The sequence below is a fragment of the Sphingobium chlorophenolicum genome (genome assembly GCF_000722875.1).
Classification (GTDB): domain Bacteria; phylum Pseudomonadota; class Alphaproteobacteria; order Sphingomonadales; family Sphingomonadaceae; genus Sphingobium; species Sphingobium chlorophenolicum.
The window spans coordinates 113,188-167,848 of record NZ_JFHR01000003.1; the positions used below are offsets into that span (position 1 = coordinate 113,188).

61 protein-coding genes (2 of these 61 running past the window's edge) are annotated in these 54,661 nt (G+C 65.7%); 6 read left to right on the forward strand and 55 right to left on the reverse strand.

Annotated elements, in window-relative coordinates; all coding sequences use genetic code 11:
- The 3 genes in view from mobF to BV95_RS03230 are tightly spaced (at most 3 nt apart) and all read right to left on the reverse strand, a layout consistent with a single transcriptional unit that may run on beyond the window.
- Positions 1–1,515 carry the 5' portion of a MobF family relaxase gene (gene mobF, locus BV95_RS03220; RefSeq protein WP_016509811.1) on the reverse strand. Its footprint begins 1,560 nt before the window's first position, so only the first 1,515 of its 3,075 coding nucleotides appear in the window; it begins with the start codon at positions 1,513–1,515; the stop codon falls past the left edge of the window.
- Between the two features lie 3 nt (positions 1,516–1,518).
- On the reverse strand, positions 1,519–4,008 hold the full coding sequence (locus tag BV95_RS03225; protein WP_037447302.1) for a type IV secretion system DNA-binding domain-containing protein: 2,490 nt from the start codon (positions 4,006–4,008) through the stop codon (positions 1,519–1,521).
- Positions 3,995–4,285 (reverse strand): hypothetical protein, encoded by a 291-nt coding sequence (locus BV95_RS03230; RefSeq protein ID WP_016509826.1) that lies wholly within the window; start codon positions 4,283–4,285, stop codon positions 3,995–3,997. The genes BV95_RS03225 and BV95_RS03230 overlap by 14 nt, the downstream gene beginning before the upstream one ends.
- Positions 4,286–4,809: 524 nt before the next feature.
- Between BV95_RS03230 and BV95_RS03235 the strand changes: the two genes are divergently transcribed.
- Entirely contained in the window at positions 4,810–5,028 is a 219-nt protein-coding gene (locus BV95_RS03235) for a hypothetical protein (RefSeq protein WP_037447303.1), read from the forward strand.
- A gap of 177 nt (positions 5,029–5,205) precedes the next feature.
- Here the strand turns inward: BV95_RS03235 and BV95_RS03240 are convergent, their stop codons facing one another.
- The 31 genes from BV95_RS03240 to BV95_RS03390 form a co-directional block, all read right to left on the reverse strand.
- The gene (locus BV95_RS03240) at positions 5,206–5,763 is read right to left on the reverse strand and encodes a hypothetical protein (protein ID WP_037447306.1); all 558 of its coding nucleotides are present in this window, start codon (positions 5,761–5,763) and stop codon (positions 5,206–5,208) included.
- A 622-nt stretch (positions 5,764–6,385) separates the two neighbouring features.
- Positions 6,386–6,553, reverse strand: a complete 168-nt coding sequence (locus BV95_RS03245) for a hypothetical protein (RefSeq protein WP_156028549.1) — start codon at positions 6,551–6,553, stop codon at positions 6,386–6,388.
- Positions 6,554–7,138: 585 nt separating this feature from the next.
- Positions 7,139–8,131 (reverse strand): SLOG family protein, encoded by a 993-nt coding sequence (locus tag BV95_RS03250; protein ID WP_037447491.1) that lies wholly within the window; start codon positions 8,129–8,131, stop codon positions 7,139–7,141.
- Between the two features lie 572 nt (positions 8,132–8,703).
- Complete coding sequence (locus BV95_RS03255) at positions 8,704–9,177, reverse strand: hypothetical protein (RefSeq protein ID WP_037447312.1); 474 nt, start codon at positions 9,175–9,177, stop codon at positions 8,704–8,706.
- 138 nt (positions 9,178–9,315) lie between these two features.
- Complete coding sequence (locus BV95_RS03260) at positions 9,316–9,654, reverse strand: single-stranded DNA-binding protein (protein ID WP_010409121.1); 339 nt, start codon at positions 9,652–9,654, stop codon at positions 9,316–9,318.
- Between the two features lie 688 nt (positions 9,655–10,342).
- Complete coding sequence (locus BV95_RS03265) at positions 10,343–10,750, reverse strand: hypothetical protein (RefSeq protein WP_035386729.1); 408 nt, start codon at positions 10,748–10,750, stop codon at positions 10,343–10,345.
- Entirely contained in the window at positions 10,725–11,036 is a 312-nt protein-coding gene (locus tag BV95_RS03270) for a prevent-host-death family protein (protein WP_016510718.1), read from the reverse strand. Before BV95_RS03270 ends, BV95_RS03265 begins: the two co-directional genes overlap by 26 nt.
- A 139-nt stretch (positions 11,037–11,175) precedes the next feature.
- On the reverse strand, positions 11,176–11,652 hold the full coding sequence (locus BV95_RS03275) for a DUF736 domain-containing protein (protein ID WP_037447318.1): 477 nt from the start codon (positions 11,650–11,652) through the stop codon (positions 11,176–11,178).
- Positions 11,653–11,832: 180 nt separating this feature from the next.
- Complete coding sequence (locus BV95_RS03280; RefSeq protein WP_156028551.1) at positions 11,833–12,357, reverse strand: hypothetical protein; 525 nt, start codon at positions 12,355–12,357, stop codon at positions 11,833–11,835.
- Between the two features lie 249 nt (positions 12,358–12,606).
- Complete coding sequence (locus BV95_RS03285) at positions 12,607–13,128, reverse strand: DUF736 domain-containing protein (RefSeq protein ID WP_037447324.1); 522 nt, start codon at positions 13,126–13,128, stop codon at positions 12,607–12,609.
- 165 nt (positions 13,129–13,293) lie between these two features.
- Complete coding sequence (locus tag BV95_RS03290) at positions 13,294–13,821, reverse strand: hypothetical protein (protein WP_197419142.1); 528 nt, start codon at positions 13,819–13,821, stop codon at positions 13,294–13,296.
- A 113-nt stretch (positions 13,822–13,934) separates the two neighbouring features.
- On the reverse strand, positions 13,935–14,453 hold the full coding sequence (locus BV95_RS03295; RefSeq protein ID WP_024310585.1) for a hypothetical protein: 519 nt from the start codon (positions 14,451–14,453) through the stop codon (positions 13,935–13,937).
- Between the two features lie 23 nt (positions 14,454–14,476).
- Complete coding sequence (locus BV95_RS03300; RefSeq protein ID WP_037447327.1) at positions 14,477–14,761, reverse strand: hypothetical protein; 285 nt, start codon at positions 14,759–14,761, stop codon at positions 14,477–14,479.
- Positions 14,762–14,833: 72 nt separating this feature from the next.
- Positions 14,834–15,028 carry a hypothetical protein gene (locus BV95_RS03305; protein ID WP_024310583.1) on the reverse strand — a complete coding sequence of 65 codons (195 nt, stop codon included), beginning with the start codon at positions 15,026–15,028 and terminating at the stop codon, positions 14,834–14,836.
- The gene (locus BV95_RS03310; RefSeq protein ID WP_037447332.1) at positions 15,025–15,573 is read right to left on the reverse strand and encodes a hypothetical protein; all 549 of its coding nucleotides are present in this window, start codon (positions 15,571–15,573) and stop codon (positions 15,025–15,027) included. The genes BV95_RS03305 and BV95_RS03310 overlap by 4 nt, the downstream gene beginning before the upstream one ends.
- A 24-nt stretch (positions 15,574–15,597) precedes the next feature.
- Positions 15,598–16,719 carry a phosphoadenosine phosphosulfate reductase domain-containing protein gene (locus BV95_RS03315; RefSeq protein WP_037447334.1) on the reverse strand — a complete coding sequence of 374 codons (1,122 nt, stop codon included), beginning with the start codon at positions 16,717–16,719 and terminating at the stop codon, positions 15,598–15,600.
- 6 nt (positions 16,720–16,725) lie between these two features.
- Positions 16,726–17,442 (reverse strand): hypothetical protein, encoded by a 717-nt coding sequence (locus BV95_RS03320; protein WP_037447337.1) that lies wholly within the window; start codon positions 17,440–17,442, stop codon positions 16,726–16,728.
- 44 nt (positions 17,443–17,486) lie between these two features.
- Positions 17,487–17,996: a hypothetical protein gene (locus BV95_RS03325; RefSeq protein WP_010409093.1), complete on the reverse strand. Its 510-nt coding sequence runs from the start codon at positions 17,994–17,996 to the stop codon at positions 17,487–17,489.
- A 64-nt stretch (positions 17,997–18,060) separates the two neighbouring features.
- On the reverse strand, positions 18,061–18,375 hold the full coding sequence (locus BV95_RS03330; protein ID WP_010409090.1) for a hypothetical protein: 315 nt from the start codon (positions 18,373–18,375) through the stop codon (positions 18,061–18,063).
- Positions 18,376–18,391: 16 nt separating this feature from the next.
- Entirely contained in the window at positions 18,392–18,685 is a 294-nt protein-coding gene (locus BV95_RS03335) for a hypothetical protein (RefSeq protein ID WP_024310661.1), read from the reverse strand.
- A 77-nt stretch (positions 18,686–18,762) separates the two neighbouring features.
- Positions 18,763–19,569, reverse strand: coding sequence for a Mom family adenine methylcarbamoylation protein (locus tag BV95_RS03340; RefSeq protein ID WP_037447341.1), 807 nt, complete (start codon positions 19,567–19,569; stop codon positions 18,763–18,765).
- An 11-nt stretch (positions 19,570–19,580) separates the two neighbouring features.
- Positions 19,581–20,585 carry a deazapurine DNA modification protein DpdA family protein gene (locus BV95_RS03345; RefSeq protein ID WP_024310660.1) on the reverse strand — a complete coding sequence of 335 codons (1,005 nt, stop codon included), beginning with the start codon at positions 20,583–20,585 and terminating at the stop codon, positions 19,581–19,583.
- Positions 20,586–20,635: 50 nt separating this feature from the next.
- Entirely contained in the window at positions 20,636–20,995 is a 360-nt protein-coding gene (locus BV95_RS03350) for a DUF3768 domain-containing protein (protein ID WP_024310659.1), read from the reverse strand.
- Between the two features lie 43 nt (positions 20,996–21,038).
- Positions 21,039–22,004, reverse strand: coding sequence for a hypothetical protein (locus BV95_RS03355; protein WP_051749606.1), 966 nt, complete (start codon positions 22,002–22,004; stop codon positions 21,039–21,041).
- On the reverse strand, positions 22,001–22,195 hold the full coding sequence (locus BV95_RS03360; RefSeq protein WP_024310657.1) for a hypothetical protein: 195 nt from the start codon (positions 22,193–22,195) through the stop codon (positions 22,001–22,003). The genes BV95_RS03355 and BV95_RS03360 overlap by 4 nt, the downstream gene beginning before the upstream one ends.
- Position 22,196: 1 nt before the next feature.
- Positions 22,197–23,894, reverse strand: coding sequence for an ATP-binding protein (locus BV95_RS03365; protein ID WP_037447345.1), 1,698 nt, complete (start codon positions 23,892–23,894; stop codon positions 22,197–22,199).
- Between the two features lie 93 nt (positions 23,895–23,987).
- Positions 23,988–24,173, reverse strand: coding sequence for a hypothetical protein (locus BV95_RS03370; protein ID WP_024310655.1), 186 nt, complete (start codon positions 24,171–24,173; stop codon positions 23,988–23,990).
- Positions 24,170–25,444 carry a hypothetical protein gene (locus BV95_RS03375; protein ID WP_051749607.1) on the reverse strand — a complete coding sequence of 425 codons (1,275 nt, stop codon included), beginning with the start codon at positions 25,442–25,444 and terminating at the stop codon, positions 24,170–24,172. Before BV95_RS03375 ends, BV95_RS03370 begins: the two co-directional genes overlap by 4 nt.
- Positions 25,441–26,646, reverse strand: a complete 1,206-nt coding sequence (locus BV95_RS03380; RefSeq protein WP_010408937.1) for a helicase HerA domain-containing protein — start codon at positions 26,644–26,646, stop codon at positions 25,441–25,443. The genes BV95_RS03375 and BV95_RS03380 overlap by 4 nt, the downstream gene beginning before the upstream one ends.
- 16 nt (positions 26,647–26,662) lie before the next feature.
- A complete protein-coding gene (locus BV95_RS03385; RefSeq protein ID WP_010408935.1) occupies positions 26,663–27,217 on the reverse strand; it encodes a hypothetical protein in 555 nt (184 codons plus the stop codon).
- Positions 27,218–27,228: 11 nt separating this feature from the next.
- The gene (locus BV95_RS03390) at positions 27,229–27,897 is read right to left on the reverse strand and encodes a DUF7007 domain-containing protein (RefSeq protein WP_010408933.1); all 669 of its coding nucleotides are present in this window, start codon (positions 27,895–27,897) and stop codon (positions 27,229–27,231) included.
- Positions 27,898–28,068: 171 nt separating this feature from the next.
- Here BV95_RS03390 and BV95_RS03395 point away from each other — a divergent pair, with 171 nt between their 5' ends.
- Positions 28,069–28,251 (forward strand): CsbD family protein, encoded by a 183-nt coding sequence (locus BV95_RS03395; RefSeq protein WP_010408931.1) that lies wholly within the window; start codon positions 28,069–28,071, stop codon positions 28,249–28,251.
- On the opposite strand, the gene BV95_RS23400 is transcribed toward BV95_RS03395, so the two are convergent.
- Together BV95_RS23400 and BV95_RS03400 are read right to left on the reverse strand one after the other, a co-directional pair.
- Positions 28,203–28,580, reverse strand: a complete 378-nt coding sequence (locus BV95_RS23400) for a hypothetical protein (RefSeq protein ID WP_125962571.1) — start codon at positions 28,578–28,580, stop codon at positions 28,203–28,205. The two genes, BV95_RS03395 and BV95_RS23400, sit on opposite strands and share 49 nt — an antisense overlap.
- A gap of 121 nt (positions 28,581–28,701) precedes the next feature.
- Positions 28,702–30,009, reverse strand: a complete 1,308-nt coding sequence (locus BV95_RS03400) for a hypothetical protein (protein ID WP_037447350.1) — start codon at positions 30,007–30,009, stop codon at positions 28,702–28,704.
- A 75-nt stretch (positions 30,010–30,084) separates the two neighbouring features.
- Between BV95_RS03400 and BV95_RS03405 the strand changes: the two genes are divergently transcribed.
- A complete protein-coding gene (locus BV95_RS03405; protein ID WP_016510268.1) occupies positions 30,085–30,609 on the forward strand; it encodes a hypothetical protein in 525 nt (174 codons plus the stop codon).
- 63 nt (positions 30,610–30,672) lie between these two features.
- On the opposite strand, the gene BV95_RS03410 is transcribed toward BV95_RS03405, so the two are convergent.
- From BV95_RS03410 to BV95_RS03465, 13 genes are all read right to left on the reverse strand, one after another.
- Entirely contained in the window at positions 30,673–31,191 is a 519-nt protein-coding gene (locus BV95_RS03410; RefSeq protein ID WP_037447358.1) for a thermonuclease family protein, read from the reverse strand.
- The gene (locus BV95_RS03415) at positions 31,188–31,433 is read right to left on the reverse strand and encodes a hypothetical protein (protein ID WP_081873262.1); all 246 of its coding nucleotides are present in this window, start codon (positions 31,431–31,433) and stop codon (positions 31,188–31,190) included. The genes BV95_RS03410 and BV95_RS03415 overlap by 4 nt, the downstream gene beginning before the upstream one ends.
- Positions 31,430–32,053: a DUF6927 domain-containing protein gene (locus BV95_RS03420; protein ID WP_037447360.1), complete on the reverse strand. Its 624-nt coding sequence runs from the start codon at positions 32,051–32,053 to the stop codon at positions 31,430–31,432. Before BV95_RS03420 ends, BV95_RS03415 begins: the two co-directional genes overlap by 4 nt.
- 37 nt (positions 32,054–32,090) lie before the next feature.
- A complete protein-coding gene (locus BV95_RS03425) occupies positions 32,091–32,735 on the reverse strand; it encodes a hypothetical protein (protein WP_037447363.1) in 645 nt (214 codons plus the stop codon).
- A 76-nt stretch (positions 32,736–32,811) separates the two neighbouring features.
- Positions 32,812–33,297 (reverse strand): hypothetical protein, encoded by a 486-nt coding sequence (locus tag BV95_RS03430; protein WP_037447366.1) that lies wholly within the window; start codon positions 33,295–33,297, stop codon positions 32,812–32,814.
- A gap of 34 nt (positions 33,298–33,331) precedes the next feature.
- Positions 33,332–33,529 (reverse strand): hypothetical protein, encoded by a 198-nt coding sequence (locus BV95_RS03435; protein ID WP_037447380.1) that lies wholly within the window; start codon positions 33,527–33,529, stop codon positions 33,332–33,334.
- The gene (locus BV95_RS03440; protein ID WP_037447383.1) at positions 33,526–34,014 is read right to left on the reverse strand and encodes a hypothetical protein; all 489 of its coding nucleotides are present in this window, start codon (positions 34,012–34,014) and stop codon (positions 33,526–33,528) included. The genes BV95_RS03435 and BV95_RS03440 overlap by 4 nt, the downstream gene beginning before the upstream one ends.
- Before the next feature lie 15 nt (positions 34,015–34,029).
- Complete coding sequence (locus tag BV95_RS03445; RefSeq protein ID WP_037447385.1) at positions 34,030–34,968, reverse strand: ArdC family protein; 939 nt, start codon at positions 34,966–34,968, stop codon at positions 34,030–34,032.
- A 125-nt stretch (positions 34,969–35,093) separates the two neighbouring features.
- Positions 35,094–37,142 (reverse strand): ParB/RepB/Spo0J family partition protein, encoded by a 2,049-nt coding sequence (locus tag BV95_RS03450; RefSeq protein WP_037447387.1) that lies wholly within the window; start codon positions 37,140–37,142, stop codon positions 35,094–35,096.
- A 164-nt stretch (positions 37,143–37,306) separates the two neighbouring features.
- A complete protein-coding gene (locus BV95_RS03455) occupies positions 37,307–41,521 on the reverse strand; it encodes a strawberry notch family protein (RefSeq protein ID WP_037447389.1) in 4,215 nt (1,404 codons plus the stop codon).
- 58 nt (positions 41,522–41,579) lie between these two features.
- Entirely contained in the window at positions 41,580–42,419 is an 840-nt protein-coding gene (locus tag BV95_RS03460; RefSeq protein ID WP_037447391.1) for a DUF7146 domain-containing protein, read from the reverse strand.
- Between the two features lie 147 nt (positions 42,420–42,566).
- Entirely contained in the window at positions 42,567–42,875 is a 309-nt protein-coding gene (locus BV95_RS22945) for a hypothetical protein (RefSeq protein ID WP_231472243.1), read from the reverse strand.
- Entirely contained in the window at positions 42,876–43,505 is a 630-nt protein-coding gene (locus tag BV95_RS03465) for a ParA family protein (protein WP_029623217.1), read from the reverse strand. It lies immediately after the preceding gene.
- Positions 43,506–44,066: 561 nt separating this feature from the next.
- Here BV95_RS03465 and BV95_RS24230 point away from each other — a divergent pair.
- Positions 44,067–44,654 (forward strand): lytic transglycosylase domain-containing protein, encoded by a 588-nt coding sequence (locus tag BV95_RS24230; RefSeq protein ID WP_081873266.1) that lies wholly within the window; start codon positions 44,067–44,069, stop codon positions 44,652–44,654.
- Here the strand turns inward: BV95_RS24230 and BV95_RS03470 are convergent.
- The 3 genes from BV95_RS03470 to BV95_RS03480 form a co-directional block, all read right to left on the reverse strand.
- Entirely contained in the window at positions 44,612–44,887 is a 276-nt protein-coding gene (locus BV95_RS03470) for a hypothetical protein (protein WP_037447406.1), read from the reverse strand. The genes BV95_RS24230 and BV95_RS03470 overlap by 43 nt on opposite strands.
- Positions 44,888–44,921: 34 nt before the next feature.
- Positions 44,922–46,715 (reverse strand): thiamine pyrophosphate-requiring protein, encoded by a 1,794-nt coding sequence (locus BV95_RS03475; protein ID WP_037447408.1) that lies wholly within the window; start codon positions 46,713–46,715, stop codon positions 44,922–44,924.
- A gap of 252 nt (positions 46,716–46,967) precedes the next feature.
- A complete protein-coding gene (locus BV95_RS03480) occupies positions 46,968–48,107 on the reverse strand; it encodes a tyrosine-type recombinase/integrase (RefSeq protein ID WP_010408866.1) in 1,140 nt (379 codons plus the stop codon).
- 116 nt (positions 48,108–48,223) lie between these two features.
- Here BV95_RS03480 and BV95_RS03485 point away from each other — a divergent pair, with 116 nt between their 5' ends.
- Both BV95_RS03485 and tnpA read left to right on the forward strand, forming a co-directional pair.
- Complete coding sequence (locus tag BV95_RS03485; RefSeq protein ID WP_205499236.1) at positions 48,224–49,246, forward strand: hypothetical protein; 1,023 nt, start codon at positions 48,224–48,226, stop codon at positions 49,244–49,246.
- 1,575 nt (positions 49,247–50,821) lie between these two features.
- Positions 50,822–51,241 (forward strand): IS200/IS605 family transposase, encoded by a 420-nt coding sequence (gene tnpA / locus BV95_RS03490; RefSeq protein ID WP_010408862.1) that lies wholly within the window; start codon positions 50,822–50,824, stop codon positions 51,239–51,241.
- Between the two features lie 363 nt (positions 51,242–51,604).
- Here tnpA and BV95_RS03495 read toward each other — a convergent pair whose 3' ends face one another.
- The 3 genes from BV95_RS03495 to BV95_RS03505 all read right to left on the reverse strand — a co-directional run.
- On the reverse strand, positions 51,605–52,720 hold the full coding sequence (locus BV95_RS03495) for a replication initiator protein A (protein WP_029623214.1): 1,116 nt from the start codon (positions 52,718–52,720) through the stop codon (positions 51,605–51,607).
- Positions 52,721–52,799: 79 nt separating this feature from the next.
- The gene (locus BV95_RS03500; protein ID WP_037447413.1) at positions 52,800–53,879 is read right to left on the reverse strand and encodes a ParB/RepB/Spo0J family partition protein; all 1,080 of its coding nucleotides are present in this window, start codon (positions 53,877–53,879) and stop codon (positions 52,800–52,802) included.
- Positions 53,876–54,661, reverse strand: partial view of an AAA family ATPase gene (locus BV95_RS03505; RefSeq protein ID WP_037447415.1) — the 3' portion only. 411 nt of this gene lie beyond the right edge of the window; the window shows 786 of its 1,197 coding nt (coding positions 412–1,197); its start codon lies beyond the right edge, outside the window; the stop codon is at positions 53,876–53,878. The genes BV95_RS03500 and BV95_RS03505 overlap by 4 nt, the downstream gene beginning before the upstream one ends.

Genomic DNA, 54,661 nt, shown 5'->3' on the forward strand with positions numbered 1-54,661 from the left:
CTCCTGCTCGACGTTGCGCGCGACGCTCGCCAGCATGGTCGACTTGCCGGCGCCCGAGACGCCTTGGACCGCGACGATACGATCGGCGGAGGTCAGCGCCATCGTCGCGGCCGCCATCTGGCCTGCGTTGAGTTCCTTGTCGCCCGATGCGGCGTTGATCCGCTCGATGACGGTGTCGGCGGAGACGATCACCCGCCCCTCCCCCTTGCCGCGCTCGATCTCGGCAAGGATACCGCGCTCGGTCGCGAGCGCCTCGGGCGTCGTGACATGGGTGACGACGCCGTCGATCCGGTCCTCCTTGCCCGGGATCAGCTTCTCGTTGCGGATGAGCTCGGAGACGCGCGCGTCGACATGCGCGGCGGTGACACCCTTCAGCCCGAGGTCGAGCGCGGTCCGGGTGATGTCGGGCACGGCGAACGCGGCTTCGCGCTGGGCATGGATGCGGATCGCGGAGGCGACGGCGTGCTGGGCGCGCAGATCCACCGGCGCGATGCGCAGTCGGTCGAGACCGCTGGCGACGAGCGGATCGGCGGATCGGAACCACTCGCCCAGGCTTTCGCGGATATTGGCCAGGACGTCACCGAGGCGCTCCATCGGTCGTGGCTGGGCATCGAGGCCGCTAGTGCCGGCACGCTCGCGCGCGGCATCGACCAGTGCCTTGCCGTCGAATCCGAGCGCGGCCGCCCGGTCACGCCATTCCTGGCGCAGGGCATCGCGATCCTCGACGTTCAGCTTGGCGTCGCGGGTATTGTTGGTCACCTTGCGCAACGCCTCGGCGGAGGTGACACCGAGCTCGCCGGCTTTCGCCAGGATATCGGCGCGCCGCTGGCTGAAGGTGTCGATCACCTCCTTAGGCACGCCGGCGATCTCGAACTGGCCGTGCTTGCCGGTGACGCTTGTTTCGTAGCCGATCTTTGCCAGCTCGGCGCGAAACTGGGCGTGATAGGCCGCGCCGATCGTGGTGTTGTTCTTCCAGAGTTGCTGGTTGTGGAGCGCCTGCCATGCCCCGTTCGCCATCTTGGTCATGTTGGCGATAAGGACGTGGATGTGGCCCTGCGGATCGAGAGCGCGGCTCGTGTCGTGCTGGAACAGCGCATAGACGAGGTTGCCGGTACGCACCGCATCCCCTGACCTGGACTGATCGTAGGTGCGGCCTTCGGCGAAGGTCTTCTCGACCCAGCCCATCGTCGCCTTTACCGCGTTCATATGCGCGGTGAGCACACGGGCGTCGCCGGCGACATAGGCCATGACGCTCGCCGATTTCGGCATCGAGAATGTCAGGTCGACGCCTAACCGCCGACCCTCGACCTGCCCGACCTTCTCGCCATCGGGCATCTCGCCGTTGAGGATCTTCTCGAAGTCCTCCTTGGTCACCTCGCCCTTGAGGCCAAGATCGGCCGCGCCCACCCCGCCCCAGGCGGTCGCCTCGGACGAATGCTCGGCGGTGTAGTAATCGTCCTTGGCGAAATACTGCGCCGCGCCGGAGGCGGATTTGACGGAGGCGACCGACAGCATCGGCTACATCCCCATGTCCATGTCGTCATCGATCTCCGGCGAATGATCCGGGCCATGATGACGATGGTGGTGATCGGGATCGCGCTGCGTCGCAAACCCATCGCGCAACTCACGGGTCGCTTGGTCCTCATGGCGGTTGCCATCTTGCCGACCGAGATCAGAGCCACTCATTGGTCGTTCGGCGTCCGATCGTTGCGCGTTCGGGCCTGCCGTGAGCGTTGGCGACGCCCCCGGATCGGGAAGCCTCAGACCGATCCGCGCGTCGCGCACCTTTTCGGACGCGACGGGAACCGCTGGCTCCGCTGCGCGGACGGCATCGGCGCCGGTTGGGCTGGTCGTGACGCCCTTCCCGGTTACCTGATCGATCACCACCGGCAGCGCCCCGGTGACCTCCATCGCCGCAGCCGCCTTCTCCGCCTCGCTACGGGGCTTCTCGGGCTGAGCGGCGGTCAGGTCCGGCTGTTCTCGTTCCCTTGCCTCTACGCCTCCCACGGGCCGCGTGGGGGTATGTTCCCGGCCGCCCTCACCCCCCTCATCCGCGACCTTGTTCCGGGCGGTCTGACGACGCCGGTCTTCCGGCGAGACGTATTCGGTCGGCTTGAAGTTCTTGCGGGGAACCGCCCCCGGCGCGACCTCGGCATAGGACCGGTACTTGAGTTCGATCCGCGCAGCGGGGAAACCGTCGGGAAACTTCACGAAGCCGTGGAGCGACGGCAGGTTGTTGATGTCGTCGGGGATGACCAGCGGTTCGATCGCGGTACGCGGTGTGAGCGTCGAGGCGTCGCGGGTATTGTTGTAGCCGTAGCTGTATGCCTCATCCATCTGACGGACTTCCCGGCTGCCGATGAACTCGGAGCATTTCTCGGCCGTCGTGCGATCGGCGGTGGCGAGGATCAGCTTGGTGCGCGCGAGGCCGGTGAGCGCGGTCGCGTTCTGCAGGCCATAGGTCGCGACCAGCTTGTCGAACGAGTGGATGCCGAGGACGAACGCGCCTCCGAAGTTGCGCGCCGACTGGAGGCCATGCTCGATGCCGGGCAGCGCGTGGAGCGCGTGTACCTCGTCGAACAGATACCAGGTGCGCAGATCGCGCGTCTTGGGCAGGCGCATGAGGTTGTTGACCGCGAGGTCGATCCACAGCGTGAACAGGCCGCGGGTCATCTCCAGGTCATTGTACGAGCCGGTAATGAACATGATCGAGCCGTCACGATTGTCGGTCGCGATCCAGTCGCGGATCGAGAAGGCGGGCGGGCCGCCCGGGACGGGGTCCGGCATGAAGCGCAGCGCCTGTCCGTTGACGTTCAGGACTGATCGGATCGACTCCGCCATGCGGGCCGCTTTCTCCGTCGTCAGCGGGGCCGCGATCGTGTCGTCCAGCTTGGCGTTGATCGACTTCAGGTCAGCCTGCATCAGGTGATGCGCGATGGCGGCATTGTTGGCCTCGCCCATCTCCTGAAGCTTCAGGCACATCTCGATGAACAGCATGCGTGCGGCGTTCTGCCAGAACGGCTCCTTGTCGTCGGGATGCGAGGGGATGAGGGCCGAGGCGGCCGACACGAAGTCGGCATAGTTGCGGCACTCGTCGAACAGCGTCCACGGCGCGCAACGCTCGTCCATCGGGTTGAGGATAACGTCGGTTTCGGGGTTGTAGAATGTCTCCACGAACACCCCGGTAAGGTCGAAGATGACGGCGCGATGCCCGCGCGCACGAAGCTGCGAGACGTGGCTGCGCAGCTGCGTCGTCTTGCCGGTGCCGGTGGTGCCGATGAGCATGGTATGGCTCTGTTCGAGCCGCCACGGATAGGGGATGCCGGCGATCGTATAGGGAACGTGGATGCCCCGGTCGATGCGATCGAGGATTGGAGCCTTGGCGACCAGCTCCGGGACGTATGGGGGCTCGTGCTCGGCGCACTCGGTTCGGAACCTGCGCCGGTTGTGGCCGCTGACGGTTTTGACGAGGACATCTCGCTCGACCAGCAGGGCGCCGCGGTTATGGCGTTCCTGGAGCATGTCGCTGCCGCGCTTGTTGGCCCACATGATGAACCACATGATGAGCGGAGCGGCGATGAAAGCCGACATGACGAGCGTCGTCAGGAAGATTTTGATGGTTTTAGCCCAGGCGTGAACGACATGGGGCTCGTAGGGAACGTAACCGATCGGAACTTTCGTCACGACGCCGTTGGGCAGGGTCAGGTTGATAAGGTGGAATCTGTCCGCGCCGACCCATGTCCAGATCGCCGAGTAGAGTTTCATCAGGTCGAGCTGGAACTCATGCTCGGCGAGGCCCAGCCAGACGAAGATATTGAACAGGACGATGAACGTCCCGAGCCAGATCCAGATCGGCACCTGGAGGCCCGCCCAGGTCATCTTGTACTGGCTGGCAAGCAGCTGCGAACCGCGGGTGAAATTGCCGGAGTTGCGGGTGATCCGCCCCCGCGCTGAATGGTGCTTTACCGTCGCCGCCTGACCGTTGAACCGGATATCATCGCTGCGCATGGTGAACCTCCACGCGCTCCTGGGCGATGTCGATGATCTTCTCCGCGTAGTCGGGATGCTCGCGGGTAACGATGAGGTCCATCGAAGCCGACAGTTGCTCTAGGATGAGCAGGACGCGACTGACGTTGAAGGAATGGCTCGCGACCGCCAGTGGAAGTCCGAAATGAAAGACTAAACGGGACGCCTCCGAGCGAGAGCATCCACGCTCTTTCGCGAAGCTGTCCAGGGTCGCAACAGCCTGACTCGAAAGCCTGAAGCCGACGTGGTGTGTAGTCATGATCCATCCACTCAACTGGTGGATGGTGGGGATTTCGGAGCCGGAGGTTTAACACGCGATTTCAGACATCGCCATAGAAAACGTATTACATGCCGAGAACGTCGAACTAGACGCTATTTCAACGGGTTAGCGAACTCCGGCTAGGCTTTTCCACCATGAGAACACGACACACCCTGTGAACAGACCGTATTTCAGGCACTTAACCTGCGGCGTGCCGCGTACGGTGTGCAAATCCTTAGGGACTGTCGCGGTGGTGGTGGCATCATGGCTGGATGTCCGATCATTGGACCGGACTCCGGGAGGGAAAGCGCCGCAGGCAGGCGATCATCGGGCAGGACCGAAGGGGGTTGGGCGGAGCAATCCCGCCCCACGACGGACCTGGCCGCAGGTCAGTGTCCGTCGCCCCATGCTGGTCCGGTAAAACCGGACCAGCGAGCGAGTATGGTTGTCGCTATTGTGCAGCTGGGTAGGTGCTGGCATCGTACAACATGGAGGCTGGTTCACGATCAGAAAAGGCATGTCGAATGGCACGGAGTATCGAGCAGGAACGGGCGCAGCTTGAGGCCGATGAACAGCGGCTCAACGAGCGTCGCAAGCAACTCGCCGATCGCGAGCGATCGGGGTTGTTGAAGGAGGTTGAGAAGTCGGGGCTGATGAAGGCCGATCCAGCCCAGTTCAGCGCCATCATCGGGGCGATCAAGAAGCTCGGGATCGACGAGACCGTGAAGCGCCTGACCGCGTAGCGGGTCAGCGCAGGAGCGGGCTCAAGCCCATCAAGCAAAAAAGGGGAGCAGCCGTAAGGCGCTCCCCTTTTCAATGCCTGGCCGAAGCTGGCGATGCTTCGGTCCATTGAGGCAAAAGAATGGGGAGCATCGAGGCGAAGCCCGATGCCCCCCGACGCGATGGTGACTGGAGGGAGGCTATCCCCAGACCATGCGTATCTCGTCACTGGTAGCGGCCTGAGCCGCGAGCGAGTCGAACCGCTCGAGGTAACGGCCATCATTGAGGTGGCCTAGATCGCGGCGGACGTAAGGCTGACCCAGAGTATCGCGCAATTCGGTAATGGGTATGCTGCCGCGATTGTCGTCGGCAAGCCGGAGCGCGTCGAGGACGCGATAGGCGTTGCCGTTGGCGAGGTTGATCTCCGATGCGCCGTCGGGCGTGGTGGCGACGTGCATGGTGATCGTGCGGGTTGCATCGTCGCGCCAGAAGCGGACGTTGAGTCCACGAAACTGGGCTTCCTCGACAACGGAGATGACACCAACGTCGTGATCGAAGATCGCGCAGATTGATGCGAGCGACCAGGGGCACACGCGGGCTTCGAACGAGCACGACACCAGGGGGTCATCGTCCTCGTCTTCGAGAAGCTGGCCACGCTCCCGGGCGAAGGCGCGGAACGCGGCGAGCTGGCGGGCGGTGATGACGGCGGGCGCGGCATCGGCTTTCCGATCGACGCTGAGGAAGAAGGTGATCGACATGGTCTGTCTCCCATTGGAACCATCATCCCCGGTTTCCCTCCCCTTCCGATCCGTCAGGATCGGCATGGCCGATCACGGGGTCATGGGTCGGTCCGCAGGACCGGTTGCCCGAGCGATGCGTAGCTGGTGCTCGCAATGCGCAGGCATTGCGGCACCGCGAGCGAGCCGGGCATTGGTCGGACTGCGCCGGTCGATGCGTAGCGAGCGCGACACGCGCAGGCGTGGCCGCGATGCGAGCGAGACGGGCGCGGTCGATAAGCGGGTGCGATCGGCACGAGCGAGGCGTAGCGAACCGGCGATCCGAAGGGATCGTCGTGAAGCGAGCGAGCCGTGCCGGTCAGCCCATACTCGATCGCATCGGCACGGCGCGATGCGCAGCGGCAGCGCAGGCGATGCGACGGCATCGCCGCGCCCGCCAGCGAGCCGTGCCGATGCCGCAGTCGAGACGCCGGCTGAGCCGCGACGGTCGATGCGTAGCGAGCGTGACACGCGCAGGCGTGGCCGCGATGCGAGCGAGGCGATGCGACGGAGTGACAGATCGATCCCGGCACCGGCGAGGCGTAGCAGGCAGTGGCAATGCGACGGCATTGCCCTGCCGCGAGCGAGCCGTACCGATCCTCCGTCAGGGATCGACCGCGTCAATTTCGATCAGGCGTGCGGTGTCGGTCCACGAGATGATCTCATAGTCGTCCGACATGTGGGTGTAGTGGCCACTGCGAACCTCGCCGATCGTCGCGCATGTTCCGTCCGCCCAGAGTGCGTAGTCGTCGTTCGAGATGGGGTCGGTCATGTCATTCTCCTTTTGCTGACGCGAACCGTCCGGCATGCGGTGTTCAGGGCGGTTGATGCCGTTGACCGGGAAGCCGTGGCGAGCGCAGCGAAGGCAGGGATCCCGGTCAACGCTCGAGAGCGGGGGAACCGATTTTGTGCTGGCGGTCCGCTGAGCGGAGCGATTGCGGACGGGCAGCGCAAAATTTGGGGGATCGCGAAGTCTCGACGGCCCGTGATACCCGCATGCCATTCTGTAGTGAGGCGAGCAAAGGATAGCCCTTTCGGGGTCGCACCGGGGTTTTCCAAGGGTCGCATCGGCCGAGGCGTAGCGCGCTGGTCATCGCACTCAGCGATGACCGCTAAGCGAGCGAGGCGATGCGACGGAGCGACAGATCGATCCCGGCACCGGCGAGGCGTGGCAGGCAGCGGCAATGCGACGGCATTGCCCTGCCGCGAGCGAGCCGTGTCGATCCGGCAACGCGGTGCGATCGACCGCAAGGTCAGTCCCACGCGGCGCGATGGGGCTCGATGCCCCGGAGCGCCGCCCAGGGCGACGTAAAAAAGGGGAAGGACTCCGGTTTCCCGGAGCCCTTCCGTGAGTGCGTCAGGCGCGACGGCCGCGCTGGCTGGGCTGCACCGGCGCCTGTCCGTCCTTGCGGAAGACGTGGAGCGGTACGCCGGCGGTTCGCAGCTTGCGCGCGAAGTCGATCTGGACGCCCGATCCTTCGCAGACGATCGCTTCGACGGGACGCAGCGAGGCGATGCGGTCGTTGCGCAGGAACCCGCCCCGGTTGCCGTGGCGCTTGTCGAGGAACATGCGCACCAGCTTGACCTCGCGCGAGGCCGCCCACGACGCTGCGATGGCGTCGGCACCCTTGTTCATGGCGGTGGTCATCAGGACCATCGACGGGATGCGACGCTTGATCTGGTCGAGGCGTTCGAAGAGCTGCTCGTGGTCGTGCCATTCCATGCCGCCCGAGAAGGCGACAATCGGGCCGCTCGGGTTGTGCTCGTCCCGACGCTTTGCCGCGCGTGCCGCCAGATAGTCGGCACCGTCGATCATCGAGGCGGTCAGCTTGGACGACACCCTGCTGCCGCGGACGGTCGAGAAGGGCCGTCCGGTCTCGACGCGATACACGTTCCCGGCGTGGTCCCGCATGCAGCGCATCGCCTCGGCGCAATTCTCGAGGGTCTGGCAGAGCAGCTGGGTTTCTTCGAGTTCCACCGCGTAGATCTCCGAGGGGTCGTAGCTGCGCACCAGGTCGCCCAGCTTCTTGGCGGCGTCATCCTCCCGCCCCTCGATGCGCTTGGCCACCATGTGGAAGCTGTTGACGAAACCCCATGCGAGATCGGCGGCGAATTCTTCCATGCGGGTGTCGCGGAACACGTCGAACATCGTCGCCAGCATCTGCTCGACGGCGTGCGCGGCCTGCTCCGGGTCGGGCATGTCCAGCTTCTCGGCTTCGCTGACGATGGAAAGCTTGGCCATCTCGCTCGCCTCGATGAACGCCCCCTGATAGGTCTCGGTGGTGTCCTCGTCGGCGCGGCGCTCGTTGATCGCGCGGCCCATGTCGTTGAAGTTGCTGTACTTGGTCATGATAGCCTCCATGAGTTGAAAATCTCACCTTCTCTCGGTGAGGAATCTCATCCGGCATGCGGCGGTCAGGGCGGTCAGGGACGTTAACCGGGAAGCCGCGGCCCGCAGGGTCGCGGACCCCGGTTAACGCTCGCGCGCGGGGGAGCCGATTTTCTCGTGCCCTGGAGGCGGAGCGAAGCGGAGGCGGAAGGGTGCGTGAAAATTGGGGGGACCGCGCGTCCTTGACGGCCCGCCAACCCCGCATGCCAGACTTCCTCATCACAGAGAGAGAAAATATTATGTTGTGGTGGGCACGCCGGGTCGGACCGAGCACGGGCGGCGGTGATGCGCCGCCAGGCGCAGCGCCGCAAAGGCAGCGCCAGTGAGCCCGGGAGGGCGAGCCAGCTGCCGCCGCCCGCGCGCAGGACGCCCGGCGCCGGCATAGGGATCGTCACCCGCAGGGCGGAGACCCCGCCAGGGGGCTCCGTGAGGCCCGCCAGGGCCGAATAGAGCCCGGTCCCGCCCACAAGGCGGGACGCCCCGCCCTGCCCCTCTACGGCCGTCCCACAGCCAGCACAGCAGGATCAGCAGGATCAGTCCCATTCATACTCGCCACCGTCATCCCCGGCATCGTAATCCGGCATCTCCTGGATTCCCGGGTCGTCTGGATCGCGGTTGGCATCGGGGTCCTCGCCGTGCGGGTCGGTCTGGATATCCGGTTCGGTTGCGAACCGGATATCTTCACCGATCCGGTCAGCAATGTCCGGCTCGACCGCGCTGTCATCGTCTAGCCAGCAGGAACGCGGACACTGGAGCAGCTGGTGACCACGATGGACGAAGGGCTGGCCGTTCATCAGGATGGGTCGCTCGGCGAGACGCCGGCAGGGTTCATTGCGACGGTTGCGGAAGCCGTACGGCACCGCCAGCGGGGCGAGCGCGACGGCATTGCCGTCGTGGTCGCCGCCGGCGGGTGCCGGCTCGTCGACCCGAGCGACCGGGTCCGGTGCCGCAGGTATCGGCTCGGGCGCGAACGGGTCGCCGTCGAACATGTCGCGCTGGACGGTCATGGTGCCGGACCTTTCAGGTGAGCGCGCGCTGGCGCAAGGCCGCGGTGCGAAGCACCGTGGGCGAGGCGTCCTGCGCGGGCGATGATGAAGCATGCGCGAAGGGCGACGCCCGCAGACGCCGCCCGGTTCGCTGGCCGGTCAGTAGAACTCGGCGCGATCGGCGATGATCTCGCAGCCGTAGCGGTCGTTGCCGTCGCTGTCCTGCCAGCGGGTGTAGTGCAGGCGTCCCTCGATGGCGATGAGGTCGCCCTTCTTGCGGTTGCCGGCGATCGCCTTGGCGAGGCCGTTGAAGCAGGTGACCTTGTGGTATTCGGTCTCCTTGACGGTGAAGCCGTCGTCGCCTTTGTAGGTGTGGCCGTCCTTGTTGAGCTTCGGGCGATCGGTCGCCACGAAGATGGTCGCGACGCTGGTGGCGCGATTGACTTCGCGCAGTTCGGGGGTGCGGGTCAGGCGGCCGACGAGGTTCACGTTGTTCATGGCATTGCCTCCTTGGGTTGGTCGGCGGTCCGTCCGCCGGTGTCACCTGAAGGGCGTCGCGGTTCGGGGCGTCGCACCGGAGGGCGAGCTGGGCCGGCGCGCAGGCGGCGGGCCTGGTCGACCGGAGGGGAACCCCTTTTGCAGGGGTGGTGCGGGCAGCCGCGCGAAGCGCGGCAACACGGCCCTGCCAAAGGGGTTGCGAGGCCCCGGGGCGCGGCGCAGGTGACACGAAACGGCGGATGGGCCGTCGATCAGCCCAAGGTTCCCGCAGGCATTGCCATGGACAAACCTCGTGAACCGCTCATGTCGGTCGCCTGACCCGTACCCCCGAACGACCCGGCGCGAAGGCAGGCGTGCCGCCAGCGTCGCTCGCTGACCGACGTGGTGCCGCTCCGAAGCTCGACAAGGACGGCCGCGCCCGGGCGACGACGCACCGGCAAGGAGACCGGATGCCGCAAGGTCGCCCGACGGCCGACCCTCGCCAGGGCGATCGCCGGCAACCGCATCGGACCTGGGCGTCCTCATCGCCATCGGGGTTAAACGCCTGCCGATACCCGCTGGCAGGACAGCGACGGCTTTACGCGCCGCCCGGCTGCGAGATCATCGCCGATTGTGATGATCTATCCGTCCGGTCAGCGAATCGGGCGGCGTCTGCGGGCGTCGTCCTTCGGGTTGGCGTAACCAACGGTCAGCGTCGATCGGTTACCCGGACGGCGCTTGCCTGGACGGCACGAACGATCTTCTGAAAATACGTCGGGGGGCACCGCCCATAAATGAAGCTGCCGGTCCTCAGGTCGATGACATCATGGCCGCGCCAGTCGAAATCGTTGACGTCGTTGACGACGACGTGGCTTTCGCCGGCGCGCGGCAGGCCCATAGCCTTGGCGACCGGATCGGGTATCCGGTCGCTGCGAGAGGATCGCGCCTCCCCCTTCGTCGTGATGGGTACGACCGCGACGCCTCTGGCATCTGACGCGATTACCAGAACCGGGCGTTCCTTGACGCCCTCGTCACGACCGGCAGCCGCTTCATGGGCAAACAGATAGATGTAGTTGATGACATCGCCGGGTTCAGGCGGCGGTGTCGACGCGCTCACGCTCCCACCGATCGTCGGCGAGTTCGGCTTCTGTCGGGAGCGAGGCTTCAAGACGGGCCGCGAAGTCATCCGGGAATGTCCCTTCGGTATAGACCCGGCGATTGCCGTGGATCGCGCGGAGCGCAGCTTCGGCGCGGTCGAGGTAATCGGCGCTGACGACGGCGGCGAAGCGCCGGTTGCGCTTGGTCAGGATGACCGGCGCGAGCTGGCTCTTGTCGACGTAGACGCCCGGGGTCTTGTGGAAATCGGTGAGATTGACGGTCTCGTCACTGGCGGTAGCAGCCATCAGTGCCTCCTGTGGATCACGCGCATTATACGCAGTATGCGCGGAATAGCCAGAAACGACAACAGGGACCGCTTCGGTGATGAAGCGATCCCCGTCGGGGTGGCGACACGGGCGACGCATCAGCGCCGCCCGATGCCGGTCAGACCGTTTCGTCGACCGGCGCGGTGCTGGCGCCCAGACCGTCGCCGGTGTCATCGCCGGCGCCCGAGGTCGCCACGTCACGGCCATCGGCGGTGAAGGGCAGCGCGGGTTCGCCGTCATCCGCCTTGACGCCCAGCGCGGCACCGACGTCGCGGCGCTTCTGGGCGCGCTGCCACACGACGTTGTACGAGCCGTCGTCTTGGCGGAAGGCCGAGACCTGCAGCGGCGCGGCGAGCGACGGATCGTCGATGCGGCCGTTGAGGAACGCCTCGCCGGTGTTGTTCGAGGTGAGTTCGAAGAACGCCCCGACCTGCACCCACGTCCGGCCCGGGGTAAGCGCGTGGATCTCGTAGCGCGGGGCGCGCGGGTTGGACGACTGGACCGGCTTGAGCGCAATCGTCATCGCGACCGCGAGGGTGGAAATGCGGCCCATGAAAATGCCCGCGTCGTTCTGCTTGATCTGACCGATGTTCATGACGTGTCTCCTGTGATGTCGTGCTGGACCCCATGTCCTCGACACCGATCTTCAATCCTCCTCCCCTCCCCGGCCCTTCGGCCGGGCAGGGCGCGATGAGCGCCCCTCACCGACCGCGTCTTCACGCGGACGGTGGATCGTGCGGGACGCGGACCGGGCCTGATTGGGAGGTTGTCAACTTCAGGAGTTGGTTGGGACGATCGTCAGTACGGGCGGTTCGAACGATCCGAGGGCGAAATGCTTCAAGATCGCCTCATAGGAGCCGAGTTCGCGGGCTTCTTCCTCGCTGATGAGCGTTTTGCCGTCATCGGTCGCGTTGAAGGAGTGTCGTGGCCCTTCGCCGACCCAGATAATGGTTTCAGGGTTGAATGACCCGGCTGATCCGTCGGTCCAGCACACGAAAGGGAGATCGTTGGTGCAGCAGAATTCCTCGATCTCGTCGACATCTCCGATTGTCACATCGTGCGCTCGCATTCGGAGATGCTCGCCGGATTTGATGTCGTCGTCGGAGAGTGCTTCGCCCTCCCACTCAAGAGTGAGGCCCGAGGCATTCGCCAGTTCGATGAGTTTGGGAACTTGGTCGGCGGGCAGATTTCCCCCGATCGTAATTGAGACGGAGACGCGGTCGGCCATGTCGGGACCTCGTGATGAAGTGGACGTGCCGGTCCCGCGAGCGGTGTCATCACCATTCGCCCGGCTATCCATTCATCACCCCCTTCCCTTGAGCGTGGCCCAGGTTAGAACTGCGATATCCTGTGCTTATACGGCGATAAAGCGAAGGAATAGCTAAATTATCGATCCGATACGGTGTTGAATCGGGACTGGAGCCCATGAAGCAAAAAAAGGGCGACGCCGTGTGCCGGCGTCGCCCCGAGTTTCGGCGTGCGGGAGCGAAAGGGGGCGCGCCCGTGCGCCATGCGGTGCCGTGAGGGAGTGCACGGCACCGGGGGTGGATCAGGCGTCCTCGGCGACGCGCTGGCGGCGACCGCGGCCCTTGCCGACCGGCTCCTCGACCGGGGCGGTGGTTTCGCCCAGTCCGGTGTCGGTGGCGGCCGCATCGGGGCCGGGACCGTTGTCGACCGGGCCGCCATCGGCGCCGAACGGCGGCGACAGATCGTCATCCGCCTTGACGCCGAGCGCGGCACCGACGTCGCGGCGCTTCTGGGCGCGCTGCCAGACGACGTTGTACGAGCCGTCGTCCTGGCGGAAGGCCGAGACCTGCAGCGGCGCGGCGAGCGACGGATCGTCGATGCGACCGTTGAGGAACGCCTCGCCGGTGTTGTTCGAGGTGAGTTCGAAGAACGCCCCGACCTGCACCCACGTCCGGCCCGGGGTGAGCGCGTGGATCTCGTAGCGCGGCGCGCGCGGGTTGGACGACTGGACGGGCTTCAGTGCGATCGTCATCGCGACGGCGAGTGTGGAAATGCGGCCCATGAAAATGCCCGCGTCGTTCTGCTTGATCTGACCGATGTTCATCGTAACGTCTCCTGATGTCGTGCTGGACCCGATGTCCTCGACACCGATCTTCAATCCTCCTCCCCTCCCCGGCCCTTCGGCCGGGCAGGGCGCGATGAGCGCCCCTCACCGACCGCGTCTTCACGCGGACGGTGGATCGTGCGGGACGCGGACCGGGCCTGCCGATCATCGGCCGATCTTGTCGGTCAGGGCGGTGCCGATATCGGCGTGTGCCGCGGCGAGCGCGCCGATCGCGCGGCTGACGACGTCGGTCGCCTCGTCGCTCGGATCGATGCACCAGCATTTGCCGGCGTGGCGGATGTCGATCAGCCGGTCGGATTTGTTGTCGATCCCGAAGGTGTAGCCGTGACGCTGGTCTAAGCCGGCGACGGTGACGTCGGTCGTTTTGGCCTTGATCGTGACGACGGGCGCGACCGCGGGGGTCAGCAGCACGGTATCGCGCGGCGTTTGCGCCTGTGGGACCAGCGCGGGTGCGGGCGGCTTGCCGAGCGACGGCATCTTCGGGATCGGCACGAGGCCGTTCACCGCGTCCTGCGCCATGTCGGCCGCCATTGCGGTCGCCATGAAGATGGCGGTGCGCGCGAGATCCTGGGCGATGGCTTCGCGGTGCGGCTCGGTCAGCGTCGGCAGGAGGTGGCAGAGTTTGGTGTCGAGCGCGAAGGCGACGGGCTCGGCGTTGGGATCGATGCACATGATCGTGACCTTTCGGCAAAATGCCCGGACCCCATGTCCAGGATGCCGATCCGGTCCCTCTCTCCTTCCGGCGCAGCCGGTGCCGGCATCGTCGCGGGGCGATGCCGTGTCGTTCAGCGAGGCGGTCGCGGATGTCGCATGAGGCGCTTCCTGGCGCTCGACAGGTGATCGATCGAGCGTTGCAGGAAGAAGGCGTGCGCGCTGTCGGATTCGAGTGAGCCCAACCGGTTTTCGAGCGTCTTGATGCGGTGGTCGATCGCGTCGATCGTCAGCATGATGTCGTCGAACGAGAGCGCGACGACGGTCTGCGGATAGGGATAGGGCAGCGCCGGCGCGACGAAGGCGAGGAAATGGGGCTGCACGGGCAAATGGTGCAGGAGGGCGGTCGCGACCGCGCGGCGGATCTGGGAGGCGCCGTGGACGAGTTCTGCTAGCAGCACGTCCATCGCCATCGGGCGGACGATGCGCAGTGCGCCGGGGTCTAGGGTGACGGCGATCGGATCGGTCGAGGCGAGACCGATGACGCCCTCCGACAGGATGGCGAGAACGTCGCCTTCCTCGATGCAGGGACCGTCATCGAGACAGGCGTCATGCGCGGCTTCGCTGGTGTCGAAATAATGGACGCGGTACATGCGCTGGTCCTTTCTCGCTGGGATCAGGAATATTGCGGGCGACGCGCGGGAAACCGCGCGGGCGGGAGGCCGGAGAAGCTGAAGGCGCGGAAGCGTCCGCCGGTGTAGGCGGCCGAATCCACCGGCGGGCGATGCCGCTGCAGGCGGTCGAGCAGGCGATTGGCGCGGCGCATCGCCGCGACCGCGGCCTTGTCATGGTAATGGAGGGCGATCACGCGGACGAAGGTGCCGGTATCGTACCACCAGCCCCCCTCCTCGGGGCCACCCCACTCACGGTCGATTTCGTAGAAGGCGAGGATGCTGCGCATTGGGTTAACTCCGGTTGTCACCGGGTCGGATGATCCTCCCGGTTCACAACAGCCGGTCCGCCTTCCCCTTCCTCAGACGTCCGGTGCGTCGTCGGGACGCTGGTGGCGCAGCGCACGCGCGAGCGCCCGCTTGCGGGCGGTCGCCGCGGCGCGCGACGGATAGGCGCCCGAGAGGCGCGAGGGGTGCGAAAGGCTGTTGTCGAACACGACCCACCCCGTTGCGGTATGGGCGACGTGCATGCCGTCGCTGCGCGAGGGCGCGGTCATGACGGCCGCGCCCGCCTGACCGCGGCCTCGGCCGTGAGTTGGCCGGCAAGGGCGTTGCGATCCGAGGCGATCCGGCTGTCGGGCGCAGCCACGACTTCGGCCGCGCGGGTCAGCAGAGCCGCGAGGTCGGTGTCCGACATCGGCGCCGGTTTGGTCGCGGATCGCGCGGGTTCTTCCCCAGCCTTGTCGAGCATGAGCACGAGGATCGAGGGCTTGATGTCCTCGTCGAGCGGGCGACTGTCGGCGACGAACCTGCCGCCACGCGTGATCGCGAACGCGTTGAAGGTGGGTGATACCCCGTTATCGGCGTTGGGGATCGTGGTGCCGCGATCGTGGAACTGGATGTCGATGAAACGCGGCGGGCCACCATAAGTCTTTTCGAGAAAGCAGAAGGTCACGCGGCGACCCTCGCTGGTCTTCGCCGTGATCGTGAACGCGCCGTCAGGCACGTCGATGGGCTTGTGCGGCACGTCGTTGTAACCGGCGAAGCCCGCGGCGATCGCGTCGTCGCGCGTCATGACGGGGAGATCGGTGATATCGGCCATGTCGGGACTCCTTGATGATGGGGATCAGGCGGCGCGTTTGACCGTGATGAGGTCGGCGAAGCGGTCACGGACCGCGCAGGCATCGGGATAGAGGTTGGCGAGACCGTGCCGAGCGAGGATCGGCGCGCGCGAAGCGGCGACGACACCGGCCTCCTCGATGGTGGGGACGCGCGGTGGCCAGCCTCTGACGTAGCGAAGGTCGGGCGGCATCGCGCTTTCGAGCCGTCGCCGTTCGGCCGCATCGGCCTTGGCAACGGTAATCCGGTTCCTCAAATTACCTGGTATGTGGCGCGGTGCGACGTCGGCGAGCCAGCGCGCGGGCTGGAACGAGAAGGTCGAGGTCGCCTCGAGGTCGACCAGGTGAAGCAGCGCGGGACGATTTGCCGGTGCCGAAGCCGATGCCTGGGCGTCGCCGAGCGACTGGAGGACGCAGAAGCGGCACGACAGTCGCGACGACTGGTAACAGGTGTAGGCGACGTGCAGCGGGATGCCGAGCGTATCGTGCGCGGCGAAGACCTGTGGTGTCGTCCAGTGCGCGATCGGGTTCCACAGCATCATCGCGGTGCCGTGGGGATTGCCGGCAGCGGCGTAGCGCGCGTCTGCTTTCCATTCGGGTGTGCGTGACCGAGCGATGCTCTCGTCGCGGCGCAGTCCCAGCACGTTGATGATAGTCTGGCCGCGCAGCAGTCTGGCGAGGTGCGGCCCGATGACATGGGCCTTCATCTCTGAGGTGCAGAAGCGCAGCGCCGAGGATGACCAGGGACCGATCAGATTATAGGTTTCGAGTGCCTCGTAGCGCGCCTTGCCGTTGGCAAAGCGCGTGGCCCAGCGGTCGAACAGGTCGCCGGCGTTGCGCCGGACGATCGTCAGCGGGACGCCGGCGTGGGCCGCGAGATCCTCGACCGTCGCGGGCGTTTCGTCCCATTCGGCACGGCCGAGGTCGGCGTGAATGGCGATACGCCGCTCGCGCGGATGGCCGAGCGCATCGAGGATCAGGTTGACCGCGAACATCGCGGCCGAGCTGTCCTTGCCGCCCGAGAGGTTGAAGACGATCCATGCGCCGCGTTCGACCGCGTCGAGGATGGCGGGCGGCAGGGCGAGGGCCGGAAGGCCGGCGACCAGGCCGCGTCCGATGTCGATGAACATGGCCGTTCAGGCCGCGAGCGGCGCTGGCAGCGCCAGCCACTCGGGTTCGTCGTTGGCGATGACCGGATCGTGTGCGCGGGCCTCGGCTTTCGAGAACACGGTCGCGCTGGCGAGTGCCCCGAAGCCGTCGTCGTTGTTCCAGAAGACGGCGTGGCCGTTCTGGTCGCGCGAGGCGAGCACGAAACCGAAGCGACCCTCGTGACCATGGGTGTCGGGATCGGCTGCGGCGCTGCGCGCGGCGCGATCGAGGATGTCCTGGGTGCTGTGGAACGTCAGCCCCGCGTCGGTAATGATGACGCAGCCGCCTCCGAACTCGCCGGGGCGCAGCCGGTCGCAGTCGGAGATCCATGCGAACCCGCAGGGGAGCGCGGACTTGCAAGCGCGGAAGATGAGCTGGGCGACCTGTTCGACGCCGAATTGATCGCCGCTGAAGAATACGCGCGCGTTCCCGTCTTCGCCTTTCCAGTCGATGTCGATCGCGCAGTCGAGATAAGGGAAATGCCAATCGTCGAATATCTCGAGGAAGCTTTCGAACTTCATCGGCCCCTTCGCCGGGAACACGGCGTGGAACGCGGGATCGAGCGCGTCATATTCGTGGGCGAGGTCGGCATCGTCGCCGTTGGTGTCGAGGATATCGACTGCCTGTTCGGCAATGGTCAGCAACGCCGCGTCGGCGTGGCTCATGGTCAGCGTGAACGCGGCCTTGGTGTAGGTGTTCGCCATGGGAATGCTCCGAAATGATGGGAAATCGCTCTGTGCGGTCGCGCTCAGGCGTCCGCGGCCTCGGCGAGACGCGCGTTGGCGGCCGCGGCCTCGGCGGGGTAAGCCTGCGTGAGATTGCCGTGCAGGACCGCGAAATCCGGGATCGGGAAAAGACCGTTCGGCCCGGGCCGGGTAATCAGCAGCGCGCTGATGACGGCATCGGCCGGATCGGCATGGACGATGGTGGGCGTCTCGCCGTTATACTCGACCGGCGCGGTGAAGCCCGCCTCGCGCCAGGTGGCGAGTCCCTCCTCGACGCGTGTCGCATAGTCGGCGACGGCCTCGTCGAGCTCGTTCTCGATATGGAGGACGAGTTCGACATAGCGACCGAAATCGTGTCGGTTGGACAGGCCGGCGAGGCGGCATCCCGGGGGCGGCGGGCCGTAGCGTGCGATCAGCGCGGACTTGTAGACCGCGATTTCGAGGCGGTTGAGGCTGTCGAAGTTGGGCGACTGGCCGAGTTGCGCGCAATCCTCCTCGGCGGGACCGGCACCGAGATCGATGAAATAAGGCATGGGGCTCTCCGTCGATCGTCATTGATCGACGCGCCCCATCCCCCTCCCCTTTCTTGTCGGGTACTCAGTCGCCGAAGAAGCGGCGCTTGATGGCGATCTGCGCCTCGCCATCGGACTGGCCGAGGGTCATCAGCCGGTCGGTCTCGAGCGTGATCGCGAGATCGGCGGGAAGATCGGCCCAGCGTGAGGCGATGGTGACCGCGGCGGCCGCTGTGGTCAGCTCGCCGGGGTGCGCGCCATGCCATGCGACGGTTTCGTCCTCACCCGTGAGATGCGGGTGCGGGCGCAGCACCTGGACGAAGAAGGTGCCAAGCGGGCGGTCCCACCCGATGCTGACGCTGGTGCCGGGTTCGATACCGGGAAACTGGTGGCGGCTCATGGCGATCCTTTCAGGGTCAGTGCAGCGAGATCCACTCGGCGTGCCAGGGGCGCGGGTGCGGGTAGAAGCGAAGAACGCCTGGAACATCGGTTTCGCCGCTGGCGAGGCGTTCTTCCAGCCAGAGGATGTAGAGCGCGGCGTCGGCGAGATCGCCGGCGAGCAGATCGTCGAGCATCGCGGCCTCGCGCGCGGTCTGTTCGTCGAGCGCGGACCAGTCCAGCGCATCGAGGAAACGGTCGCGTCGATCGGTGTAGCGCGCGATGCGGGCAGCGTCGGCCTGGACGCTGGCGATGGCGAGATGGATATCCACGGGCGGTGCTCCTTCCGGCATGTCGGTGACATGCCGCCCGCTCCCGCTCCCCTTCCCTCGCGCCGCTGGCGCGGGGATCATGCCGCGAGGATTTCGCGGATCGCGTCGCTCCGGCGCGGATAGGCAAGCCGGGGCAGATCGCGCGCGGTGCGCCGGGCGTCGCGCGTCAGCTCGAAGCAATAGGTGAACAGCGGGCTTTGCCGGTGCGGGCGGAGCAGATTGTCGGCACGGAGCCGCGCGAGCCAGTCGGCGGGGTGTTCGTGCGCCTCCGGCCTCGGCGCACCGAGCCGCACCAGCTGGTCGATCGCCCCGGCATGGCCGGATTCGAGGTTGCGGATCTTCGACAGCGTTCTCTCCGAGATCATCTCGCCGGCGATGCGCAGCACCGTCCGCGGCCTCGTGCGGCCGCGATAGGCGCCCGACAGCGCGGCATAGACGACGCCGCAATGGCCGAAGGCGGGATCGGAGAAGCTGACGACAGCGTCGATCCGGGGCTTGGCGAGGCGCAGGAGGCGGAAGGCGCGCGACGTGAAGAAGCTTTCGCCGTTCGCGGCGACCGAGGGCAGGCAGATGAGCCGTTGCAGTACGCAGCCCCGAGCGGGATCGGCATAGCCGGTGTGCCGGGTGATGACCGCGCCGGTCGCCGGCACGCCGAACACGATGAGACCGACCAACGCGGATCTGCCCGGGTCGCCCGGACCGAACAGCCCGCAGGCGAGCTGGGCGGCGGGATAGCGCGGGAGGTAATGATGGTCGGCGAGGAATGCGCGGGCAGTATCATGGGCGACGACATCGACGGCGTAGCGGCGCGGGTCGATCACGCTGTCGCCGGCAACGAACAAGCTGCGCCGGTCGCGCCAGCGCTGGGAGCGGTCGGTGAGCATGGTTACCTCCGTCAGGCCGCGTCGGCGTAGATCTCGGCCGCCCAGGTCTCGATCCATCCGGTGGTGATCTCATCGTGATCGAGGTCGCCGCTCTCGATCAGGGCGCGGATCTCGGCGCGAGCCTGCGCGATCGCGCGTTCCCAGGGGTCGGCGGTTGGTGGCGGTGGAGTAGACGCCGCGGCCTCGGGCAGGTGTCGCGGTGTTTCGAGCGTTCGCGCGCATTGCGTGCGATACCAGCGTTCCATGAAGTCGGCGCCGAGCGCGTCGGTCTTGGCGATGCGATGCCTGAGCGCGTGCTGTCGCACGCCTACGCCCCATCCCTGGCTGTCTATCGAGGCGATCCAGCGTGCGAACGGCGTGAGGTACGGCAGGGCATCGCCTTTCACCCCGAAGAGGTGCGCCTTGACGCCGATCGGCAGGATGCGGGTCAGCCGCTCGACGACGGCGATCAGCCCTTCGGGACCGTGGATCGGTCGCCGGCACATGCTGCCGATGCCGACGACGGTGCCGGGCAGGATCAGACCGCCGATCGCGTCGAGTGAACGGACGTAGTCGTCGGGCACGCGGCCCTGCAGCACGGGCATCAGCCGGTCGCGGATGGCCAAGTCGTCGGCGCGGGCAAAGCATTCTCGGTTGGTGGCGGTGGTGCGCGCGATGCGGTCGAGCACTTCCTCGCGGTCGTGGGCAACGCCCTCTTCGCAGCAGTAATCGACCGACGAGATGCGTCGGAACGGCCATGACGCGGCGAGCGCCATGTAATCGGCGATGCTCCAGGGAAGCCCGCCATAGCGGACCATCATGGTGTAACCGGCGGAATCGAGGTCGACGCTGGCGAGCGGTCGCGCGTTGGCGAGCGTTCCGGTGCGCCATCCCGACCACTCGCGCCAGCCATCGGCCTTGCGCCAGCGCGACAGACAATTGGCCGAGATCAGCACCGGTGCTTGCAGCGCGACCGCGCGCTGAAGGATAGGCCCGTTTGCGAGATGCGGCAGGCCGAGGATGATCTCGATCGTCATCGTCTAGCGGCCAGCTAGCTGATAGCTGTCGGCCATTCCGACAATACGCATCACAGATCCTCGCGCAGCATGAGCGTGAGAACACGGCGCGTGATGCTGGCGTCGGCGGGGTCTTCCGATCCCCATTCCAGCGCCACGTCATAATAATCGATACGGAAGTGTATCGTCTCGCCTGACAGCTCGAACTGGCCGCGATCGCGCTCGGGACAGTCGGCGGGGAAAGTGTAGCGGCGCAGCGCCTGCAGGACATGCGCCTGGGCGACGGCTTCCGAGGCGAGCGAGCCGTTCGACAGCGCGCCGAGGCACGCGCGGGTCATAACGATCTTCGCGGTGCGGTCGAACCCCTGGCGGCAACGGTCGTTGAGCCTGGCCACGGCTTCGAGGCGCGTTTCGGTGGCGGTCAAAATCATGTGACGATCCTCCGTTGGGTCGATAGCGATGGTGGCGGGGACTTCAGGCGGCGAGCGCGTCGCTTTGTCCCCGGCCTCGTTCGGGAAAGGCCGCATGGAAGCGGTCGAGCCAGTCGCCCATCGTCGGGCGCTCGCCGAGCGGGATGACCGCCGCGACGTCCTGGAACCGTATGAGGTCGAGTGGCGCATCGCGGATGATGCGGTCGATCTCGTCGGCCGGCAGGAGGTGTTCGTCGCGGATGAAGGCGGTCATCGATCCGGGGCGCGCGCGGGTCGATCTGCGCCACAGGCCCTCGACCGTGTGCAGCCGCGGGGCTGCGCGTGCCTCGACCAGCACGATGAGCCGCAGGCACCATTGCGGGAGGCCGCGGATTTCGTCCGGATGATTGGCGATGCACAGCCAGCACGCCGATTTGGGGGGCACCGGCAGACCCTCGGCCTGGATGCGGGCGACGCAGTCGGGCCGGTCCCATCGCCATTCGCGCAAGGGATATTGGCAGTCGTACAGCGGATCGTCGATCGACAGCGCATGGTTGGCGCGCGCGGTGTCGCGCGGACCGGCGTCATAGCCGATCAGGCGGACGACGCGCTGCCCGCGCGCCCATGCGTCGACCGCTGGTTGCCAGGTCGACAGGAATTTGTCCTGCGGCGCCTTCTTGTATTTGAGGCTGCAACTCGACCCGCCGAGCGACTTGCTCGGCAGCGTGGCGTTGGTCAGGCACATCTCGAGGATGCCGTAATAGGGCGGCCAGTGCTTGAATCGCCTCGGGACATAGCTGACCAGCTCGAACCGGATGCCGCGATCGCGCATCCAGGGCCGGATCACGTCGAGATATTCGTAAGTGGCCGGTTTCTCGACCGAGGTATCGGCGGTGAGCACCAGGTCGGGCGCTTCGCCGCGCGCGTGCTTTTCGATCAGCAGCGCGGTGCTGTCGACGCCGATGCCGTAGGCCAGCACCACTGGTGGTGGCGGCGGCAGGGGCGCGACCGGAACTGCCGCGCCGGTCATGGTGCATCCTCCGGTTCGAGATAGGTGTCGTAGGGCGCACCGGCAGACTCGACCCAGCTACCTTCCTCGTCGAGGTTCTCGATCCGTGCGAGCAGCGCCTCCTTCAGCTGGCGCGCGTCGACGTCGTGGCCCTTGTCGTCGTTCGAGACGAGGCTGAAGGCGATCGTATAGGCGTGGTTGTAGCGTGCCATGTCACGCGCCCTCCGCTGCGGCCTCGGGCGCGGCAGGCACCGCGCGGGCCGTTATCGTCACGTCGAGCCTGTCGCGATCGATGACGACGGTGACCGTCCGGTCCTCGGGGACGAGGAAATAATGCCCCGCCAGCTTGTCGCGAATGCGGTTCTCAAGCGCGGCATCGTCGCCTTCGAGCAGGCCGATGATTCGTTCGGCGGCATCGGCCTGGAAGCGCTCGAGCTGCGTATCGTAGCTGTCGGCATCGCTGTCGTCGCTGGCATAGAAGATCGCGCTTTCGAGGATGTCGGCGACGCCGAGCGCGGTGATTTCGCTGCCCCGGCGGACGAAGACGGACGTCTCGTCGACCGAGTTGCACGACCATTGGTCGGGTGCGAAGGCGACATCCGCGTCGGTCGATACCTCGATGAATGCGCCGGCGTGGCTCATCGTCGCCTCGAGCGTGATAGCCTCGACCCAACCGTTTTCCGCCTCGGCGGGCGCTTCGCGGCTGTCGGAGACGATGAAGGTGCGGTCGCCCTGGGTGACGCGGAACCGCATATCCTCGACACGGGCGAGGATATCGTACCAGCCATAGCCCTTGAACGCGTCCTGGGCCTCGACCAGCGGACCACCGAACGGATTATGCTTCGCGATCGCCGCCTGCGCGGGTTGGCCGATCAGCGCATCGAAGTCGGGCATCAGCACCATGCCGGTGTCGGTCACGCGTGCGCCGCTCTCGTAGTTGCGCGAGCTGTCGGCCGCATAGGCGGTCCATGCGAACAGATAGGGCTCGGCTTCGGGTAGTGCGATACCGAGCGAGCGCGCCTCGCGCCAGTCATGCGCCGACAGCCGGTGCGTCCCCGCGGCCTCGATCGCGCGGTAGATCGCGAGCCGGACCGCATCGCGCAGGGCGGCGATGCCGGTGTTCTCGACCACTTCCTTGCGCGCCGGGAGGACGAGCTGGATTTGCGGCGCGTCGAAGATGTCGACCCGCGCGATCCAGTGGCCGCCCCGGTCGACTTCCTGAACATACGGCAGGTCGCACGGGATGGTCAGCCCGTGGAAGTTGAGGCGTCCGTCGCGCGAGGAATAATGCGAGGGGTGTTTCTGGAACACGCCGATGCGCACGCCGTACCATTCCTCGACATGGACCGCGTCCTTCAGCCAGTCCTCCTGCGGAAGGACCGCGCCGTTCCAGGTCACGGGAACCGGATAATGTTTGGCGGCGCGGGCCACGTCGCGCTCGAGCGTCTTCAGCCACTCGTCGGGCACGCGCACGGTGATCGCGGTGCCGCGCATGATCGGATCGGGTTCGATCGCGATCGGGCGGCTCGTCTCCCACGCCGAGGCCGGGATATGCGCCATCCAGCCCTGGCGGTCGGGTTTCGAGAAGGAGCGGATGATGACGTCGCGGCCTGCGAGGCTGAACACGCCCATGCCGGCGGGATCTTCGGCGCGGCGCGTCTCGTCGGACCAGCCCGAGCGGCCGAGCGTGACGATGCTCACCGGATCGGCGATGCCGTGGCCGTCATCGGTGATGTGCAGGAAGTGCTCGGCGCCGGCGCCGTTCAGCGCGAGCGCGACGCCGGTCGCACCGGCGCGGCGCGCGTTCTGGAGGAGTTCGCAGATGACGTCGAACGCGGTATTGTTGAACAGGCGCGTGACCTTGGCGATCGTCTCGGGGGCGACCGCGGTCGCGATGGTGGCGGGAATCATGGGAGTGCGCTCCTGGAAAAGGGCTCAGGCGTCCGTCACGCCTTCCCTCCCCGCTCCCTCTCTCCTTCATCGGCGCATCGGGCCGAGCCCTGGTCAGCCTGCCTTGCCGTCGCGGAACGCGCCGACCACGGTGCCCGCGTCCCAGTGACCGCTGAGGATACCGCGACGCGGGACCGAGTTGATCGCATAGCGCCGCGCCGCGAGGAGGCGGGCACGCCGGGTGTCGCGGTCGATCGGCGCGCCGGTTGCGATATCGCGGGCGAGGCGAAGCGGCGTCATGGCTTTTCCTCATCGATTGTGCCGGGGATGGCAACATGGTCGGTGACGCCCGTTCCCGAAGGATCGAGCGCGATAATTTCGGCGAGCGTCCAGGGGGTTGCGCGGCGCGGGCGACGCGAGAAGCGAAGCCCGTGCTTTTCGGCATATTTGTGGACCGCTGGATATTTGCGGTCGATCGCTGCCGCAAAATCAGGCAGCGCGACGCCGAAGTCATGCGCGATGCGTAGCGCCCGGATTTCCTCGTCGGTCCATTTCCGGTGATAGCCGTGGATCAGGCCCAGGATGTTCGCGCGCGTGAACAGCGAGGCCTTGGTGCGGCCCATTTTCGTCGCCAGGGCGTCCATCGGCATCGTGCCGTAAAGGTCGCGCAGCATGGCCAGATCGTTGTCGCTCCACACCGGGCCGCCCCGGAACCCGTCACGGTTAGCATGGGTGCCGCGCAGCCCGAGATAGTCAGCGCGCCAGCGGATCGAGCACGTCGTGCGACCTAGCCGGGTCGTGAGCGGGGTCAGGCTTGCCCCGTTGGCATAGGCGCGGGTGAGCAACGTGTCCTCGTCGGGCGTCCAGTTGCGTCCCCAGCCCCGGCCATAGCCGAGCTTGCGCAGGTGCGGCCCGAAGCCAGCCTTGGTTCGACGGGGAAAGCCCTCTGTGGCGAGTATGTCGATGATCGCGAGATAGCGAAGCCCCTCGCTGGCGAGCGTCAGCGCCCGCGTCGCCTCGGCCTCGGTCCAGTCAGCCGGCTTGTTCGGGTGGCGCAGGCCGAGTGTGTTGGCGCGGGTCGCCGTGCCCGACAGCGGGCGACCGATCAGCGTGGCGATCTGTGCGATCGGGATCGCTCGCGAGTAGCCGGCGCGCAGCTGGGCATCCTCCCATTCGGTCCATCTTGGAGGATTTCCTTCGGTCAGCCCGAGCACGCCCGCGCGGGCATAGACGCTGGTGCAGGCGCGGCCGAGATCTCCAGCGAGATCGGCCGTGGGGCGAAGGCCATATTCGCGCGTGAGCCATGCGTCTTCGTCGGGCGACCATGGACGCGACGAATTGCGGCGCAGGCCCAGTTTGGCGATCTTGTCGCGCACGCCGGCACGGCCGCGGCCGATCGCGGCGACGATGTCGTCGATCGCGGCGTCATCGCGGAACATGCGTTCGACTGTGGCGATCTCGTCGGGAGTCCAGGCATCGTGCCGGAACGGCATCTCGCGCAGGCGCCCGCACGGCTCGGGCAGCTTCGGACACGCGACCAGCTCGACGATATCGGGCGCGAGGTCGGTCACAGCGACACCACGGCGACGTCGCTCAGCCGCGCGCGCAGCCGTGCATGCAGGCGGGCGATGCGGTCGTCGCCCTTGGGCATGGTGTCGACCGCGGCGATCGCCGACAGGAGGTTGAGCGCGCGGTCGGTGCGCTCGGCGTCGAGCGACAGGTGCCGTGCGAGGTCGCGCGCGGTGCTGGCGTTGGGGGAGATGCGCTTCAGCGCGTCCATGATCGCGGCCGCGTCGGTCGCAGCGGGATCGAGCAGGAACGCGTCGAGCGCGCGCGTGCCCTTGAGGGCGATGGCGGGGCCGTGGTCCGCGACCTCGGCCAGGCCCGCGAGATCGAGCAGCTTCGCCGCCTCGTCGGCATCGACGGACGCGGCGGCACGCAGTTCCGGGGTCTTGCCGAGATGTTCGGTGATGGTGGGATCGATATGCGCCAGCACCGGGGTTGCCGACAGCGCCGGACCCATCGCGAAGAAATCGCCGGGGGCGAGGTTGCGCAGCAGGTCGGCGTCACGCGCGGGAAAGCCGAGCAGGTCGGCCGCGCGCGCGATGTCGCGGTCGAAGACGTTGAGCCCGACCAGCACGTTCTGCAGCTCGGACACGACCGAGGTGGAGAGCTTCGCGAGGCGCTGGGTGGCGATGACGGGGGCGAGACCGCGCTTGCGGCCGCGCGCGCACAGGTCGGTCAGGGTGGCGACGCCGAGCCGGCGGGCATCGGCATCGAGCGCGGAACCGGCGACATGCGGTGCGAGCAGATGGCCCTCGTCGATGCACACCAGCATGGTATGCGCCCAGTCCTCGCGCGGTGCGCCGACCAGGCCGGCAAAGAACGCGGCTGCCTTGATGATCCGCTGGTCGGGATCGAGGTCGGTGAGGTCGATGTGCATCGACAGCCGATGTCGCCGGCTGCGCGTCGCCGCGGCCGTCAGCCCGTCGGCGGTGAGTTCGACCGCGCGGATCGTGGTCGCGCCGATATGGCGGGCGAGGTTCTCGAATTCCCCCTCGGGGTCGACGATCGCAAGCGTCGTATAGTCGAACGCCTCCTCGATGATCCGGCGCAAGGTCCTGCTCTTGCCCGCCCCGGAGCTGCCCTGGATGAGCAGGCGTCCGGCAAGCAGGCGATCGAGGTCGAGGCTGAGCGTGCCGGTCGAATGATGGCCGAGCGGTACGCGATTGTCCGCGGCCTCGGGCGCGCGAATCGGGGTGACACAGGTCATGGCGTGGTCCTCCGGGTCAGGCGGCGTCGGCATCAGGGGGCGCCGGATCGTTGGCTGGGATGGCGGGAGCGTCGGGATCGGGAGCGGGCGCACCATCGAGCGTCCGCCATTCGAGCATGTCGTCGCTTTCGCGCTCGCAGTCCTGGCAGGTGGTGGAATCGTAGGTGCTGAGCAGCACCCAGGCCTGTTCGGGCTCATCCCAGGCCGCGACGGCGTCCTTGGTGACGTTGTCGCTGCCGCAGTCGTCGCACACCGGCTTGACCCGGGAGGCGGCAGGCGAGCACAAGCGATCCCCGGTGCAGATCGACCAGTCACCGTAGAATTTGCCGTCGTAGGGCAAGCAGTCGCCGGCGAGCTGAATGGCGTGTTCGCCGTAGCCGTCGTGGAAATGAATTTCCGTATCCGGGAAGAACTTTTCCAGGATCGCCTCCGCGCCGCGGATCTTCACCTCGCTGCCGTAGGTGGTATGGACATAGTCGAGCGGGCCGATCGCGGGGCCTTCGCAGCCCCAGCTTTCGACGTCCTCGTCGGGCGTGGCGCGGCCGTGGAACAGATAGAGATAGACACTCATGGCGTGTCCTTTCAGCTGGTTGGGAGGAGATGCGCGAGCGCGCTCGCGTCGACCTGCTTGGAGATCGGAGCGGTGCTCTCGACGCGGACCGCGCCGAGACTCTGGAACGTCTCCGGCATCTGGCGGCGTTCGTAGCGATCCTTGTCGACGAGACCGTGGATCGGCTCGCCTTCGTGGCGCGCGAAGCCGAGCGCATCGACGCTGACGACACGGCGGAAGACGCAGCCGACCTTGCCCTCGGGCACCCAGTCCGCCCAGGAACCTGAGGCCGAGACGCTTTCATACTGGCCGATGACCGCCTGATAGGCGGCGCGGCGGCGAACGACATGGCTGTCGTGGATCGACACCTCCTCGCCGGTCAGCGCGGTCCAGCGATCGGGATGCCAGCAGCGGACCGAGCGGCGCGCATTCTCGACCTGCAGGGCGATGCCGGGAATGGGCAGGCGGCGAAACTCGCTGCCAAAGCCGTACAGCACCAGCGCATAATCGACGTCTTCCTCATAGAAGGGATCGTCGCGGCGCAGCGCGTCGGGCATCGCGGCCTGGCGTTCGTCCGACAGGACATAGCCGCCATGACTGGGCGTCCACACGCGCCAGATACCGGGGAGCACCTGGTCGGCGCGATCGGGCGCGTCCCAGGGGGTCGTGTCGGGCTGGGGGCTGGGCTGGAACGGGGTCATCTGTCGTCTCCCTCAATGGAATCGACAGATCCCCTCCCTCTCTCCTTCATCCGGTCGCCCGGATTGCCGGCGGCGGGCAGGACCGATCATGGTGCAGCCGTGGGGGGCAGCGCGGAACGCGGCACGCGCAAATTGTTATCTATCCCGACAATTCACGACAGGAGATCAATCATGGGCGAAGCGACTGACAAGCTGAAGGCGGCGGGTAACAAGCTGGCCGGCAACGTCAAGGAAGGCATCGGCAAGGCGACCGACAATGCGAGCCTCGAAGCCGAGGGCAAGGCCCAGAAGCTGAAGGGGTCCGCTCAGGACGTGAAGGGTTCGGTCAAGGGCACGCTCGGCGACGACATCTGACGCTCGACCTTCGATGACCCGATCGGGCCGCTTCGGGAAACCGGGGCGGCCTTTTCCTTGCGCGGCGGGAATGCGGGATTTCGAGCGCCACCTTTGAAGATCGGCTTGAGACTGCGGGGGCGATCGGCGAGCCGCGCCGCGACCACGGTCATCCAGATCGCATCGCACCCCGTCGACGGCCTCGCGCCCCGTGCCTGATTGCAGCGCAGATGCTTCAGCAGGCCGTTCGACAGTAATCGTCGTCCACCCGCGCTGCGCAGCGTGACATGGTCGAATGTCGGGTAATCGGGATGATAGCGGACGAGGTGCCGGGGACTCGGCAGGGGCATTCCGCATCCGGCGCATAGCGACGACTGCGCCCAGCGCAGGATCCGCCGCTGGTTTCTGGCCTGGGTGGTCGATGCCATGACGCGAGGATGATGGCCCTCGATTAAATTCCTGTGAACGACGTCATCCGATGTGCAGCTGGTCGAGCACGGCGGCCTCGAGCCTGTCACCTTCGAGATCCTCGGCATGGATCGTCACGACGGGGGCGATCTCGCGCAGCTTTTCGACCTGACGCAGTTTCAACCCGAGCGTGTCGGCGTCATCGCCGGTGACGACTTCGAGTGCCGCCTCGATCACCTCGCCGGTGGTGAAGTCGCGCAGGTCGAGAAGAAGGTCTGGACGCATCTCCCCGATCAACGTCGCGATATCGAACAGGAGCCGTTTGAAGCCGACGCCGATGCCGCGCCGGCGAAGCCGGTACTGGAGATCGAGCAGGCCGACGATCGTCTTGCGCTCGGCGAGATTGTGGATCGCGACAAAGTTGGCGGGGCGCGCGATCGGCTGCGCATAGGCGCGCAGGCAGGCATAGCCCTCACGCGGGTTGTGCTCGCCGACGACGGCCAGGACCAGATAGGGTGGCCCGATGTGGCGCTGGTGGACGCCGATGTGGCGGATGCGGTTCTTGACGATCAACTCGCGCCCTTCGGCAAGCGTGATGGTCGAGCCGGAGACGTCGATCGCATAGAGCAGGAGGAAGGCCTGCGGGGCGTGCTCGGTCGGCCATTTCTTCGCCGCTTCGCGCAGTTTCGCGAATACGATGCCGCGTTCGTAGGGGTCGATATGGGTGTAGAGATGGCGCGCGAGCGGGATGCCCGGTGCGATCTGGACCCGCTCGGCCGCGGCGCGCATCGCCGCGAACTCGCTCGCCATCGATGTCGTGCGCGGCTCGCCGACCTCGAGTGGTTCGACGACGTTGACCTGCGCCATTTCCATCAACTGCCACAGCAGGCGCGCGAGGCGCGGGATCGCGACGCCGCGGGTGCGATCGTCGGGTTCGCTGTCATCAGGGAGCTGCGCCAGCTTCTCGGGGGCGAGCCGGTGCGCCGAGAACAGCCCGTCGGGCTCGTGGATCGTGCGCGGGGTGGTGGTCGCCTTCTCGCGGATGCGGGGCGGCGCCTGCTCCCGGAAGAACGGGCAGTCGACGTCATGTTCGGGGCGACGCTGGCGGATGCTGGTGAGCCGGCGCAGGTAATAGGTTTCGGCTTCGGAGAGATAGGCCGGCGAGAGTAGCGGCGGGTCCGTCCCCTCCCCCAGGCAGTCGCAGGCTATCCACTGGTGATGATCGCGTGCCTTGACCACCATGATGACCGAGGCGCGGTGATCGCTGTCCTCGCCTTCGCCTGTGTACCAGCGCACCAGCGCCTCGCGCACCACGTCGGGTACGGGCGAGCGCAGGGTAAGACCCCGGGTATCGCGTGGGACGAGCCACATGGTGGTGAAGCTACTCCATAATGCTTGCCTTGTCGCCTTTGTTCACGTTACGTTCAATGAACAAAGGAGCTGGCCATGAAGCGTTCGGAATTTATCGGAGAGTTCGACCTCGATGCGGTGCTCACCGAATTGTCGGTCGATCTGGATATTCGCGTTACCCGGCGCATGCTCGCGGGGGCGTGCATCGGCAGCAATCCGGAGGATGCGTATCTCTCGGCGCGCGAGTTGCGGGAATCGCTCGAATGGATCCACGAGGGCGAGAACGAGGGCAAGGTCAAGCTGACCACGATCCTCAGCACCGCGTGCGACGATTTCCAGCGGTGCCTCTATTATTGCGTCGCCGGCAAGGGCGTCGTGACCATGCTCGACGATCTCGTCTGGCTGGAGAAGCTGCTGGAGGCGCGCGGTCGCATCGCCGGGCACATCTATCGCAACAAGCTGCCGGTGAAGCCGCTGGTCAATCCGTATGTCGCGGCCGAGCCGGATGGTCCGTTGGGCCGCTTCGACCCCGCGTTCGCGATCGGCGCGTCCTGGTCGCATGACCCGGGACCCGATTACGATTCCGACGATCGTGGCCCCGGTCCGAAGCTCAAGGGCTGACGACAAAAAGAAAAGGCGGTTCGGCAAGGGAGCATGCCGGACCGCCTCTTCCAGGGGGGGATATCAGTAACGCGCCTCGCACGCGAGCCGTTCCCCGCGCCGCCAGCGCGCCGGATCGATGAATTCTCCCGCATAGGCGCCGCGGCCCGCTGATCGCGCCTGTTCGGCCGCAGCGACATAGCGCGCGGCGCGCTGCGGATCGCCGCGCAGATATTGCGTCGCCGGCACCGCCAGACCCTGCAGGATCAGTTGCTCGCCCAGGTCGTAGCCGTCGACCGTGACGATGGCGATCGGACGGCCGTAGCTGCTCGCGCCGGTCATGCGGATCGTGGCGACACTGCTCTTGAGGATACGCGAGGCGGAATCCTGCGCGAACTTGCCGCACGGATAGCAGGCACCGTCCTTCGAGCACATCTGCTTGCGCTCGAAGGCGTCGGCCCCCGACAGGCGGAAATCGACCGAGACCGTGTCGCCGTCGATCGCCCGCCCCTCGCCGGTGATCGTCGCCCCGTCGCGGCCTTGGGGTTCCCCTGCCCCGCAGGCGGCGAGCGCGGCGATGCCGAGGAGCAGGGCGCCCCTCATGCGTAGCGCAATTCGACTTCGACGTTCGGTCCGTCGACGATGATCGGCAGAACGCGGAAGGGTTGCAGCGGATCGCCGGTGCGCACGATCGAGACCTGGCGTGCGCCGGCATCGAACATCCGCATGGCGACGCGCTGGGCATGGGCGCGGCTGCAGAGCTGCGACCGCTTGGGGCTGGGCGTGACGGGGGGATACGGGGCGGACATGGCGATGATCCTGACGTGGGGGATGTCGGCGATCAACCGAACACCGTCTTGTGGACGCGGGTTTCGGGCTTGGGCGGCACGAGCGTCCACGCCCATTTGCGAAGGTTGCCGATCCGATATTTCGGGTAGCCGTTGCCGGGGATCGCGAGCGAGATCTTGCGGCCGCGCTTGTGGACGATGAACTCGTCGCCCTCATAGCCGTCGACGAAGGTGACCTTGCTCGGCAAGCGGATGTGCATGCCGTGTTCGAGCGGGCGTACCGGCGTCGCGAGCCGCTCGAGGCAGCGTCGGCGCCAGTTCAGGGCACCGGGATCGTCGGTGTCGCCGAGCAGCGACAGGATGCGCTCGGGGCATTCGGCCTCGCATGGCCCGGCGTGTTCGGTCATATCCTTGTAGGCGAACACAAATCCGTCCTTGGCGCGCGGGTTCCAGCTGACCATGCACACGGCCGCGAAGGCGGGTTCGTCGTTGCCATCGGTGGACGGCACCACGGCTGCGTACCAGACCTTGTTGCGCAGGCACGAGGAGGCGATGACGCGCAGCGCCTTCCCCTTTCCGTCCGCGTCGCGGTTGTCGTAGGTGAATTGCGCGTCGAGATAGGCTTTGGGGCCTGTGTGCGGGAACATCGACGACAGCGGCATGCTGAGCCAGCCCATGATGGCGGTCCTTTCGCGGGTGTGGATGGGTGATCGATCAGCCGAACAGGCTGACCGGCTCGGCGACCGGCGCTGTGAGCCGCAATTCCTTGCGCAGCCGCACGGCGAACCGCTCGGGTGCGAGCAGGTCGCGGATCGAGGCGTAGCAGTCGCGCTCCCCGAGGTGGTCGTGACGGCCGCTGACGCGGCGGTAGATGACCTCGCGATCGGCCATGGTGCCGTGGAGCGATAGCTGCATCCACAGCTCCTCGCCGTGTAGGGTGATCTCGCCCGATCGCGACGCGTGGCTGCGGTTCGAGCGCAGGTCATAGTGCGCGGGGTCGAGTCCCAGCGTGTCGGCGAGCCGGCGCAGCGCCTTGCGTCCGTCGCTGTGGAAGCGATCCTTGGCGGCCGCGTCGTGCGCGACGCCCCGCACCGCGAGTGTCAGCAATGCCGGGTGCTGTCGCAACTCGGCGATGCGGTCCATGCAGCGCCGCTTGAGCAGCGCGTCCTCGGACTGCGGCGCGGTAACGCTCGCGAGGTGACGGGCGAGCAGGATGACCGCGGGATCGGTTTCGAAGGCGATCCCGGCGTTGCGGCAGTCATCGATCGCGCGGGTAATGGCGTGGAGGCTCGCTCCGATCGTGACCAGCGCGCTCGGGTCGAGCGCCTGCTGGTGGCGGAAGGCGACGTCGTATGGCATCGATGGGCTCCCTGAGCGCCCTATGCGCTCAGCCCATCCCGTCCCTCTTTCCTTCTTGCCTGGAGTACGGTCAGGATCAGTCCGTGTGCCCGCGATGCCGACCCAGGCCATCCCTGAGCATCGAAACGCAGGTGGCAACCAGCGTCACATTGAGCGCCATCGACACGATCACGGCGATGACGCCCATCGTACCCGACTGGATGCCGCAGAGATTGCGCACGTCCCAGAATTGCGGTTCAAGGCTGCGATTATAGGCCCACATCGCATATTGCATCCGTGGGCTCTCCAGCGTCGCGTGCGCGAAGACCGTCAGGGCGGCGCCGATGGCGAGCAGGGCGAAGCGCAGCCAGAACAGCGACGCTCGGCCGAGCAGCGCGAACAGCAGGACGGGATAGGCGATGAGGCTGAAGGTGAACGGTGTCACCATCGCGCGGAACGGCCATCCGCTGTGATCCACGCGCAGCACATGGTCGGCATGGTGAATGACGGCCAGCACGATCGCCAGAAGAAGGAGATTGCGTGTCGACCGCGAAAGGCCGGTTGTCGGGTCGAAGCTCCGCATCGCATCAGCGCCCTCGGGTGGTAATACGGTCTGGCTATAGCATAAGCCGTCCGGCATCGCCCGACCGACATGCGGCGTCGAACCCGCGTTGCCATGCTGCTTCGAGTCGGCTGCCGCGTCGATGGCAGCAGCCGGTATTGCCCATCACGAAGCACCGCCAGCCCGATTTCTCGGCCTCCCACAGTGGATCGAGCGGCGCCGGCGTCAGCAGCGCCATCAGATCGAGGATCATGCCATGTCCCCTTCGGACTGCGCGATCATCAGCGTGACCGCCTCGTCGATCGCGGAATCGTCCCCATTGACCATTCGGGCCGTCGGCGTGCGCCGCTGGACGTTGGCGAACACCGTTGGCGCTGCCCTGCCCTTCAGCGGATAGCAGAACACCTGGTCGCCCTCGATCGTCACCAGCTTCGTCCGGCATTGCCGGCGCAGCCGCTTCGCTTCCTCGATCCGGGTGATAAGCGCCGCCACCTCGAACTCGAGGCAGTGCGGCATGACGCTGTCGCCGAGCCGCGAGACGGGACGGTTGGCGGCGAGCCAGGCATCGACCGCCTGTTCGGTGACGCTGCCGACGGCATGGTAATCGTCCGCGGCGCCATGCCCGCGGTTCGACGCGAGGAAGGCGCGCTGCCCATCGATCCAGATCTCGGCCGAGTAGCAAGTCGTTTCCTCGGACAAAGCGTCGACCACCTTCAGCTTGCGCAACTCGATGTGCATGGTGAGATCTCCGGGTCATGCCGCGAGGGCTTCGGGTTGGTCGACCTCGGCCGCGCCACCCACGGCGGCGTTGTGGAGCCAGGTCACCGCCTGCTCGGCTTTCGCCGCGGCCTTGATGATCGCGCTCGAATCGCCCTTCAGGATTTTCAGCCAATGGTCGACGTAGCTGGCGTGATTGTCGTGCAGCTCGCCGGGCAGATTGAGGTCGGCGCACACCAGACACTGGCCGATGCAGGCGACCAGCTCCTCGAACGCATAGGCGTTGTCGCCGAACTTCTTGCCGAACTCGCGGTTGAGGCGCTGCGGCGCGCCCGAATAATGGACATATTCGTGCGCGAGCGTGCTGGCGTAATGATCGTCCGAGCGAAACGCGCCGCGCTGCGGTAGCTGGATATAGTCGCCGATCGGCGAATAGAATGCCTGATCGCCGCCATGCCGCACGGTCGCCGGCAGGCCTCCGAAGAAGGCATCGATCGCGGCGCGGTGCCGGCTCTCGATGCGCGGTTCGGGCGGTGCGGGCACCGGATAATAATACGCCGGGAGACCGTCGATCTGATCGACGTTGAACACCGTGTACGAGCGCAGGAACCGGATATTCTTCGTCGCCGCCTCGCCGGTGACGCGGTCCGCCTCGGTTTTCGAGAAGGTTGAATAATAGACGCTGTGCGCGCCATGCTCGCCGCGCCGTACCTGTCCGCCCAACTCGGTCGCCTGTCGGTAGGTCATCCAGTTGCGGCCAGAGAACCCCTGGGCGTCGCCGATCGCCCAGAGATAGAGCGCGTTGATGCCGGTGTAGGGCGTGCCGCAATGCCGCAGCGGTCGCCCCCCTGCCCCGGTCAGTCCCCAGGGGCGCGACCAGGGCAGGACGCCGGCTTCAAGCTTGGCGATTATGAGGTTGGTGATCTCGGCCGCGACATCGCGGCGTGGCGCAGTCGATTTGCGGTGAAAGGTCATGGGAAAGCTCCCTCGATGCGCGGGCCACGCGTGACGGTCCGCGGGTAAAAAGAAGGCGGCCGCCCCGGTGAGGGACAGCCGCCAAGGTGTGCCCGGGAGACGAACGGGCCGGGGGTATCGGGGGGCTATTCGGCCGCGATCAGCGCCTCGTCGCTGTCGATCCCGGCATCGTCGGCACCGAGATCATCGGTGTCGCCGTAGTCGTCGTCGTCGAAGCCCTCATCGCCGGGCTCGTCGTCGATTGCCTCGTCGGCACCGGCGACCGACACGAGATCGAACCGCATCGCGTCGGGCACCCAGGCCAGCGCCGCGTCCTTGGTCTCCGCCTCGGTGATCGCTTCGCCGGCGAACAGCTTCTCGCAGCTGGTCGAGATCTCGCCCTTCTTCGAGGCCATGTAGCGGGCCGCGAGCGGCGCGCCCCCGACGTTGGTGAGCAGCGCCAGCAGCGTACCCTTCGACACGCGGTCGAAGAAGTTCGCCGAGGTAGGGCGCCACCATTTGGCGGGTTCGATCTCGAGGATCGAGGCGAGCCGCGCATGGAGCGGGTTGGTGGTGACCGAGCTGTAATCGGGCTTGGCCTCGAGCGAGGTCGCCACCACGACCGCGAGCCAGGCCGCCTTGGCGTCGTCGCTGAGCGCGCGGAACGCCTCGAACCGCTCGACCGGGTTCGACCCTTCCGTCCACGACGTGTCGAGACCCTCGCGGGCTTCGGCGATCGCGACCTGCGCCTGCGTGGCGGGCTGATCCTTGGGCATCTGCGGGTCCTGCGGACGCCCTGCCCGAACCGTCGTCCCGTAGCGGCCGTAGCCGTGGCTGGGGTCGGCGAGGCAGAACAGCATATAGTCGAGCGCGAGCCCCGGATCGCCGAGGATCGAGGCGGCGAGGATGTCGCGGCGCTGGACCGCCAGTTCGTCATGGAGCCGCGCGCTGAGCGGCTTGCCGCCAGGAGCGACCGCCTCGGGCGGCAGGTCGGCGGTGCGACGCGACGACGGCGACGACGGCAGCGGCCGATCGTCCCCGGGCAGGCGGATCGGCGTTTCGCTGTAATAGGTCGTGTCGAGCGTCATCTTGCCGTCGCGGCCGAGCGTCAGGAAGACGCCGACCTGGCCCTTGACCTCGTCGGTCAGCTCGGGCGCCTTGTCGTGGATCGCCTGATATTCCTCGCGCAGCCGATCCGATTCCGCATCGAGCGCGGCATAGGTGTCGTCATCGATACCCTCGTCCTCCATATCGCTCTCGATGACCTGCACGCGCTCCTCGATCTTGTCGCAGCGCGTCTGTTCCTCGTCCGTCAGCGGCGCTGCCGGCAGCGTCACGCGGTGGAGGTCGGACGTGATGCCGTAGAGGCTGGTCGTGGCGACGGGGCGCACCCATGCGACGCCCAGTTCCTCGCCGAGCCGCTTGGCCTCGGCCTCCATCAGCGAGGCAGCGAGCGTCTGCGCGAGTTCCGGGTCGGTCCAGCGGTCACCGTCCTCGCTGAACAGTTCGCGCTCGATGCGGCCGCCCGCGGCGACATAGGCATCGGCACCGACCAGGATCGCGATCGGATCCGTCGCCTTCATCGTGTCGTTGGCGATCGCGCGACGGATCTGGTCGGCGTTGACGTAGGACGAGTGACCATACTGCTCGAACACGCGCTCCTGCTTGGCCTTGTCGGCCGTCGAGCCGTAGGCCTTGGCCATCTCGTAGGAGATCTTGCCCGCGGCCAGGGCTTCGAAGATCGGTTCGGCAAGATCGGCGAGGCGCAGCCGTCCCTCGATGAAGCGGCGGGTCTGGCCAAACCGTTTGGCGACCGCGTCGACGTCACCGTCGGTCTTGAGGAAGTGCTGGAACGCGACGCATTCCTCGGCGACGGTCATCTGCTCGCGCTGGAAATTCTCGGTCAGCGACACCTCGCGCAGGTCCGCCTCGTCGCCGGTGATGATCTTGACCGGCACGTCATAGTCGGCGGCAACGATCTCGCCGGCTTCGGCCAGCATCATCGCACCGAGATAGCGGCGATCGCCGGCGATTATCTCGAACATGCCCTTCGGGCGGGCGGCGGTCACCAGCAGGTTCTGCATGATGCCGCGAGCGCGGATGCTGGCGGCCATCGCCTCGATATTCTTGGGCGGGGTGGTGCGCACGTTCTTCTCGGAACGCTTCAGCTTCGCGAGTTTGACGGTCTGGGTCATCTATCGTCTCCATGAGCGGGAAAGTGTCCGGTGCACGGGTGTTTCCCCCGACCCGGACACCCTCCCCGCTCCTTCTCCCCTCTCGTTTCCCGCTTGGGCGGGAGGGCGACTGGGGCTCGCCGACAAGCGGCTACCTTGCTGCTAGCTGGCTGTTATCGTGCCGGTCAGGCCATCAGCTTTGCGAGAACCGCATCGGCCGTCTCGACGGGGATGAAGACGCGCGTCTTGTAGGCGATGATCTCTGTGAAGCAGCCGATCGACTTGAGCCACGCGAGCTGGTCGGCCGGTGCGCCGCTGATCTCGATGCGCGGCTTGGCGTTGACGCGTACGCGCTTCACCTCGCACACGAACGGTCGCCGGATCGTGACCGTCCCGCCCTCCATCGCGGCGCGCGCGACCTCGGCCGGGCTGAGCACGTCGTTGCTGTCGAGGCCCATCTTCGAGAACAGCGCCGGCACGTCGCCCGGGAACACCATGCGCCCGAGCCAGGAGCGACCCTCGGCATCGACCACGCGGTTGACCACGAGATGGTCGCTCGGCAGCGCCGACCAGATCGGCAGCAGAAGGCCGGTCGCGAGCCGGATCGTCTCGACGTCGAGCTTGCCGCGGATCTCGTCGACCTCGGCCGACCATTCCGCCTCGAACCGTGCGCGGCTGCATTCCTCCCAGGCCGTCTCGTAGAGATCGTCGAGTGCGAGATATTCGTGCCGGGTCGGACGCATCAGTTCGATGCGCGACACCGCCACCCCGTCCTCGGTCAGCCAGGAGCGCGCGTTGGTGCGCAGCGCGACCTTGCCCGACTTGCCGTTGCGCACGAACACGGCGGTCTGGTCGGTATCGGCGATGCGCAGCACGCGCTCGAGCGACATGGGGTTGCGGCGCCGGGTCACCTCGATCGTCAGCAGGTGCGAGGTCGCCTTGCTGACCGGGTCGGTGCGCAGGATCGTATCGTCGAGCACGGTCGCGGTCTCGACCGTCATCGTCTCGACGCCGACATCGAGTGTCCCCGCCTCGCGCGCGGCCGCGACCCGTGCCTCGACCAGCGCCAGGAATTCGTCAAAGATGCAGTTCTGGAGCCCGATCGGCAGCGCCAGCAACCGGTTGAGCCAGCGCTGGATGGGCGGGAGATCCTCCTTCAACACGCCGTCGGTATCGAGCAGTTCCAGGCCGGTGCGATGCTGGAAATCGGTGAGGTTGGTGCTGGTCAGCTTCCCCGCGACGAGCAGGTGATACCAGCTGATGAGCGCCGCCTTGGCGTAGTCGCTTTCGAGATTATCGGCCGGGTCGAACAGATTCTGCCCCCCGGTCTGGCGCTGGCCGCGCGTCAGAGCGCCGAGGCTGTCTAGACGCCGCGCGATGGTCGAGGTGAACCTGAGTTCGCCCTTGCAGTCGGTCGTGACGGGCCGGAACAGGGGCGAGCAGGCCTGATGCGTGCGGTGGGTACGTCCCAGGCCCTGGATCGCGCGATCGGCCCTCCAGCCCGGCTCCAGGAGCAGATGCGCGCGTTGCTGCTGGTTCTTCGCATCGAGGCTGGCATGATAAGACCGCCCGGTCCCGCCGGCGTCGGAGAAGACCAGGATGCGCTTGGTGCCTTCCATGAAGGCGGCGGAATCGGCCTGCGTGGCGCGGGCCGAGCGCGATTCGAGCTTCTGCCCTCCCCCGCTCACCGTGATGAGGCGCTTGGTGCGCCCCGTCACCTCGGCGACCATCTCGGTGCCGAACCGGGTGATGATGGCATCGAGCACGGCCGCGATCGGCGGCAGCGCGCAAAGCTGCTCGACCAGATTGTCGCGCTCGGCTTCGGCTTCGGGGTTGGTGACCGGGTGGCCGCTCTCGTCGAACAGCGGTCGCGAGCGCACCTCGCCGGTGTCATCGCGGAAGAAGGTCATCTGCTGGACCGGGAATGCCCGCGTCAGATAGTCGATCACGGCCTCGCGCGGGGAGAGATCGATGTCGAGGTCGGCGCGCTCGTCGGGCGACAGTTCGCCCAGGCGGCGGTCGAGGATCGCCTCGGCGGTGCTGACCAGCTGCAGCACGACCGACTGATCGGCCGCCAGATGCTGTTCGATCGCCGCGATGACGGTCGGGAGCTTCGCTGACAGGAGGAGCGCCCCGAAGAACCGCTGCTTGCAGCTTTCGAACCGCGAGCGCGCCGCGGCCTTCGCGCCCGAGTCGAGCGTCTTGCCCTCGTTGCCGTCGACGACGCCGGTGAGTTCGAGCGCCTTTTCAAGGCCGCGATGGATGATCGCCCAGGCATCGGCATAGGTGTCGTACACCGCGATCTGTTCAGGCGTCAGCTCGTGGCGGAGGATGTCATATTCGACCCCGGCGAAGCTCAGCGCGCGCGCGGTGTAGAGGCCGGTCGCCTTGAGATCGCGCGCGACCAGTTCCATCGCCGCGATCCCGCCCTGCCGGATCTGGGTGATGAACGCCTCGCGGTTGGCGAAGGCGGTCTCCGGCCCCCACAGGCCGAGCCGCACGGCATAGGCGAGGTTGTTCACCTCCGACGCGCCGGTCGCCGAGGCGTAGAGCACGCGGGCGTCGGGCAGGTGGTTCTGCAGGAGAACGCCGGCGATGCCCTGCTGCGAGCCCTTCTTGGTGCCCATCGACCCTTCGCCACCCGCGACGCCGCCCATCTCATGCGCCTCGTCGAACGCGATGACGCCGTCGAAGTCGGCACCGGCCCAGGCGATGATTTGATCGAGCCGGGTGGCGTCGCCGCGGTTGGAGCGCAGCGTCGGATAGGTCACGAACAGGACGCCCTCGTCCATCGTGACGGGCTCGTCGATCTTCCAGCGCGAGAGCGGCTGCACATCGGCCGCGAGACCGCCGAGCGCGGTCCAGTCGCGGATCGCGTCGGCATGGAGCGCCTCGTTCTTGCTGATCCAGATGTTCTTGCGACGACCCGCCAGCCAGTTGTCGAGGATGACGGCCGCGACCTGCCGCCCCTTCCCTGCCCCGGTGCCGTCGCCCAGGAAATAGCCCTTGCGGTACGCGCGTCCGTCGTCGGAGAGCACCAGCCCCACGCCCTCCTTGTCTGGCTTGCTCAGGCCCGGGATATACTGGGTCCAGGCATGGCCGGCGTAAACGACGGTCTCGAGCTGCGAGGAGGACAGGAGGCGTTCGGTGACGGTGCGTTCGGGCAGCGACGGAACATGGACGGGGATCGGCGCGGGGATCGAGCCCATCGCGATCGATTCCACCAGCGCGGTCGGATGCTCGCCGGCAGCGTCGAACACGATACGGCTCGGCCGATAGGGCAGATAGACGCCGGACTGCTCGGCGAGTGGCGCCGGCGTCTCGAGTACCTGGTAGCCGACCGGGAGAACCTCGTTCCTGGCGAGAGCGCGGAAGATGCGCGGGGTGGCAGCGGGCTTCGATCTCACGCTGCGCAGGAGGGACAGCCCCCCGCCCCGCTTGACCGGCGCCGGAGTGGCGGCCTCCGGGATCAGATCCTGCCGGGGCGGGATGACCAGCGCCTCGACCAGGTCGCTTACGGCGCCGCGCTGGAGCGTGACCGTCGTGGTATCACCCACCGTCTTGTCGATGACATAGAGTCGCACCGCGACTCCGGTGCCGTGCTTGCCATAGGCATGGGTCAGCCGGATCGAGGTGCGCAGCGCGACGCTCGCCAGCGTCGTCGACCAGATCGTGCCCATGCGCGCGGAGTTGAAGAACCAGTCGGGCATGATCGCGACGACGCGCCCGCCAGGCCGCACACGCTTGATCGCCGCCTGCAGGTGGCGGACCGCAGCGAGCGCGTCGGCACCGCGGCCGAGCGAGCGCGAGAAGGGCGGGTTCATCAGGATGAGGCTGGGGCGCTCCGCGGATGCCATGACGCTGGCGATCTGCGCGCCGTCGTGGCCGGTAACGCTGGCTTTCGGGAAGGTGGCCGACAGCCGCTCGCGGCGCGCGGGATCGATCTCGTTGAGCTGGAGCGCCGCGATCGGCGGGAGGCCCGCTACCAGGAGACCGTTGCCGGCGCTCGGTTCGAGTACGATGTCATCCGCGCGTGCGTTCGCGAGCATGACCGTGATCGTGGCGAGATCGAGCGGGGTCGAGAATTGCTGCCAGTCGATCTGCTCCTCGCTGCGCACGGTCTGGGTAGGAAGGCGCGCCATAAGCCCGATCGCGGCGTCGACCGCCGGCGTGGTGCCTGCTGCGCATACCGCCAGCGCGGTCGCATGCTCCAGCACCTCGAAGCTCTCGCGCTGGGTCCAGTGACCATCGGCGTCGGTGCCGCCATAGGCGCGGATCATCGCGTCGTTGAGCATCGCTCGGGTGATCTTCGCGTCGCCGGCGATCGCGGGGAGCAGCAGGCGGGCGGCAGCGGTGGCATGGTCGGCGCGCGCGGGCGCAGGGTCGAACAGGTCGGTCATGGGGGTCTCCGGGTCTGTGGCTGCTCGTGCAGCTCACGACCCCGACCCCCCTTCCCTCTCAGGCTCCGGGTTTCACGACGTCGGCCCAGTCGCCATAACGTGAGGGTGGCGGTATCCGCTTCAGCGTCAGCCCGCGCGGCCGATAGGCGGCCCACGCCTTGCGTCGTGCGCGTCGGCCCTCGAAGTCATTGTCCTCGGCGAAGATCAGCGTGGTGACGCTATCGGGGATGTGGACACGGTCGAGCCGCGCCGCGCCGAGCGTCGCCCAGCACGGGATGCCGTGGATCTGGGTGAAGGCGGCCGAGGTCTCGAACCCCTCACCAAGCGCCAATGTGTCGGTGACGCGCATGCCCTGCCAGGTCGCACCTCCCGGCGTGCCGAGCGTCGCCTTGTCGAGATAGCCGCCATGCGCGAGGTCGAGGAAGATGCGCTGAATCGAGCGCAGCGTGCGCCCCTCCCGCGCCGCGATCAGCAGCGCCGGGAGGAACCGGGTATGCGGTTTCGGTCCCCACGGACAGCGCGGGTGGTAGCTCAGGTCGTCGAAGGCGCCGGTGATGCCGCGAAAGCGGAGATAGGCTTCCGCGGGCGTTCCGGCGATCGGCAACCCCTCGTTCCACAGCCGTTCGATGTTGGCGGGTCTGCCGGTGCGCTGTTCAGCGGGTGGGTCGTAGGTGCGTCCGGGTCTGATGCGCGCGATCTCGCGGAGCACGTCCTCGGCGGTGCAGCCGGCGAAGCAGTGAACGAGGATGCCGTCATGGCCCTGCCGGATCGAGAGGCTGGGATCGCTGTCGGCGTGGGCCGGGCAACGGCACATGGCGTTGTAGCCGTGCCAGGTGCCGCCGAGGGCGCCGACGATGTCCACGATGGTCTGGGTGGGTTTTAGCGCAACGAGGGGCATGACCGATCCTTTCTCGCTGCCTCTGACCCCCTTCTCTCTCTTCCTAGGTGACTCAGTAGCTGCTGGCTAGCAGCTAGCGGAAGATCCCCGTGTTAGCAGTTAGACCTCCGCTATCTAGCGTTGAGATGGCTGGTATCTAGCGGCTGGCTACCTTTGAGCTAGCAGTTTCTCATAAGCGTCGAGTGCCTTCTCGAGCACTTCTGTAAGAAGCAGACCCTCACGTTGAGCTATTTCGCGGATTCGATTGTCCCATTCGGGTGTGACCCTAGTCGCAAATTGTTGAGTGCGGTTAGTCTTGCGCGAACTGCGGGCATCAATGCGGGTTGCGGTTATCAGCGGTGCAGCCGGAGGGGCGGGGGCTACTTCGGGTGCATCCAAATTCTGGCTCGCCTCACTGATTGGTGGGGGTGAACCCAAACGAGTAGCCTTCTTTAGCTTCGAGATATCGGCCATCATTCACCCCGCTACTTTGTCGATTAGGGATTGGATCAGAGTATCAGCACGCTGGTTAAGGCCGGAGAATTTGGTTTCGGTAATTGACAGGCCTTGGTTCTGCGCTTGCCGGTATGCTGGTCGTTCCACGATCGAACCGTCGAGGACATTATACCCCGCTTCGGTCAAATACGCCCGCGCGTCATTTTCTTCAGCCGAAGTTCCAATGCGGTTGAGCGCAAAAACGAGCCGTCCAGTCGGGATACCCTCCTTAACAAGGGCATGGTATTCGCGGACGGCAGGCCTGAGATCGTCCAAGGATGCGCCGGTGGGTTGAACCACGAGTGACGATGACCGTGCAATTTCAAGTGTAGCTTTGCTGGTCCGAGCGGGGCCGTCGATGATAAGCAGATCGAAGCCGTCTGCAGCGGCCAGGGCCTGAGACGCGGTTTTGAATGCCTCAACCGACACAATCGGCTCGATGGAGATGCCAAGGCGTGCTCGGTGCCAATCGACCGAAGTGCCCTGTTGAGTATCGAGATCGGCGATTTTAACCCGCAGTTCGCCTGCCGCCGCCTCGCGAGCAAGGGCTCTTGCCAAGGTGCTTTTTCCTACACCGCCTTTTTGTGAGACGAATGCTACGACAGCAGCCATGACCGATCCTGTGATAGTTCGAACGACTGGATAGCTAGCCGCTCTCTAGCAGTTTGGCAACCGCTACCTATGTGATAGCTAGCTGATACCCAACCAGCAGATATCTGTGAGCTAGCTGCTACCCACGGGGGTTTGCCTGACCTAGTCTGGATCAAGCACTGGGAGATAGTGGAATTTTTTTCCACGTTGTGCGGTTGATCGAAACATGATGTTCAATGATCGATGAACACGCGATCGAACTCGAGCTTATGCGTAGTGGGTAGTGTTATGGCACTGCTATGGGCGCAAACATCGGCAGCTAAGCAGGCCGAGGTAATGACATTTGATGGGCAGGCAGTTGAAGCCGTCATCGATGTGGGCCCGAGAATGCGGGGTATGCCAACAGACGGAACGCCGCCAGTACCAAGCATGGAAGCCGTTTTAGGCAATGACTTCAGATCATTCGGCAGCCCCGTAATGGAACCCCAAGAGGAGGCAATAAGCACGTCGCATATATCGGTGCCCCTTTGGATGCAGACTGGCCAGGTTTCGGGGGGAGCTGGCCGGGCAGCGATGTCCGATATGGCAAGTTATCTCTACACCCCACAGGCTTGCTCAATCACACCCTACCGTCCACGCGGCGATTTTCCAGGCTGGCTCGAAGCTCGGCGGGCTCAATATTACCCCTTGATCCAGGCCGTGGCGTGCGAAGCTGGTGTGCCAGTCGGGCTTTTCGATGCACTGGTGGCCCAGGAAAGCCGCTATGACCCATTGATCGTATCACCGAAGGGCGCCGTTGGCCTTACCCAATTGATGCCCGGTACAGCGCGTGGACTTGGGGTTTTCAATTCGAGAGATCCGTTGTCGAACCTGAGGGGAGGGGCCAGATACCTCCGCGCGCATCTGGATGAGTTCAAGCGGGTCGATCTAGCCTTGGCCGCGTACAATGCAGGTCCAGGACGCGTTCGATCGATGCGCCGTATTCCGCCGTTTCGCGAGACGATGGACTATGTCGCAGCGATCACTCGAGGGTGGAGCACCGGATCGTTCAGGACAGCATCGATTCAGACCGCCGGTTTGGCAGTGGGTCGACAGGAATTCCGGGGCAGGGGGGTCCAGTTACTCGCTTACACATCTACAAGAGTATCGAACCCGAGGTGGTGCGCGTAATAGATCGCAATTCCGAGGATCGCCGGCGCGCCGAGCAGATAGTTGATCTGCCAACGTATCCACAACCGGGGTGCAACGAGTACCTTATCGAGGACGGTCGCAGTTGGGAGTTTCCTAGTTCCCAGACGATAATCGTAGGCGGTCTTTATCATCGCGAGGACAGCGCACAGCGCCACCATGACGCCGACCGCGGCATAGAGTGAAAGCCAGGCCTGAAGTGTCGCTTGGGGCATGCCGACCACCTAGCAGCAAGATGCTGACGGTCCATTAACCGCTGAATCGCGCATTAGTTACCAGGAGCTGGCGCGCCGTGTCGGCGATCATCGTGCCCAGGCCCTTGTCTCCCATCACCATCGAACTCATCAGACCCTTGGCCTGCTCGAGCGTCAGTTGCGGTGGAAACGGCACGACCTCGGGATCGGTCTTCACCTCGATGAGCGTCGGGCGATCGGCGGAGAGCGCAACTTCCCACGCCGGCCCAAGCGCGGATGGATCATCGACGTAGATGCCGCCAAGCCCCAGCAATTCCGCGAAGCGCGCGTAGGGGACGTCCGGAATATCCTGCGTCGTCGGGAAACGCGGATTGCCTTCCATCACCCGCTGTTCCCACGTGACCTCGTTGAGATCGCCGTTGTTGAAGACGCAGACGATGAAGCGCGGATCGCGCCACTGCTTCCAATATTTCTGGACGGTGATGAGTTCGGCCAGATTGTTCATCTGCATTGCGCCGTCGCCGACCAGCGCCACGACGGGCCGATCAGGATAAGCAAACTTGGCCGCGATCGCATAGGGAACCGCAGCGCCCATAGAGGCTAAACCGCCCGAGAGAGAGGCACGCTGCCCGACCTTCACGCGATAGTCGCGCGCGTACCAGTTGGCGCATGAGCCCGAATCCGAGGTGACGATCGCGTCGGCGGGCAGACGCGGCGACATTTCCCAGACCACGCGCTGGGGATTGACGGGCTTTGCTTCCGCCATGGCGCGTTCCTCGAGCGTCTGCCACCACTGCGCAGTCGCCTTCTCGATGCCTTCGCGCCAACTGCGATCATCCTTGCGCTGGAGCAGCGGGATCAGCGCTTTCAGCGTTTCGGCCGCATCTCCATGCAGGTTGACCTCGACGGGGTAGCGCAGCCCCAGCATCGATGCGTCGATGTCGACCTGCACGGCCCTCGCCTGCCCGTCTTTCGGCAGGAACTCGGCCCAGGGAAAGCCCGTGCCGATCAGCAGAAGCGTGTCGCACTCGCGCATGAGGTCGGACGATGGCTTGGTCCCGAGCAAGCCGATCGCCCCGGTCACGAACGGCAGATCGTCAGGCAGGACATCCTTGCCGAGCAACGCTTTGGCGACGCCGGCGCCAAGCAGGTCGGCGACCTCGGTCACCACGGCCGACGCGCCGCGGGCTCCCGCCCCAATCAGGATAGCGACCTTGGCGCCTGCATTCAGTACCTCCGCCGCGCGCGCGAGATCGGCGGGCTGCGGGACGACGATCGGATGTGCATAGCCGGTGCCCGAGCGGGTGAAGCCGTGCGCCTGGCCCGGCTCCTCATATTTCGTATCCTGTATGTCCTTGGGCAGCACGATGGTTGAGACCGCGTTGCCCGCGACCGCGATCCGGATCGCGCGATCGGTCACATGGCGGACCTGCGCCGGCGCGCTCGCCTCCTGCACATAGGCGGCGACGTCGGCAAACAGTCGGTCGAGATTGAGCTCCTGCTGATAGCTTGCACCGCGCACGGTGCTCTCGGCCTGGCCCGCGATCGCGAGGACCGGGACATGGTCGAGCTTGGCGTCATAGAGCCCGGTGATCAGGTGGGTCGCGCCCGGACCGCCGGTCGACAGGCAGACGCCGAGCTCGCCGGTGAATTTCGCATGCGCCGTCGCCATGAAGGCCGCCATCTCCTCGTGGCGGACCTGGATGAACTCGATGCCCGAGCCTTCCTTCTCGGCGCGCTGGAGCGCCCCCAGCACGCCATTGATGCCATCGCCAGAATAGCCGTAGATTCGGCTCACGCCCCAATCCTTGAGGCGCTGGACGAAGAAATCGCTCGACATGCGGGCCATGCCGCCCTCCACTTTGGGATTTGGTTTCGAGCCGGAGAGGTTCAGTCACGCATGCTCGCGCTGACGAGAAGAACGTCGCAGTGCGCACAGGCGTTCCCGCCGGTCGGCGGCTTCGCCCCCATCGGTGCGCGCTAGGGCCGGCCCGACGGCGAGCTCGCTTCTTCGGTCGTTGAGGCATGTCGGTGTCGCTCACTGCCCAACCGCGCCAGGTCATCGGTTTGCGACTGTCCAAACGCGGACAGCTAAAACCTGTCATTCACCGCCGAAACGCTTCGCGAGACGCGCACTCGCTCCGCTCTTGGCCGCCAGCTTCGCGCCATAGCGCATGACCGTCTTGGGATCGCGCCAGCGATAGGCCTGCATGATGGCGGGCAGGCTCTCTCCTGCCGCAAAATTGTCTTGCGCCACGCCAACCCGGATCGAATGGCTCGACACGGCCGCGACCCAGCGCTCGAGCTCGGCCTCGCTCATCGCCCCCAGCAGTTTCTTGTCGAATGCCTGGCGGATCAACCGCTTGTAGATGAGCGTGATCGTGCCGGGGTTGAGCGCCTCCTCTCCCACACCGCGGATCGAGCCATCGAACCAGGTTTCGACGCGCCGGAACAGGGCCCCGCGCGCAATCCCGGCCTTGTCGCACCATTCAGCGATCGCGCGCATGGTCGCGGGCGAGAGATAGGCGAGAGCCCCCTGCCCTTCCTGATCGGTCTTGCTGCGGCCGATCTCGACCACCCCTGCCCCGTCGACGTCGGGCCCGTCGATATGCTCGATACGCATCGCCGCGAGTTCGGAGCGCCGGCAGCCGGTATCATAGTTGACCTGCAGTAGCGCGCGATCGCGCGCGCCCAGGAGATCGCGGCGCGTGGCCTTGAGGAGGACCGCGAGGCTCACGCCGCTCGCCGGCGCGTCGAGATCGCTGACATCGCCCTTGTAGCGGATACCCCGCGCCTGCGTCTGGCGGGTGCCGAGAAGCTTGCGCGCCGCCTTGTGCTCGAGCTGCACGAGCGGGGCTGCGGTCGGATCGTCCAGCCCCGCCATGCGATAGGCCCAGCCGATATTGACGAGATAGCGCGCGATCGTCGCGGCCGCCCTCTGCGGCGTCGCCCGCGTCGCCTCATCATGATCCTGACCCGACAGCGCGCGGACATAGGCCGCGACGGTCTCGGCGGTCGCCTCCCCTGCCCGCACTCGGGTGCGCCGGCACCAAGCATCCCAGAGCTTCATGTCGGAAAGGAACGCGCGGATCGTGTTCGGCGACCAGGCCCGCGCCGCGGCCGCGATGACCTGCGGATCGACCGCCGCCTTGTCGATAGCCAGCGCGCGGACCTCGCCCACGACGTCGTCGGCGCCGGCGGGCGGCGTGCTTTGCCTGCGGGTGAGGGCCGTTTTCGCCATGACGGCGAGACATAGCCCGGTCCTTCTCATAATAATAGGGTCGTGATAATCTCCCATTATCACGACTACGCATACGAGCCAATTTGACTGAGAGCAGCTCTGGGTTAAAAGACGGCGTGGACGCGCCTCTCTCGAACAGCCGCTACGGCCCCGCCTACAGCGCGAAGATGGTCTCCGCGATCGCCTCCTGCACGGCCGCCATTACGCGTCTCGATGCCCGGTTTTGCGTTAGTTCGGTGGCATCGGCCTGGGCACGCCGCGCCGCCTGGAGTGGCTACACCCGGGCCCTGCAACTGCAATCGGCCGAGATCGACGAAATTGACGTATTTTCCTGGGGCTGCGGGCTGCAAATCCCCGGCCGGCCGCTGCGGTCGACCAACCTCGACCTGTTCGATCGCTTTCCCGCCTGGGAAGCGGCGCTGCGCGATCCCGACCCCCTCGCCTGGCGCGACGCGCTCCCGACCGCGATCGGCGAGATCGAGATAGCCGCGGACCATTCGCCGCTGATCCGCGCGCTCGATCGGGTCCGCCAGCATGCGCGTCTCGACAGCACCGCCCTGCCCTGGCTCTCGCTGCCCTTCGCTCTGCGCGACAAGGGGATGGTGACCACTCCCCTGCCCTGCCTCGTGGGCGGCGTGAAGGCGTTTAGGCTGAAGCGAACTGTCGGAGACGAGGACTGGTATGCGGCCATGCGCAGCCTTGAGGCAAGCGCCACCGCAAACCTCGCACGGTTGCACGAGCTGGAAAAGCTCCATCGCGCGGCCCAGCATGCGATCGTCGCGGAATATCGACCTGGCCACCTCCCGGGGCTCGCGGCCCTCCTCCATCACCGGCCACTGCTCTCGCCTCAGTCGCTGGCGGAGCTGCTCAGCATGAGCGTTGCCGGCGCGAGCAAACTGCTGGGCCGTGCCGTCGACTGCGGCTTGCTCGTGGAGATCACCCAGCGGCGGACCTGGCGCGTGTTCCTGAGCACGGACCTTGCCATCGAGTTTGGCTTTGCAGCGCCCAAGCGTGGACGGCCGCGCAACGTGGTCCCTCCCCCGCCAGCGAGCCGCGAGCTGTCGGAGGTCTTCGATGCCTTCGATCGCGAGATGGAGAACATCGACAAGCTTCTCCAGCATCGCGCCGAGAGTTTGTGAACGACAGTCCGTAGGAGGATCTTTCGCTTGCCGCCCGGTCTGATGAACCGGTCTATCAACCGGAGCATCCTTCTGTCGAACGATTGGAATGTCGTCGGCTGGCCGGGGCCTCTCTACCGAGGTGCGCCGGCAAACCTTTCACCAAAGGGGTAGCTGCCTCCCCTCCCCTGTTCGCAATTCATAGCGCTGGATGCAGCAAGAACTGATTTGCCGGCGAGCGCGGTCTCGTTCCCCTTGTCCCAGTGGTGAAACACGAGCTCTGCAGTCGGCGGCTATCGTCTATCGATAGTTGAAGGCGGTAGCTGCAATGTCCAGTCCACGGGTTCTCTGACCCACAACGGCATGCTTCTCGTGATCAGGCTTGGCAGGAAGGCCCCACAGCGGCCTTCTGGGCGCTTTGCTTGCCGTGGGGATAGCCGAGAGCGGAAACACGCTGTGCGGGCTGCTGGCGGCGCTCAGTGCAGGTCGGACTTCGTTCGGGTCTTGGAAAATGGCTCCTGTCACGGTGCCCTCGGCGACCTGAGCGTAGTGAGGTGCTCCGCGATGGCTGGCTTGCAAGGAGTCTAGGCGCCGCGATAATCGACGTCGATCTGCGGTCGGGTGTGTGAGGCGACGCACGCGACGGAGCTTTTTGGGTGGACGACGTGCTTAGTGCGCGGCGATCGTCCCTTCCCCTTCTTCCCAATCAATTCTTCAAAAGAAGGGAGCGCCGCAGGCGGGTTAATCTCTTTAGAGAATAGGATAAAAAGTTAAGCTGTGGATGGATCTTTCGCGACTCGCCGATTCAGCGCGAGTCGGGAGTTCAGCGCCGTTCCCATTATACCGTTTGGCCGTTCCTGAAATACCCTGCGGGGCGTTCCCATTGAACCGTGATTCGGTTCCTCATGTACCGTGCCCCGTTCCTGAAATACCGTGGGCACGGCGCGGGCCACAGGACGTCTCCAAGGGAGTAAAACGCGTTTTACTCGTCCGCAAAGTGGCTGTTTTCCGTGCCTTTCAGGCATGTTACACCCGGCAGCGCTCGTTGTCGAACTATAGGCGTCAGGCGAGGCCGCCCTGTGTTCGGAGGAGTCGAGCGGCATTTCCGCGGCCCTCCCGAGTCCTTGGGCGAATCATTGACGGTCTTTTAGGAACGGGACCCTGCGGAACTGACCTAAAACGGCGATGATCTCGACGTTTTGTTGCCTTGAGCGCATCCCGCTCGGCTGCCTGGGCCGCGAAGTTTCGAGGTTTCTCGGGAGCCGGCCAGTGATCTCGACGGTACATTGAGAACGGGGCTTGGCCAGGCGATGGGCGCCGATTGTGGATGTCTAGCGCTCCCGGAGGCGTTTGCAGTCGAAGCATTCACGGTATTTCAGGAACGGCATCGAAGCAGCGAGGATGACTCCCCCTCCCCTCCCCAGCCTCTTTGGAGCGTCGACAGTTTGACCTTTAGAGTCCTCTAGCAAGGAGGAACCCCTCCGACTTCAGTCGGATACTGGCTTCAGCCACAGACTCGCGTGCTAGCCTGTAACCTCGGGAAAAGCGGAAGCCGCCGAAGGCGTGAAGCTTCCGCTTTTCCCGAGGTTACAGGCTATGGCGTATCGGTCCGGTTGTCACACCACATTCCATCATCGCTACCATCTCGTTTGGGCGCCGAAGTATCGGTACAAGGTGCTGATCGGCGATGTTCGGCTACGGGTGCGCGAGATCATCCGTCAGGTCTGTGCCGAGATGGGCGTGAAGATCATCAACGGCGCGCTGTCGAAGGACCACGTACACATGTTCGTCGAAATCCCGCCGCACGTCTCGGTCAGCGACTTCGTGCGCCGGGCCAAGGGGCGCTCATCCCGCAAGATCCAACAGGAATTCGAGCACATCCGCAAACGATATTGGGGCCAACGCTTCTGGCAGCGCGGCTACTTCTCGACCACATCCGGCAACATCACCGATGACATCATCATGCGTTACCTCGACCGACATACCCACAAGGACGGCTTCAGCCCCACCGCTTGATCCTACCGGCGTCAGCCGGTCAGTGATTCAGCTATCAGATCCGGGCAATCTGATCACAAATCCCACCCTATAAGCGCCGTTCTCTAAGTACCGTGACGGCTGCCTGGAGAGGTGGAACGGGCGATCCTCCCGCTGGCGCAGCTGTGCCCGGCAAAGCTCATCCGAGAAGAAGGCTGGCAAAGGATCGCGCGTGGTTGGATCTTCGCAGCCCACGCACATTTGATGGGGCGCCATACAGACGGGTCCGGGGCCCGGCTCGTTACTTCGGGAACGGTCCACACGGATAAGTTGACGTGCGCGCGCGAGCCATTCTCGACCCTGTTCCTGAAAGACCGTTTTGGCGGATTGCGCCTACGGCGTCGATCAGTTGACCGGACGCTGCTTCGCGCAAAAGGTCGCGAATATCTGTGTGATGTTCTTCGCGTCGAACGCTATCTCGCGCTGCCGGAGGAAGTTCCGGAAATCGTCTCCAACGAGACCGTGGTCGCGTTGGGGGCTGGGCAGGTTGGCGCGGGCGATCGCACCGAATGCCGAATGCGAGATATGCCCGCTCGAGGGGAAGGAGATAGCCGGTTCCTCGGGCGCCTTTTCCTTGACGGCCGCAGGCGAGGCTTGGGCGAGGGCAGGGGAGGGCTTGCCCTCCTCGGACGGCTCGCGATCGCGCCTGGTCATGCGCAGCAGCGGTTCGGCATCGTCACGCTGTTCGATGTCCAGGGAGTAGCCTGGCAGATCGTTCTCCCGAGCGATCTTGGTCATCTCGAACTTGAAGCGCCGATAATCGCCTTCCGCGCCGGATTTCTCGAAGAGCGTTGGCATCGAGATGGCGAAACCGTCGCTTCCGGCCCCACCCGCATGTTTGCGCGCGACCCGATAGAGCCAGCGTTCGCGCCCGCCTGTGAGCGAGAAATAAGCCGGATCGATGGCGAGCACGCCGCCGTCCATCAACACCCCGTCGTAGAACCATTTCGCGAGGGTAATTCTCATTCCCCGCACGTTTCCGGACCGATCCTTAAGCTGGCTGTGACTGTCGATCCAGGAGAAGGTGGTCTCGACGGCATCTCCTGAGCGGATGTTCGTCTTCACCGTGGTCGATTGGAGCCTGTCGAGGGCATTGCCCAGAAGATCGTAAGCGCGTCCACCAACCTCGCGCTTCAGAGTCTTCAGCATGTCGTATGGGACGACGTGGAGCGTCTGCGGGATGTCGTTGGCACCTCGCCGCTTGTGCTCGATCAAAACTGACGCGCAGTAAATCAGTATGTCGAGGTCGTAGATAGTCGCCAGACCATATTCCGAATTAGCGGAGACATGGACGGTGATCTTACGATCCGGACTGACATAGTCGATCGGCTTGAGTCGCTTGCGCTTCGACAGCGAGAAAAAGGGCCGCTCCATCGTTTCGCGCTGATCCCGAAGAGGAAGCGCAGTCAGCTGAGGGAGAAAGAGGTCTACTTGACCGTCTTCGCGGTGATCCTGTTGCATCTCGTGTCCCGTGGCATCGGTAAAACGCATTTTACCGGGAGCCAACTAATTGAAAATAAAGCGTTAAACTAGATTTTACTCAATTTCGACTGAACTTCGCACTCTCAAGGGCAGGGCGGAGCGCTTCGAGGATCTCGTCGACCGACGCTGTGCCCTTGGGGTTGATGTTGATCGTAATTCCCTTGGCCCGTGTATCAGCAAGAACCTGTCCGATCTCGCGACCCGAGGCGGCGGTGAGGGCCGGCTTGGCACGGGGTACAGGCTTCTTCGACGCCGCGGGAGCCACTGCGGCTGCGGCCAGGCGCTCACAGACCTTGATACCCTCAATCTTGTCGCTTCCAGCGTCCTTCAGCGCCTGTTGCTCGGCACCGAGGGCTATAGCTGCGGCGATGATCGCGTCGCGGTGCTGTTCGTTCTTCAGCAGGGGCGAGAGCCGCATGCCGTGTCGGACCTTGAGGTCTCCGGGCTCGGCGAACGCTGCCACGACCTCGTCCGGCAACTCCGCGAGCTGGAGGAGGTTGTGGAGGTTCTGCTTGGCGATGGCCAAGCGATCGGCCATCTGCGTGCGAACCCCGTTGTAATATGCGTCGACAGCGTGCCTGTAATTGCGCGCACGCTCCAAATCGGTGACGTCCTCGCGCTCTCGATTTTCCAAATCGGCGAGCCGGAAAGCGGCCTCGTCATCGAGCGTCTCGATACGCGCTACGAGCTCGATTTCGCTATGGTTGTTGGCATTCAGCCAGGAAACCGAGAAATGCCGGCGGGTGCCGACGATCAACTCGTAGGGGGTCTCGGCGTTCGGCGTCCGCCGCACCACAACCGGCTCGCGGTTCGTCCCCTCCTCGCGGATGGAATCAATGAGCGAGGCACAGCGTTCGTGGCTCAGCGCCGCATGATCGCGAGCATTGCCCGGCCAGATGGAGCATTCCGAGGGCTTCAGACGGATAGTCGGACGTTTGACCGTGCGGGCGATTTCATCGAACGCAATACCACGCCGCTCCAGGAATGAGGGCGTCGAAGGTTCGTCGACCGGCTTATCGCGATCGACCAGCGCCTCGGCATCCGCGACTTCGGCCACGGGCGTGGGGGCAGGGGTCGTGCCGATGCTTTCGATGGCATTCGCCAGTAGGCTGCGACGCCGGCCCCCTGCGCTGCTCATGCCGCCTCCGTCAGTCTGTCGGTGCCGACCTGCGCCATACGCGACGGCCACTGCTTGCAAATATCCTTTTCGATCTCGCGAAACACCATGTTGAGGTTGTCACGGCACCGCGTGTACGTCTGGTGCGACCCATATGGTTTGTTGATTTCGTAGATCGACGACATCGACAACCCGGCATTCTTGATCTCTTCCGACAGGAGTATCGGCGTCGACAGCATCTGGCCAGCGTAGGTCTTCTCCATGACCTGAAGCATTTGAGCCTCGTTGGTCCTGTTGGGCTGGAACATGGTACAGACGACGCGAATGAACCCGTAGTCGATCGAAGTGTCGAACTTCGAGACGAGGTCCATCGCTTCGCGACAGGTCTGCATGAAGTGGATTGTCGAAAGATAATCGAGTTGCCGAGCCGGCACGGGGATCAGCAAGCCGTCCGCGGCCGTCAACGTGTTCACGCCCAAAAAGCCCATGGCAGGGGGAGGATCGAGGATAACGACGTCATAGTCGTGCCGGACCTCTTCCAGGCCAATTCTCAGCATGCGGAACGCGCCGGCAATGGCGGTAGGGCCCTCCTCGATGGTTGCTGTCAGTTCCCACTCGGTGTCCTGGAGGCCCAGGTTGGCGGGGCAGATATCGATATTCGGCCACGAGGTCTTTTGGATCGTCTTTCGCAGCGAATCGGCTTCGTCGATTCTGGGGGAGAGGAAGTTCGAGAGCGTGTGCGTCTCGTCCACCAATGCCTCTAGATTGACGTCGAACATAACACTCATCGACGCCTGGGGATC

Excerpts from the sequence above, each read along its gene's own strand:
- BV95_RS03225 (WP_037447302.1), bottom strand. The coding sequence starts at position 4,008 with ATGCGCAGCGATGATATCCGGTTCAACGGTCAGGCGGCGACGGTAAAG.
- BV95_RS03230 (WP_016509826.1), bottom strand. The coding sequence starts at position 4,285 with ATGACTACACACCACGTCGGCTTCAGGCTTTCGAGTCAGGCTGTTGCG.
- BV95_RS03235 (WP_037447303.1), top strand. The coding sequence starts at position 4,810 with ATGGCACGGAGTATCGAGCAGGAACGGGCGCAGCTTGAGGCCGATGAA.
- BV95_RS03240 (WP_037447306.1), bottom strand. The coding sequence starts at position 5,763 with ATGTCGATCACCTTCTTCCTCAGCGTCGATCGGAAAGCCGATGCCGCG.
- BV95_RS03245 (WP_156028549.1), bottom strand. The coding sequence starts at position 6,553 with ATGACCGACCCCATCTCGAACGACGACTACGCACTCTGGGCGGACGGA.
- BV95_RS03250 (WP_037447491.1), bottom strand. The coding sequence starts at position 8,131 with ATGACCAAGTACAGCAACTTCAACGACATGGGCCGCGCGATCAACGAG.
- BV95_RS03255 (WP_037447312.1), bottom strand. The coding sequence starts at position 9,177 with ATGACCGTCCAGCGCGACATGTTCGACGGCGACCCGTTCGCGCCCGAG.
- BV95_RS03260 (WP_010409121.1), bottom strand. The coding sequence starts at position 9,654 with ATGAACAACGTGAACCTCGTCGGCCGCCTGACCCGCACCCCCGAACTG.
- BV95_RS03270 (WP_016510718.1), bottom strand. The coding sequence starts at position 11,036 with ATGGCTGCTACCGCCAGTGACGAGACCGTCAATCTCACCGATTTCCAC.
- BV95_RS03275 (WP_037447318.1), bottom strand. The coding sequence starts at position 11,652 with ATGAACATCGGTCAGATCAAGCAGAACGACGCGGGCATTTTCATGGGC.
- BV95_RS03280 (WP_156028551.1), bottom strand. The coding sequence starts at position 12,357 with ATGGATAGCCGGGCGAATGGTGATGACACCGCTCGCGGGACCGGCACG.
- BV95_RS03285 (WP_037447324.1), bottom strand. The coding sequence starts at position 13,128 with ATGAACATCGGTCAGATCAAGCAGAACGACGCGGGCATTTTCATGGGC.
- BV95_RS03290 (WP_197419142.1), bottom strand. The coding sequence starts at position 13,821 with ATGTGCATCGATCCCAACGCCGAGCCCGTCGCCTTCGCGCTCGACACC.
- BV95_RS03295 (WP_024310585.1), bottom strand. The coding sequence starts at position 14,453 with ATGTACCGCGTCCATTATTTCGACACCAGCGAAGCCGCGCATGACGCC.
- BV95_RS03300 (WP_037447327.1), bottom strand. The coding sequence starts at position 14,761 with ATGCGCAGCATCCTCGCCTTCTACGAAATCGACCGTGAGTGGGGTGGC.
- BV95_RS03305 (WP_024310583.1), bottom strand. The coding sequence starts at position 15,028 with ATGACCGCGCCCTCGCGCAGCGACGGCATGCACGTCGCCCATACCGCA.
- BV95_RS03310 (WP_037447332.1), bottom strand. The coding sequence starts at position 15,573 with ATGGCCGATATCACCGATCTCCCCGTCATGACGCGCGACGACGCGATC.
- BV95_RS03315 (WP_037447334.1), bottom strand. The coding sequence starts at position 16,719 with ATGTTCATCGACATCGGACGCGGCCTGGTCGCCGGCCTTCCGGCCCTC.
- BV95_RS03320 (WP_037447337.1), bottom strand. The coding sequence starts at position 17,442 with ATGGCGAACACCTACACCAAGGCCGCGTTCACGCTGACCATGAGCCAC.
- BV95_RS03325 (WP_010409093.1), bottom strand. The coding sequence starts at position 17,996 with ATGCCTTATTTCATCGATCTCGGTGCCGGTCCCGCCGAGGAGGATTGC.
- BV95_RS03330 (WP_010409090.1), bottom strand. The coding sequence starts at position 18,375 with ATGAGCCGCCACCAGTTTCCCGGTATCGAACCCGGCACCAGCGTCAGC.
- BV95_RS03340 (WP_037447341.1), bottom strand. The coding sequence starts at position 19,569 with ATGCTCACCGACCGCTCCCAGCGCTGGCGCGACCGGCGCAGCTTGTTC.
- BV95_RS03345 (WP_024310660.1), bottom strand. The coding sequence starts at position 20,585 with ATGACGATCGAGATCATCCTCGGCCTGCCGCATCTCGCAAACGGGCCT.
- BV95_RS03350 (WP_024310659.1), bottom strand. The coding sequence starts at position 20,995 with ATGATTTTGACCGCCACCGAAACGCGCCTCGAAGCCGTGGCCAGGCTC.
- BV95_RS03355 (WP_051749606.1), bottom strand. The coding sequence starts at position 22,004 with ATGACCGGCGCGGCAGTTCCGGTCGCGCCCCTGCCGCCGCCACCACCA.
- BV95_RS03360 (WP_024310657.1), bottom strand. The coding sequence starts at position 22,195 with ATGGCACGCTACAACCACGCCTATACGATCGCCTTCAGCCTCGTCTCG.
- BV95_RS03365 (WP_037447345.1), bottom strand. The coding sequence starts at position 23,894 with ATGATTCCCGCCACCATCGCGACCGCGGTCGCCCCCGAGACGATCGCC.
- BV95_RS03370 (WP_024310655.1), bottom strand. The coding sequence starts at position 24,173 with ATGACGCCGCTTCGCCTCGCCCGCGATATCGCAACCGGCGCGCCGATC.
- BV95_RS03380 (WP_010408937.1), bottom strand. The coding sequence starts at position 26,646 with ATGACCTGTGTCACCCCGATTCGCGCGCCCGAGGCCGCGGACAATCGC.
- BV95_RS03385 (WP_010408935.1), bottom strand. The coding sequence starts at position 27,217 with ATGAGTGTCTATCTCTATCTGTTCCACGGCCGCGCCACGCCCGACGAG.
- BV95_RS03390 (WP_010408933.1), bottom strand. The coding sequence starts at position 27,897 with ATGACCCCGTTCCAGCCCAGCCCCCAGCCCGACACGACCCCCTGGGAC.
- BV95_RS03395 (WP_010408931.1), top strand. The coding sequence starts at position 28,069 with ATGGGCGAAGCGACTGACAAGCTGAAGGCGGCGGGTAACAAGCTGGCC.
- BV95_RS23400 (WP_125962571.1), bottom strand. The coding sequence starts at position 28,580 with ATGCCCCTGCCGAGTCCCCGGCACCTCGTCCGCTATCATCCCGATTAC.
- BV95_RS03400 (WP_037447350.1), bottom strand. The coding sequence starts at position 30,009 with ATGTGGCTCGTCCCACGCGATACCCGGGGTCTTACCCTGCGCTCGCCC.
- BV95_RS03405 (WP_016510268.1), top strand. The coding sequence starts at position 30,085 with ATGAAGCGTTCGGAATTTATCGGAGAGTTCGACCTCGATGCGGTGCTC.
- BV95_RS03410 (WP_037447358.1), bottom strand. The coding sequence starts at position 31,191 with ATGAGGGGCGCCCTGCTCCTCGGCATCGCCGCGCTCGCCGCCTGCGGG.
- BV95_RS03420 (WP_037447360.1), bottom strand. The coding sequence starts at position 32,053 with ATGGGCTGGCTCAGCATGCCGCTGTCGTCGATGTTCCCGCACACAGGC.
- BV95_RS03425 (WP_037447363.1), bottom strand. The coding sequence starts at position 32,735 with ATGCCATACGACGTCGCCTTCCGCCACCAGCAGGCGCTCGACCCGAGC.
- BV95_RS03430 (WP_037447366.1), bottom strand. The coding sequence starts at position 33,297 with ATGCGGAGCTTCGACCCGACAACCGGCCTTTCGCGGTCGACACGCAAT.
- BV95_RS03435 (WP_037447380.1), bottom strand. The coding sequence starts at position 33,529 with ATGATCCTCGATCTGATGGCGCTGCTGACGCCGGCGCCGCTCGATCCA.
- BV95_RS03440 (WP_037447383.1), bottom strand. The coding sequence starts at position 34,014 with ATGCACATCGAGTTGCGCAAGCTGAAGGTGGTCGACGCTTTGTCCGAG.
- BV95_RS03445 (WP_037447385.1), bottom strand. The coding sequence starts at position 34,968 with ATGACCTTTCACCGCAAATCGACTGCGCCACGCCGCGATGTCGCGGCC.
- BV95_RS03450 (WP_037447387.1), bottom strand. The coding sequence starts at position 37,142 with ATGACCCAGACCGTCAAACTCGCGAAGCTGAAGCGTTCCGAGAAGAAC.
- BV95_RS03455 (WP_037447389.1), bottom strand. The coding sequence starts at position 41,521 with ATGACCGACCTGTTCGACCCTGCGCCCGCGCGCGCCGACCATGCCACC.
- BV95_RS03460 (WP_037447391.1), bottom strand. The coding sequence starts at position 42,419 with ATGCCCCTCGTTGCGCTAAAACCCACCCAGACCATCGTGGACATCGTC.
- BV95_RS22945 (WP_231472243.1), bottom strand. The coding sequence starts at position 42,875 with ATGATGGCCGATATCTCGAAGCTAAAGAAGGCTACTCGTTTGGGTTCA.
- BV95_RS03465 (WP_029623217.1), bottom strand. The coding sequence starts at position 43,505 with ATGGCTGCTGTCGTAGCATTCGTCTCACAAAAAGGCGGTGTAGGAAAA.
- BV95_RS24230 (WP_081873266.1), top strand. The coding sequence starts at position 44,067 with ATGGCAAGTTATCTCTACACCCCACAGGCTTGCTCAATCACACCCTAC.
- BV95_RS03470 (WP_037447406.1), bottom strand. The coding sequence starts at position 44,887 with ATGCCCCAAGCGACACTTCAGGCCTGGCTTTCACTCTATGCCGCGGTC.
- BV95_RS03475 (WP_037447408.1), bottom strand. The coding sequence starts at position 46,715 with ATGGCCCGCATGTCGAGCGATTTCTTCGTCCAGCGCCTCAAGGATTGG.
- BV95_RS03480 (WP_010408866.1), bottom strand. The coding sequence starts at position 48,107 with ATGGCGAAAACGGCCCTCACCCGCAGGCAAAGCACGCCGCCCGCCGGC.
- tnpA (WP_010408862.1), top strand. The coding sequence starts at position 50,822 with ATGGCGTATCGGTCCGGTTGTCACACCACATTCCATCATCGCTACCAT.
- BV95_RS03495 (WP_029623214.1), bottom strand. The coding sequence starts at position 52,720 with ATGCAACAGGATCACCGCGAAGACGGTCAAGTAGACCTCTTTCTCCCT.
- BV95_RS03500 (WP_037447413.1), bottom strand. The coding sequence starts at position 53,879 with ATGAGCAGCGCAGGGGGCCGGCGTCGCAGCCTACTGGCGAATGCCATC.